This window comes from Aldersonia sp. NBC_00410 (genome assembly GCF_026342035.1).
In the GTDB taxonomy this organism is placed as follows: Bacteria; Actinomycetota; Actinomycetes; order Mycobacteriales; family Mycobacteriaceae; genus Aldersonia.
In genome coordinates this window covers 1-57,671 of the sequence record NZ_JAPENM010000016.1, presented here as the reverse complement: position 1 = coordinate 57,671, position 57,671 = coordinate 1, and the positions used below count along the sequence as shown (strand labels likewise).

The window sequence follows — 57,671 nt, the reverse complement described above, 5'->3', positions numbered from 1 at the left end:
GCGCCGTGACCGATCTCGCGGCGCTTCGGCGAGCCCACGCGGCCGGTCTCACCGGTCGAGTACGGCGGGAAGTTGTAGTGGTGCATGTAGCGCTTGCTGGTCTCGGGACCGAGCGAGTCGATCTGCTGCGCCATCTTCACCATGTCCAGCGTGGTGACACCCATGATCTGGGTTTCACCGCGCTCGAACAGCGCCGAGCCGTGCGCCCGCGGAATGACCGCGACCTCGGCCGAGAGCGACCGGATGTCGGTGATGCCGCGGCCGTCGATACGGAACTTGTCGCGCAGGATGCGCTGGCGGACCAGCTTCTTGGTCAGCGAGCGGAACGCTGCGCCGATCTCCTTCTCGCGACCCTCGAAGTTCGGTGCAACCGCGTCGAGCACCTCACCCTTGATCTCGTCGGTGCGGTCGTCGCGCTCCTGCTTGCCCGCGATGGTGAGCGCCTCGGCGAGCTTGTCGGCGGCGGCCGACTCGACGGCGGCGTACACATCGTCCTGGTAGGCCGGGAACACCGGGTAGTCACCGGTCGGCTTGGCGGCCTTCTCGGCGAGATCGGCCTGCGCCTTGCACAGCCGGGCAATGAACGGCTTGGCCGCCTCGAGGCCCTCGGCGACGATCGCCTCGGTCGGCGCCTGTGCGCCACCGTCGATGAGCTCGATCACGTTATCGGTGGCCTCGGCCTCGACCATCATGATCGCGACGTCTGCACTGTCACCGGCACCGGACACGACGCGGCCGGCGACGACCATGTCGAACACGGCGTTCTCGAGCTGCTCCACCGTCGGGAACGCGACCCACTGGCCGGCCTTCTTCTCTTCGCTGGTGATCAGCGCGACACGCACGCCACCGACCGGACCGGAGAACGGCAGGCCCGCGATCTGGGTGGATGCGGAGGCCGCGTTGATCGCGACGACGTCGTAGAGATCGTTCGGATCGAGGCTCAGGATCGTGACGACAACCTGGATCTCGTTGCGCAGTCCGTCGACGAACGACGGGCGCAGCGGCCGGTCGATCAGCCGGCAGGTGAGGATGGCGTCCGTGGAAGGACGGCCCTCACGGCGGAAGAACGAGCCGGGGATGCGGCCCGCGGCGTACATGCGCTCCTCGACGTCCACCGTGAGCGGGAAGAAGTCGAAATGCTCCTTGGGATGCTTGCCTGCGGTGGTGGCCGAGAGCAGCATGGTCTCGTCGTCGAGGTACGCCACGACCGCGCCGGCGGCCTGCTGGGCGAGTCGGCCCGTCTCGAAGCGGATGGTGCGGGTGCCATAGGTGCCGTTATCGATCACGGCGGCGGATTCGAACACGCCTTCGTCCACCTCTACGGCGGTGCTGGGCGATTCCTGCGTTTGAGTCATTTCTTTCTCTCTACCTCTCGTCTTCGCCGTACCCGCGGGACACGACCCTGCCCTCCTGGCCGGTCGTGCGCACCTTTGCTCGCGTCCTCTCGTCGGACGCGGCGCGTCGCAATTTCTTCGGACGCGGCTGCGCGGAGGCGGTCATCGATCGAAGCCTTCCGGATTCCGCTCGCGGAACCGAAAAGCCACTACCGAAGACCGACGCCACGACAGGCAGGTACATACGGCTGTGGTGTGGATGCTCGGCATCCACGTTAGGTGTTGAGCCGACTCGTGCTGCGCGCTTTGGCGCAAACACGAATAGCCAACGGGACAATTCTAGGCGTTGCCCCGCTGGCTACTTCACGTGTCCGTCCGACACACCCGAAGGTGGACGATTCCGGTGTGCTTCGACTCGGTATTGCTTTTCCTCGATCTCCGCTCGAGTCGCGATCAGCGACGCAGGCCGAGACGCTCGATCAGCGAGCGGTAACGCGCAACGTCGACCCGCTGGATGTACTTCAGCAGGCGACGGCGACGGCCGACGAGCAGCAGCAGGCCGCGACGCGAGTGATGGTCGTGCTTGTGCTGCTTGAGGTGCTCGGTGAGGTCGACGATGCGGCGGGTCAACATTGCGACCTGTGCCTCCGGCGAACCGGTGTCGGTCTCGTGCAGTCCGTACTCGGACAGGATCTGCTTCTTCTGCTCGACAGTCAGTGCCACTACTACTCCTGGTAATCAAGTCCGCGCGTGTGCCCGAGCCGATGCCCGGGCCGATCGGTGCGGCCGCCGCGAACCGCAGCACACACAGCGATCCAGACTACCAGTGCAGGTCGTGGACAAAAAATCGCGTCGCCGCCGGTGCAGTCGGCAGGTCGGCGAAGTCCGAATTCAGGGTCCGGTTGCGCCGAGCACGGCGCGAGCGCGTTCGGCATCCTTGCCCATCTCGACGATGAGGTCGTCCACCGAGTCGAACTTCTCCATCCCGCGAAGATGCTCGACGAAATCCACCGCGACGTGCTGGCCGTAGAGGTCCGCCTCGCCCTCGAGCACATACGCCTCGACAGTGCGGGTGCGCCCGGAGAACGTCGGGTTGGTGCCGATCGAAATCGCCGCCCGGGCAGGCTCGCCTGCGATCACCTCGCCGATCGTCGGTCCCGGCCCGAGCACGGTGAACCACCCCGCGTACACACCGTCGGCGGGGATTGCAGCATGCATCGGCGGCGCGACATTCGCGGTGGGATAACCGAGTTCGCGACCGCGGCCGTCGCCGTGTACGACCACGCCTTCCACCCGGTGCGCGCGGCCGAGCGCTTCCGCGGCGGCACGCACGTCGCCGGCATCGACGCATGACCGGATGTAGGTCGACGAGAACGTGACCGCATGCTCCTCGAGCAACTTGAGGCCCTCCACCTCGAAGCCGAACTTGCGGCCCATTTCCTCCATCGTCTCGATGGTGCCCGTGGCCTTCTTCCCGAACGTGAAGTTGACACCCACCACGACCTCGACCACGTGCAACCGCTCGACGAGCAGATCGTGCACATACCGGCCGGGCGTGAGCTTCATGAAGTCGGGCGTGAACGGCACCACACAGAACACGTCGATGCCGAGCTGCTCGGCGAGTTCGGCGCGACGCGACAGAGTGGTCAGCTGCGCCGGATGACTGCCGGGGCGCACGACCTCCATGGGGTGCGGATCGAACGTCATGAGCACGCTCGGCACATCCCGCGCAGCGGCCGATTCCACCGCCCGCGAAATGAGTTGCATGTGTCCGCGATGCATGCCGTCGAAAACGCCGATGGTCAAAACGCAACGGCCCCAGTCGGCAGGAATTTCATCGAACCCTCGCCACCTCTGCACAGGGGCAGCCTAGGGGAATCGGCGCTGCACCGTCACCTTCGCCTCGGTCGACACGACCGAACACGATCAGTCTCGCGGTGGGCGCCTATGGGTTCGTTCGGGTCCGGATGGGGAACCCGGACAAACAACCTGCCGCGTGCCGCCGTCCGGGAAGGATGCACCCGATGCTCCGCAGACGATCCCGCACCATCGCCGGAGGGGCGACAGTTCTGGCCGTCATCCTCTCGCCGACAGTCGCCACCGCCGCACCCGCACCGATCGACAACTTCGCCGCCGTACCGGGACGAACGTCGATCAGCTTCGCGCACTCGCCAACCGGCCTGCGGGTCGGCACGGCGAACCAGGGCGAGAGTCGACCGGCACTTTCGGTGAGCAAGCTGTATCTCGTAGACCACGCCCTGCGCCACGGCGACGGCTCCGCCGCCGACCGTGCGCTGTCCGAACGGGCGATCCGCTACTCCGACGACGGAGCCGCCGAGCAGCTCGCCGGAAAGTACCCCGGTGCAATCGCCGCCACCGCAGCCGAATACGGGCTGACGGCAACCGGTGGCGGCTACTGGGGCAGCTCGTCGACCAGCACCGCCGACATCGTCACCTTCCTCGAAGCGAAGAAACGGACCGACCCGGCGTCCCCGATGTTCGTCTGGATGGGCGACGCGGCACCCGTGGCAGCCGATGGCACCAGCCAGGATTGGGGTACCTCGACGTTGCCCGGCGCGGTCGGAAGCAAATGGGGCTGGTCGGATTTCGGGCAGTCGAGCGTGGCATCGGCATCGTTCGGTACCGATTTCTCGGTGGCGGCGCAGACCTACGGCGGGCCCGCGGAGCAGACTGCGGACGTGCAAGGCGCGTTCGGACCGGAGCGGGCACCGGTTGCGCCGCCCCCGCCACCGTTGTTGAACGACCCCGGTCTGCGCGCATTGCTCGACTCGCTCGCAACTGCATTGCCGCTCCCCCGCTGAGCTATCGCAATCGCTGTGCAGAACCCGTTCGGCGGGCGCCGCACCGTTACTTGCGTGTCCCCACTATCCACCGTCGCGGTTAAGCTCGTCGTGTGCCCGGCAAACGACAGCGGACAGGACAGGCGACCGACCCGGTCGCCGATTCCGGGACGGACGCCCGCGCACCCCTGACGTCGGTGGCCCAGGACTACCTGAAGGTCATCTGGACCGCATGCGAATGGTCGGCCGAGCCCGTCTCGACGAAGCTGCTCGCCGAACGCATCGGCGTGTCGGCCTCGACCGTCTCCGAGGCCGTCCGCAAGCTCGCCGATCAGGGCCTCGTCGACCACGTGCGCTATGGATCGATCCAGCTCACCCCGGCAGGCAGCGCCGCAGCGGTGGCCATGGTCCGCAAGCACCGACTGCTCGAGACGTTCCTGGTGAACGAGCTCGGGTACGGCTGGGACGAGGTACACGACGAAGCCGAGGTGCTCGAGCACGCCGTATCCGACCTGCTGATGACCCGGATCGACAGCAAGCTCGGCTATCCGGAGCGCGACCCGCACGGCGATCCGATCCCCTCCATCGACGGCGAAATCCCCACCCCGCCCGCCCGCCAGCTCAGCGGCTTCGGCAACGGAGAATCCGGGCGGGTGGCACGCATCTCGGACAGTGATCCGGCCATGCTGCGCTACTTCGACTCGGTCGGAATCGCGCTCGATACCCGCATCACCGTGGTCGAGCGCCGCGACTTCGCCGGCACCGTCGCCATTCGGCTCGGCGACCTCGGTGCCGACCCCGTCGATCTGGGCAACCCTGCCGCACAGGCGATCTGGCTCGTCTCGGACTGAGGCCGACCAATCGTCACAGATTGGACGGACGCACCACCATCACCGACGCGGCTCGTCGGCCGCTCTCCTGCAGCAGGGCGATCGCCCGGCCCGCGGGATCGATCGCGGCGTACACGCCCGCCATGCCGATCGGTTCGAGCCAGCGGCCGTGCCGCAGGTTCTCCGCCTCGGCATCGTCGATCGTGCGGTGCGGGAACGCGATTCGCGCGACCTCGTCGATATCCAGGCTCACCCTCGGGTCGTCGGCGAGTTCGTCGAGGGTGCGGGCATGGTCGAGAGTGAACGGCCCGACCCTGGTGCGGCGCAACGCCGTCAGGTGCCCGCCGACGCCGAGACCGGCACCGAGATCGCGCGCCAGCGCACGCACATAGGTGCCCGACGAGCACTCCACCACCACGTCGAGGTCCACGCATGACTCGACGTCACGGCGGGCGAGGACCTCGAATCGCGATACCGTCACCGGGCGCGCCGCGAGCTCGACCTGCTCCCCCTCGCGATGTCGGGCGTAGGCACGTTTGCCGTCCACCTTGATGGCGCTGACCGTCGCAGGCACCTGCGCGATCTCACCGGTCAACACCGCGATCCCCGCCGCGATCTCGGCGTCGGTGCAGCCGGACGCGTCGGCGCGGGTCAGCTCCTCACCTTCCGCATCATCGGTCGTGGTGGACACGCCGAGCCGGATCGTCGCGGTGTACTCCTTCGTGGTGAGCGCGAGCAGACCGAGCATCTTGGTGGCGCGCTCGACACCGAGGACGAGCACCCCCGTCGCCATCGGATCCAACGTGCCGGCATGCCCGATCTTGCGGGTGCGCATCAGTTTCCGGCAGCGGGCGACCACGTCGTGGCTGGTCATCCCGCCGTCTTTGTCGACGATCAGCAGCCCGGCGCCGGCGAGCGGGCCGCTCATGATGACACCGCCGGGTCGCTCATGATGACACCGTCGGGGCGCTCATCACGACACCACGATCGCTGCCAGGATGTACCCGTCCGCGATCTGCCAGCGTCCGTCGAATGCCGCGAGCGGCGCGCCCGCCACGGTCTTGCCGTCCACGAGCAGGTCGCTGTGGAAGGTGCCGAGCGTGGCGCCCTCCGACGTGCCGGTCGTTTCGAACGTGATGTGCGCGTCCTCGAAGCCGAGCCACCGCTCGGTCAACGGGAACCACGCCTTGTAGGTCGCCTCCTTGGCGCAGAACAGCAACCGATCCAGGTTGAGGCCGGTTTCGTTCGCCGCAAGCCAGTCGCGTTCGGCGGGCAGGCTCACCGCGTCGAGCACACCGTCCGGCAGCGCTTCGTGCGGCTCGGCGTCGATCCCCACCGAGCGGTAGCGCAGGGCGTGCGCGAGGACCGCTGCCTGATAGCCGTCGCAGTGGGTGAGACTGCCGACGATGCCGCGCGGAAACAGCGGCTGCCCCTTCTCCCCCTTGAGAATCGCGGCAGGCGGCTCGCCGAGCTTGCCGAGCGCGATGCGGGCGCAGTGCCGCGCGCCGATGAAATCGCGGCGACGTTTCTCCACCGCACGCGCAATCAACGGTTCCTCCGCGGGATGCGGGACCAGTCCGGTGGGGAATTCGCGCAACTCGGCGGCGGCGACGCCGTCGGGCAGGATCCGTTCGATCATCGTGCTCGGGACCGCATCTTCTCGACTTCGGCCTCCATCTCGGGCGACACCTTGAAATGCCCACCCCACTTGTTCAACGAACCCGGCGGATACTCCGGCACCGGCAGAATCTGGCGCAGCACCTGTTCGGGCAGCCCCCGCCGCTGCCACTCGCGGGGATAGCCGACCGACACTTCCTCGAAGCGCACACCGTCGTAGTAGGTCGTGCGCGGGATGTGTAGGTGGCCGTACACCGAGCAGACGACGTTGTACCGGCGATGCCAGTCGGCGGTCTCGGTAGTGCCGCACCACAGCGCGAACTCCGGGTAGAACAGCACCTCGGTCGGTTGGCGCACCAGCGGCCAGTGGTTGATCAGCACCACCCGGGTGTCCGGCGCCAATGCGTCGAGCCGCTTCCGGGTGAGTTCCACGCGGGCGCGGCACCACGCGTCGCGCGTCACGTAGGGCTCGGAAGCGAGCAGGAACTCGTCGGTGCACACCACGTTGCGCTCCCGCGCGATCGCGAGTCCGTCCGCCTTGTTCGTCGCCCCGGTCGGCAGGAACGAGTAGTCGTAGAGCAGGAACATCGGCACCAGCGTGATCGGGCCGGACTCGTCGTGCTCCCACACCGGGAACGGATCCTCCGGAGTGATCACGTCCAGTTCGCGGCACATGTCGACGAGGTAGTCGTAACGCGGGGCGCCGTGAATCTGCACCGGATCCTTCGCGGTGGTCCACAGCTCGTGGTTGCCCGGCACCCAGATGACCTTGGCGAATCGGCTGCGCATCAGTTCCAGCGCCCAGCGGATATCGTCGGTTTTTTCCGAGACATCGCCGGCGAGAATCAGCCAGTCCTCCGGCGAATCGGCCTCGATCTGTTCGGTGATCGGCCGATTACCGCGGTGACCGACATGAATGTCGCTCACCGCCATCAACTTCGGTGCCATGTCCACAACTGTGCCGTATCCGGCGTCGGCGCCGATCAGGCGGGTTCCACGAACGCCTCCCGCAACGTGTCCAGCGTGGCCCCGTCCAGGCCGAGGCCGCGACGGAAGTAGCCCTCGATGTCGCCGAACCTCGTGTTCATCTCGTCCAGGGCGGTGCGCAGATAGGACTCCTGCACGCCGAGCAGCGGCCGCAGCATGGCCGGATCGCCGCCCGCGACCTCGAACTTCTCGAAGATCGGCGCGAGCGCGGGCAACAACTCCTCGTTGGTGAGCAGATAGTCGCGCAACACGTCCTGCTCGCTCACCCGCAGCAGCAGCAACAGCGCCGCGGCGCCCCACCCGGTGCGGTCCTTGCCGGTGGTGCAATGCAGCAACGCCGGCCGGGATCGGGGGTCGGCGAGGCCGGTGTAGAGCCGACGATAGGCGTGCAGGGCGCTGCCGGAAGAAACGATGTGCCGGTAGCTGTCGGACAACGCCGTTTCCGCGACGCCGTCGGTGAGCAGTGCGACCGCCTTGCCCGGGTCTTCGAGAAACTCGAGCATCTGCGCCGAGGCCGCCCCCACCGTCTCGGCAAGCACATCGGCGACGACGTGGGCCGTGCCCTCGGGCAGCCGATCCGGCTGTGCCACCCGTTCGACCTCGGTGCGCAGGTCGTAGACGGTGCGGATGCCGAGCGCCGCGAACGCGGTGACCCCGTCGTCGTCGAGCCGGTTCAATTCGACGGAGCGGTACAGCATCCCGCGCCGGACGCGGCCACCGTCGGTGGTCGGCCAGCCGCCGACGTCACGCAGGTTGGGCAGGCCGGCGATCTCGAGCGGGGCATCTGAGGGGCGGGTCATGCCGGTGATCCTGCCAGCCGCGGAGTAGCGCGGCGGTCGGTACCATCGGCGAGGCATACTCCGATTCGAGGAGCAGCCATGTCTGTCCGCGGCACCGCTTCGCGCACATGGCCTGCGGTTCGGACCTACGTCCGCCGCGCGCCGTGGACCTTTGCGTGGCTGGCGATCCTGCTGGTCACGACCGTGGTGCAGCATCTGCTCACGCCGGCGGCGCTCGACTCCCTGCTCGGGGACCGGTCCACCAATCTGAACAATCTTGCCGACGAGCCGCTGCAGGTGCTGTTCACCAGCCTGCTGTGGATCGACGGCGCCTACTGGCTGCCCTACCTGCTGTCGTTCTGCGTGTTCCACGCGACGGCCGAACGGTGGCTGGGCGCTTGGCGCTGGGTGCTGGTTGGGTTCACCGCGCACGTGCTGGCGACCTACATCAGCGAAGGCGTGCTGGGCCTGGAGATCCATTGGGGTGAGGCGGACGCGTCGCTTGTCGACGTTCGCGATGTCGGCGTCAGTTACTTCCTCGCCGGCGTCATCGGCGTGCTCACCTATCACGTGGCGCGGCCGTGGCGGTGGGGGTACCTCGGGGCGGTGCTGCTCGTCTACGGAGCGCCGCTGGTGCTCGACCCGGATTTCACGGAGCTCGGACATTTCAGTTCGATTCTCATCGGGCTCGCGTTCTATCCGATGGTGCGCGGGCGAGGGGAACCCCTCGACCCGGTGCGCGTCTACCGGGACCTGCGCGGCGCGCGGCGTCGCGACGGCGTCGGCGAAATCCAACCAATCAGCGCTGCAGATCGGCTCCCACCACCGCCCAGCGGCCCGACGCGGTCCGCCACACCACGGACGCCGCCCGCAGCGCCATGAACAGGGCCAGACCGGTCCAGATTCCGGCCAGACCCCAGTCGAAGACCAGCGAGAGCCAGATCATCGGGAGAAACCCGACGACGGCACTGCCCAACGTCGCGTTGCGCAGGAACGCCGCATCGCCCGCGCCGAGCAGCACGCCGTCGAGCGCGAACGCGACACCGGCGATCGGCATCACACCGACGAAGAACCACCACGCCACCCCGACCTGATCGAGCACCTCGGTATCGGTAGTGAACAGCTGCGGGATGACCGCGTGCCCGGCCGCGAACAGCGCGGCGAGCACGAGCGCGAACACCGTCGACCATGCGGTGATCCGCCAGGCCAGCCGTTGCGCGGCGGCGGCGTGCCCGGCACCGAGCGTCGCACCGATCAATGCCTGCGCCGCGATCGCCAGCGAGTCCAGGGTGAGCGTGACGAAGTTCCACAGCTGCAGCACCACCTGGTGGGCAGCGACGGTGGCCGCCCCGAACCGCGACGCCACCGCCGCGGCGGAGACGAAGCAGGCCTGGAAGGCGAGACTGCGCGCGATCAGGTCTCGACCGAGCACGAGTTGCTTGCGCATCACCGCGGGCTGCGGCCGTAGGCTCTGCCCCTCGCGGAGCAGCGCCGCGATGAACAGCACACCGGAAATACTTTGACCGATCACGTTGGCCCAGGCGGAGCCGACCAGTTCGAGGCGGGGCGCACCCGCCAGGCCGTGCACGAGCACCGGACACAGGACCGCCGAAATCGCGAGCCCGACCACCACGAACCGAAGCGGGCGGATCGTGTTCTGGACTCCCCGCATCCAGCCGTTGCCGGCCATCCCGACCAGGATCAGCGGCGCACCGAAAAGTCCGACGCGCAGCCAGTCGAGCGCTTCGGTGGCGATGTCGTCACCGCCGGCGATAACCGCCGTCACCGGTCCGGCGAGTGCTTGCATCACAATCACGATGACCGTGCCGATACCGATTGCCAGCCAGGTCGCCTGGATCCCTTCCCGAACCGCGCCGTCCCGGTCGCCCGCGCCGTGCATACGTGCCGCACGGGCGGTGGTCCCGTAGGACAGGAAGGTCAGCTGCGTGCTGACCTGAGTGAGGATCAGACCGCCGACCGCGAGCCCGGCCAGCGCAAGCGCGCCGAGGCGGCCGACCACGGCGGTGTCGAACAGCAGATAGAGCGGCTCGGCGACGAGCACTCCGAGTGCGGGCAGGGCAAGGCCGAGGATGCGGCGCGCCCCGGCGTCGCCTGCGGCGTCGTCCGTTTTCGCGACCGATCCGTCCGAGCCGTCCGGTTCGGCGACCGATTGGTCCGCGTCGGCCACGGGTCAGTCCAGCGCGAGACGCAGGTCCGCGACGACGTCCTCCGCGCTGCCGTAGGCGGTGTATCCGGCGGCGAAACGATGGCCGCCGCCGCCGAGGCCGGTGGCGATCGACCCGACGTCGACGCCGTCGCGGGAACGCAGCGAGACCGACCATTGCGGCGAGCCGTCACCGGATTGCTTGAGCACCGCGGCGATCACCGCTTCGGAGGTGGTGCGCACGATGTCGATGACGCTCTCCACCTCCTCCGAGCGCAGCCCGGTGGTGTCCTCGGTGCGGACGACCGCATAGACGAGTCCGGCGCCGCCGTGTGCTTCCGGCACCAGTCGCGCACTGCCGAGCACGCGTGACAACATCGGCAGCCAGCCGAACGGGTGCGTGTCGAGCAGTTCGCGGGTGATCTCGGCACCGTCGATCCCGGTATCGAGCAGCCGGTCGGCGAACCGGTGCGTGCCGGGCTGCACCCAGCGGAACGATCCGGTGTCGGTGACGAGTCCGGCGAACAGACAGTGCGCGATAGCGCGGTCGATCGGGATATCGAGCGCATCGAGCAACCGCGCGACGACCGACGTCGTCGACTCGGCGGCGGGGTCGATGACGTTCAGCGCACCGAAATGCACGTTGGACCGGTGATGATCGATGACCAGTGTGGTCCGTGCGCCGTCGAGCCGGTCCCGCAGCGAGCCCAGGCGGCCCGCACTCGCGCAGTCCACGGTGACGAGCAGATCGACCTCGCGCGCGACCTCGTCCGCGGGCACCACGAACTCGACCCCGGGCAGCGAGCGCATCGACACCGGCACGTCGTCCGGTTCGGCGAACGCGACCTGCACCGCGATTGCACGCCCGCGCAGGGCGAGCGCGAGCGCGAGCCCACTGCCGAGCGAATCCGCATCGGGATTGATATGGCACAGCACGGTTACCGAGGTGGCAGTCCCGAGCGCGGTGACCGCTGCTTCCAGATCCGGCACGGATGCGGCATCCAGGTCCGGCACGGATGCGCCATCCAGGTCCGGCACGGATGCGCCATCCCGATCCGGCACGGATGCGCCATCCCGGTCCGGCACTCGTTCGCCAGTGTCCGAACGATCCGACATGCGCTACCGGGCGTCGCCGGAGTCGGTCCCGGCGTCGGGTTCGGCGTTCTCGTCGGCCGTCCGGTAGGGATCGGGGTCACCGACGGGGACGGCGTTCGCGGCGAGCTTGGCCACCTCGTCGTCGGCGGCGCGGGCACGCGCGAGCAGTTCCTCCATGTGCCGGGCCGTGTCGGGCACCCGGTCGAGCACGAAGGCCAACGTCGGGGTGAACTTGACGCCGGTTCCGGCGCCGACCTTCGAGCGGAGCACGCCCTTGGCCTTCTCCAGGCCTGCAGCCGCGCTGTCGAGATCGGGTTCGGAGTCGATATCGGCGCCCATCACCGTGTAGTACACGGTGGCGTCCCGAAGGTCGCCGGTCACCTTCGCGTCGGTGATGGTGACGAACCGCAGCCGCGGATCCTTCACCTCGTGTTCGATCGCGGTGGCGACAATGGTCGCGATCCGCTTGGCCAGTCGCGCTGCCCGCGCATGGTCAACCATGTCTTGCGCCCCTCTCAGTCTTCCGGACCGAAGATCCGCCGGCGTACCCCGAGCAGTTGCAGCTCGGGTCGGGCGGCAACGTGGCGCTCGCACTTGTCGAGTACCTCGTGCAGATGCCCCACGGCGGAGCTGGCCGCCGCCACACCGACCATGGCCCGGCGATGCCGATCCATCTCGCCCGCCTCGACCGCGCACACACCGAACCGTTGTAGTTCGGCGATGACCGGCCGCACGACGGACCTTTTCTCCTTCAACGAATGAACGTCACCGAGCAGAATGTCGAACTCGAGCGAGCCAAGGAACAACACGACACTCCCTTCCGGCGGCACCGTGCGCGGTTGCCGGCCGACCTTGCGGTCGGGCTGATCGGTCAACCGCGCACGGGCTGTGCTCCTGTGAGGATAGGTCGCTCCGCAGGCTCCGCTCCTGCGAGGATATGTCGCTCCGCAGGCTGCGCTCCTCAGACGCTTCAGTCGCGCGGCTTCTCGCGCAGCTCGTACGCCTCGATGATGTCGCCCTCCTTGATGTCGTTGTAGGTGAGCGTGAGGCCGCATTCGAAGCCTTCGCGCACCTCGGTGACATCGTCCTTCTCGCGACGCAACGTGGAAATCGTCGTCGTCTCGGCAACCACCAGGTTGTCCCGCAGCAACCGCGCCTTCGCGTTGCGGCGCAGGATGCCACCGGTGACCATGCAGCCGGCGATGAGACCGACCTTGGAGGAGCGGAACAGCGCGCGGATCTCGGCGCGGCCCAGCTCGACCTCTTCGTAGACCGGCTTGAGCATGCCCTTGAGGGCCTTCTCGATCTCGTCGATCGCCTGGTAGATCACCGAGTAGTACCGGATGTCGACGCCCTCGCGGTTCGCCAGCTCGGTCGCCTTGCCCTCCGCGCGCACGTTGAACCCGATGATGATCGCGTTCGACGCCGAGGCCAGGTTGACGTTGGTTTCGGTGATGCCACCGACACCGCGGTCGATAACCCGCAGCTGCACTTCGTCGTCGATCTCGATACCGAGCAGCGCCTCTTCCAGGGCCTCCACGGTGCCGGAGTTGTCGCCCTTGAGGATCAGGTTGAGCTCGCTGGTTTCCTTCAGCGCGGCATCCAGATCCTCGAGGCTGATCCGCTTGCGGCTGCGCGCGGCCAGTGCGTTGCGCTTGCGCGCATTGCGGCGGTCGGCGATCTGCCGGGCGATCCGGTCCTCGTCGACGACGAGCAGGTTGTCGCCGGCACCCGGGACCGAGGTGAAACCGACCACCTGGACCGGACGCGACGGCAGGGCCTCGGCGACGTCGTCGCCGTGCTCGTCGACCATGCGACGCACTCGGCCGTACGCGTCACCGGCGACGATCGAGTCACCGACGCGCAGGGTTCCGCGTGCGATGAGCACGGTCGCGACCGGGCCGCGGCCACGGTCGAGGTGTGCCTCGATCGCGACGCCCTGGGCCTCCATGTCGGGGTTGGCCCGCAGGTCGAGCGACGCGTCCGCGGTGAGCAGCACCGCTTCGAGCAGGTGTTCGATGTTCGTGCCCTGCTTGGCGGAGATGTCGACGAACATGGTGTCGCCGCCGTACTCCTCGGCGACGAGTCCGTATTCGGTGAGCTGCCCGCGAATCTTCGCCGGGTCGGCGCCTTCCTTGTCGATCTTGTTCACCGCGACCACGATCGGCACGTCGGCCGCCTGGGCGTGGTTGATCGCTTCCACCGTCTGCGGCATGACGCCGTCGTCGGCCGCGACCACGAGGATCGCGATGTCGGTGGCCTTCGCACCGCGGGCACGCATGGCGGTGAACGCCTCGTGACCGGGGGTGTCGATGAAGGTGACCAGTCGTTCGTTGCCCTCGAAGTCGACCCCGACCTGGTAGGCACCGATGTGCTGGGTGATGCCGCCGGCCTCGCCCTCGCGCACGTTCGCCTTACGGATCGTGTCGAGCAGGCGGGTCTTGCCGTGGTCGACGTGACCCATGACGGTGACCACCGGCGGACGCGACTCGAGGTCTTCCTCGCCGCCCTCGTCCTCGCCGTAGGTGAGGTCGAACGACTGCAGCAGCTCGCGGTCCTCGTCCTCCGGGCTGACGACCTGGACGACGTAGTTCATCTCGCCGCCGAGCAGCTCGAGCGTCTCGTCGTTCACCGACTGCGTTGCGGTGACCATTTCGCCGAGGTTGAACAAGGCCTGCACCAACGCAGCCGGGTTCGCATCGATCTTCTCCGCGAAGTCGGACAGCGACGCACCGCGGGCGAGCCGGATGGTCTCACCGTTGCCGCGCGGCAGCCGCACACCGCCAACGGCGGGCGCCTGCATTGCGTCGTATTCCTGGCGCTTCTGCCGCTTCGACTTGCGGCCCTTGCGGGGCGCGCCACCGGGACGCCCGAAGGCACCCGCAGCACCGCCGCGACCACGGTTACCGCCGCCACCACCGGGACGACCGCGGAAACCACCGGCCGCGGGCGCGCCCGCACCGGGAGCGCCGCCGCCGCCACCACCGCCACCGCGGTAGCCGCCACCGCCGCCGGCACCACCGCCGGGACGGCCCGGGGCTCCACCGGGACGGCCCGGACGACCGGCACCGGGTGCCGGACGGGTCGAACGTGCGGGCATCGCACCCGGGTTCGGGCGCGGGGGCATCGAGCCGGGGCTCGGCCGCGGACCACCCTGACCTGGTGCGGGACGGGGACCGCCCTGACCGGGCCCGGGACGCGATCCGCCCTGCGGGCGCGGGCCGGCCTGGCCGGGACCCGGGCGGGGACCGCCGGGACGCGGTGCACCCGGCGCCGGCCGCGGCGCGGGACGCTCGACCGGGGCCGAGGAGTACGGGTTGTTGCCGACACGCGGCGGCTTCGGACCCGGCTTGGGACCGGCCGGTGCCGCGGGACTCGCGCTGGCCGCGGGGGCCTGCGGACGCGGGCGGGCCGGGACCGGCTTGGGTGCCGAATCCGGAGCGGGTGCCGCGGGCGGCGCGGAAGCCGCGGGCGGGTTCGACGCTGCCGCAGCCGGCTGGGGAGCCGACGGAGCGGCCGGTGCCGGAGCAGCCGGGGTCGGCCGCGGGCCGGGGCGGGGGCCCGACGGACGCGGGCCGGCCGCGGCCGGTTTTGCGGCGCCATCGGCGGACCTGCCGTTTTGCGGCGCCGCAGGCGCCTTCGAGGTAAACGATTCACGCAGACGACGCGCGACGGGTGCTTCCACCGTCGACGACGCCGATTTCACGAACTCGCCCTGCTCCTTGAGCGTCGCGAGTAGTTCCTTACTTGTGACACCGAGTTCTTTCGCCAACTCGTGCACGCGGGCCTTGCCTGCCACTGCTCTCCTCACTATGAGGTCGAGCGTGACGGTCCCGGCTCCCGGGCGCCCGCACGACCTCGGTTTATCTCCGACGGACGTTCATCGTTGGTGCTTCACGTTGCGCTCATGAGTGCTCGTGCCTGTTCTCTAGGTACTGCTCGACAGCTGAGGTATCCAGATATCCGGACACTCGTAATGCTCTGCCGAATGCTCGGCGCCGGTCTGCATTGCTCAGACAGCCGGCGGTGGGGTGCAGCCATGCACCCCGGCCCGGAAGCCTGTGCCGCGGATCCGGCACGACTACGTAGCCGTTCGGCCCGTTCTCTCGTGCAACCACCCGCAGCAGATCGGTGGTCAGCTCACGCTTCCGGCATCCGACACACGTCCGCACCGGAGAACCGGTACCAGCGCGCACGGATATCGAAGGCCCATGCTGAACCCTCGACCACTCTACCGCTGATTCCGCCGAACTCCGCATTCGGTCCTACAGTCGCCCGAGGCCGGGTCCGGCGGGTCGATCGGCCGTTCGTTCATCTTCGGGTGCCGTTGCTGCTGCATCACTGCGGATATCGATCCGCCAGCCGGTGAGACGGGCGGCGAGGCGCGCGTTCTGGCCTTCCTTGCCGATCGCGAGCGAAAGCTGGAAATCCGGCACGACCACACGCGCGGCACGCGCATCCGGATCGACGACTGTGACAGAAACAACTTTCGACGGCGACAGTGCATTCCCGACGAACCTCGCCGGGTCGTCGTCGTAGTCGATGATGTCGATCTTCTCGCCGGCGAGCTCGCTCATCACGTTGCGCACTCGCTGCCCCATCGGGCCGATGCACGCGCCCTTCGCGTTGAGTCCCGCCACATTGGAGCGCACCGCGATCTTCGAGCGGTGCCCGGACTCGCGCGCCACCGCGACAATGTCCACGGAGGCGTCCGCGATCTCGGGTACCTCGAGCGCGAAGAGTTTGCGAACGAGGTTCGGGTGCGTCCGCGACAGCGTGATCTGCGGGCCGCGCTGGCCGCGGGACACGCCGACCACGTAGCACTTGATCCGGTCGCCGTGCTCGTAGGACTCGCCCGGCACCTGCTCTGCGGGCGGGATCAGCCCGTCGGCGCCGTTCGCGTCGCTGCCGATGTGGACGACGACAGTACCGCGCGCGTTGAGGCGGCTGTCGCGCTGAATGACACCGCCGACGATCTCGCCCTCGTGCGTGGCGAACTCACCGAAGGTCTTCTCGTGTTCGGCGTCGCGCAGACGTTGCAGGATGACCTGCCGGGCGGTGGTGGCCGCGATCCGGCCGAATCCCTCTGGTGTGTCGTCCCACTCCGAGATCAGGTTCCCGTCGAGATCGGTTTCGTAGGCCATCACCCGGACGACGCCGGACTTGCGGTCCACGTCGATCCGAGCATTGGGCTGATGGCCCTCGGTATGCCGATACGCGGTGAGCAGGGCCGACTGGATCGTCGCGATCACCGTCTCGATCGAGATCCCCTTCTCGGCCTCGATTGCCCGCAGCGCGCCGATGTCGATGTTCATTCCTCGGTCCCTTCCTGCTCAATCGCTACCGGCGCTGCACCCGGCGCGGGGCGCCCCTGCGCCACGCCACCTGTCAATTCGAGTTCGCGGGCGTTCGGCCGCGAGAATTCGACCTGCACCACGGCGCGGACCACGTCGTCGAGCTGTACTGCCCGGACGGTGGGGCCGGACTTGCCGCGCACCACAATGTCGACCGATCCCGCATCGAGTCGTCCGATGCGGCCTTCGATGGTCTCGGTCGCGGTCGCGACCTCCACCTTGCGTCCCCGCGCCCGACGCCAATGCCGCTCGAGCTCGAGCGGACGATCGGTCCCGGGCGTGGTGACTTCCAGCGTGTAGGGCAGTGTGCCGAATTCGTCGACCTCGTCGAGTTTCGCAGACACCTCGTTGCTCAGGGTGGCGATTTGGTCGAGCGAAACACCGTTCTCACCGTCCACCAGGACCCGCACGGTGCTGAGCTTTCCCGCCCGGCTGATCTGCACGCCCTCCAGATCGAGCCCGCGTTGCTCGATCAGGTCGACGACGAGGTCGGCCACCGTTTCCTCGGACGGGATCGGCATCTGGAGGCTCCTGGTTCAATTGTCGGTCGAACAGTTGTCGGGTGCAGACCGTGTGCACAGCGGTCATCGAGCGCAGTGTGCGCAGCGGGTAATAAGCGTAACCCGCAACCGAGCCGCCGTATCCCAGCCTCACCGGATCCGCCCAGGTCGCGTGGCACCATGTAGCCGTGCTCACAGCCACTCACGCCATCCGGATCTCCCGCCGATCGTCGTTGCGGCTGCTGACCGGTGCTGTTGCGATCGCTGTGGTCGGCGGCGCGACGGCATGCGCCGCCAACGACAGCGGCGACGACGCACCCGAGGTCGATCCGCTCATCGCCGCGGCGGACCGTGCCCGCGCGGACGCCGCGGCCGCGATCGCCGCCATCGCCATCGCGCCCGAGCGCGGCCCGGCCCTGCAGACCGTCGCCGACGAACGCACGGCGCACGCCACCGCCTTGCAGGACGAAATCACCCGGGCAGCCGGGCATTACGAGGACGGCTCGACGCCGAGCACAACGGCTTCGGCGACGTCGACCGGTACGCCCGCGACACCGCCGCCGACGATCGACGAGCTGCGCGCGCGACTGATCCGCTCGCAGCAGGATGCCGCCGACCTGGCGCGCACCCAATCCGATTACCGCGCAGGGCTTCTCGGGTCGATCAGTGCGGCCTGCGCAACCTACGCCGGGATCGTGTTGGCATGAGCGAAGCGAATTCGATGCTCCCGCGTGACGTGAGTTCGATGCTGCCGCGCAAGCAGGATTCGATCGGGCCCGAACAGCAGGCTCTCATCGATGCACTGCGCGCCGAACACGCCGCGATCTTTGCCTATGGTTTGGTCGCGGCCTTCTCGAACCCGCAGCGGGCCGACCTGATTGCCACGAACAGCGCTGCGCACCGCGCGCGCCGGGACGCGACCATCGACGCACTGACCGCGGCGAGTATCGACCCGCCGGTGGCCGACTCCGGCTACACCGTGCCATTTCCGGTGGTCGACCCGATCACCGCCGCACAACTCGCGGCAACCGTGGAAAGCGACACCGCCGTCGCATGGCGCTCGGTGGTCGAGCGCGCCGCCGCCGAACACACCCGCCGCACCGGCGTGGACGCACTCACCGAATGCGCTGTCCGCCTCGCCACCTGGCGCACGATATTGGGAACGGCACCCGTTACGGTGCCGTTCCCGGGTCAACCCTGACCTATCGAAGCGCGCGACGTGTCATTCGCGAATGGCGCGCCCCGTCCGGGCCGGCATGAACACCGAGGCCAGCACGGCGATCCCGACCGAGATCGCGCCGACGATCAGTGCCGGGCGAAGCCCCTCGGCGTAACCGGTGGGGGTGAGTGCGCCGCCCGCCGCAAGGAACACGGCGGTGAGCACCGCGATTCCGATGGCGATGCCCATCTCCCGCATCGTCGCGTTGATCGAGCTCGCCGTCGCATGATCGTCTTCGGCCATGTCGGCGAGCACGGCCGATGCACTCGGGGCGAAGGTCAATCCCATGCCGACGCCGGCCATGACGAACGCCGGAACCACTTCCGAGTAGGCCATCCCCGGCACCACGATCGCCGCCATCCAGGCCAGTGATGCCGCCTGCAGCAACAGGCCGACGGTCAGCAGCGGCCGAACGCCGACGCGCGCCACCAGCACTCCGGCGATCGGGGCGACGACCATCGGTGCCGCGGTCCATGGCAGCGTCCGCACGCCGGCCTGCAGCGGCGTGTAGCCCATGACGATTTGCAGGTATTGCGAGAGCAGGAACACCGCGCCCATCATGCCGATCGAAAAGCCCAGGGCCGCAACATTGGCCACCGAGAAGCTGCGCGACCGGAACAGGCGCAACGGCACCACCGGGAATCGGACCCGGCTCTCCCGCACCACGAACGCGACGAGCAGAACGGCTGCGGCCGCGAGCGTGCCGAGCACAGTGAACGATGTCCAGCCGTCGTCGTTGCCGTGCACGACCGCCCACACCGCGGCAAACACCGATCCGCCGACGAGCAACACTCCGGGCACGTCCAATGGCACTCTGCGACCGAACGATTCATCGAGCGCCCAGAGGACGAGCGGAATCGCGACCAGCGCGACGGGGACGTTGAGCCAGAAGATCGCCTGCCAGGAGATACCGTCGACGACTGCACCACCGATTACCGGACCGAGCGCGACGCCGAGTCCGGACACCCCACCCCAGACACCGATCGCCATGGCCCGCTTGCTCGCGGGCACGGCCGCCGCCAGCAGGGTCAGCGACAGCGGCATGATCGCGGCCGCACCAAGCCCTTGTAACGCGCGTGCGCCGATCAGCACCTCCGGCGTGCGCGACAGTGCCGAGATGATCGACGCGAGGGTGAATATCGTGATCCCGGCGAGAAACACCCGGCGCCGGCCGAGCCGGTCACCGAGCGTCGCGGCAGGCAGCATCAGCGTCGCGAAGCACAGCGTGTACGCGTTCACGAACCACTGCAGATCACCCACGCCGGCGTGCAGGTCGGTGCTGATCACCGGCAAAGCGCTGGTCATGACCAGGTTGTCGAGCGTCGCCATGAACATCGGCAGCGACGCTGCCAGCAACGCGATTCCGAGCGGTACTACCCGAGTGCGGGTTCCGACGGCCGGACTGACCTCGTCCGGGGTCGAAAGGTCGGTTGTGATCGTCATGGCACCTCCCTTGTAAGCATCGAATGATTACTTATTCCGAGGTTAGTAATCGACTGATAACATGTCAACCATGTCGTCCCCCGAATCGAAAACTCCCGAGGAACCCCGGACCCGAATGAACGCGGCCGACCGCCGCGAGCAGATCCTCGGCGCCGCGTCACGTGCCTTCGCGCAGGGGGGATACGCGGGGACGAGTACCGATGCGGTGGCGCGCGAGGCCGGGGTTTCGCAGCCCTATGTGGTTCGTATGTTCGGCACGAAGGCGGGATTGTTCAGCGAGGTGTTCGCGCGGGCGATCAACGCGATCATCGCCACCTTCGAGGCCGAACTCGACAAGATCGACCGCGACCCGGACGCACCGACGGTCCAGGAACAGGAATATTGGGAACGGCTCGGTCGGGCCTACGGCGAACTGGTCAGCGACCGGGACCTGCTGCTGGTGATGATGCACGGCTTCACCGCCGCGTCCACGCCCGAGATCGGCGAACGGGCGCGGGCGGGAATGTCGGCGATCTACCAGACGCTCCGGCAACGCACCGGATGTACGCCGGACCAAGCCCGCAGTTTCGTCGCAGACGGCATGCTGCTCAACACCCTGCTAGCCATGCAGGCACCAGAACACGCGCACGAGGACCCCGCGCTGATGGAGATGTCGTACTGCGCCTTTGGCGACCTGCTGCCCGCGTTCGGCCAAGCGTCAGTCGCTGACTAGCGCGATCGCGAACCCGTCCCAGTTCTTGGCGCCCACGGTCTGCAATGCAGTCGCGTCGAGGCGCGGATGGCTCGCCATCAACTCCAGTGCCGCGCGCGTGCCGCGGATCGCAGGCTCGTCGCTCGCCGCGTCGAGCACCCCGCCGTGGCGTACGACGTTGTCCAGGACGATGAGCGCACCCGGCCGCGCACGGTCGATCGCCGCCGTCACATAGTTGGCGTTGTTCTCCTTGTCCGCGTCGATGAACACCAGGTCGAACGGCCCCTCGACCTGCGGCAGCGAGTCCAGCGCAGCCCCGACTCGGATGTCCACCCGATCGCCAACACCGGCCCGGTCGAGGTTGGTGCGCGCCACCTCGGCGTGTGCAGGCTCGTACTCGAGCGTCACGACCGTGCCGTCCGGCCCGACCGCCCGGGCCAGATTGATCGTGCTGTATCCGCCGAGCGTGCCGATCTCGAGGACTCGTCGCGCGCCGATGGACCGCGCGAGCAGGTACAGGAATTTGCCCTGCGTCGGCGACACATCGATCGCCGGGAGACCCGCCGCGGCATTGTGTTCCAGCGCGTCCGTCAACGCCGCGTCGGCACCGACAAAGGTTTGTTCGAGGTAGCGATCCACATCGGCGTAGTTCGGTGCTTCCATACCGAGATCTTGTACCTGGCCGGATCTCGTCGGACCTTCGGGTCCGACGAATCACCGACGGTCAGGTGCGCACTCGGCCGAGTACGGTCGCGATCGCGTCTGCCGCGGCCACCTCGTCGCTCGCGCCGGTGAACCGGTTGCGCACCTCGACCTTGCCCTCGGCCCAGCCGCGCCCGACCACCACGATCAGTGGCACGCCGATGAGCTCCGCGTCCTTGAACTTCACTCCCGGTGAGGACTTGCGGTCGTCGAGAACGACTTCCAAACCGGCCGCGTCGAGATCGGCGGCCAGTTGCTCGGCCCCCGCACGGGCGCCTTCGTCCTTGTTGGCGATCACCACGTACACGTCGAACGGGGTGATTTCGGCGGGCCATCGTAGGCCTTTGTCGTCGTGCTGCTGCTCGGCGACGACCGCGACCAACCGCGAGACACCGACACCGTAGGACCCCATCGTCAACCGCACCGGCTTGCCGTTCTCACCGAGCACGTCCACCTCGAACGCGTCGGTGTACTTGCGACCGAGCTGGAAGATGTGCCCGATCTCGATGCCGCGCGCGGCGACGAGCGTCCCCTGCCCGTCCGGCGACGGATCGCCGTCGCGCACCTCGGCGGCCTCGATGGTGCCGTCCGGTGTGAAATCGCGACCAGCCACGAGATCGACCACGTGCCTGCCGTTTTCGTCCGCACCGGTGATCCACCGCGTACCGGCCACCACGCGAGGGTCGACGAGAAATCGGACACCGTTGTCCTGCAACGCCTTCGGGCCGATATATCCCTTGACCAGGAACGGGTTGGCGGCGAAGTCGGCTTCGGTGAGCAGCTCGAATTCGGCCGGCTCGAGCGATGCACCGAGCCGCTTTTCGTCCACCTCGCGATCCCCCGGCACGCCGATACCGAGCAACTCGGTCTTTCCATCCGGGTGATGCAGCTTGATCAGAACGTTCTTCAGCGTGTCCGCGGCCGTGACCGAACGGTCGAGCGTCGCGTTGGCCCACTCGACCAGCGTCGCGATGGTCGGTGTGCCCGGGGTGTCGTGCACGACCGCGGCGGGGGCGTCGTCGAACGGAATCGGCGCGGGCGCGGGCGTGACGACCGCCTCGACGTTCGCCGCGTAGCCCGACTCGAGGCAGCGCACGTAGGTGTCCTCACCGACCTCGCTGTCGGCGAGAAATTCCTCGGACGCGCTGCCGCCCATGGCGCCGGACGTGGCCGCGACGATCACGTACTTCAGGCCGAGCCGCGCGAAGATCCGCTGGTACGCGTCGCGGTGCGCGGCATAGGAGGCGGCGAGCCCGTCGTCGTCGAGATCGAACGAGTACGAGTCCTTCATCACGAACTCGCGCCCGCGCAGAATTCCTGCGCGCGGCCGCTCCTCATCGCGGTACTTCGTCTCGATCTGGTACAGCGTGACCGGCAGATCCTTGTAGGAGGAGTACTCCCCCTTCACTGTCAGCGCGAACAGCTCCTCGTGCGTCGGCCCGAGCAGGTAGTCGGCACCCTTGCGGTCCTGGAGCCGGAACAGCGCGTCGCCGTACTCGGTCCACCGGTTGGTTCGCTCGTAGGGCTCGCGCGGCAGCAGTGCGGGCAGCGAGATCTCCTGCGCGCCCATCGCGTCCATCTCCTCACGCACCACTCGCTCCACCTGTCGCAGCACCCGCAGGCCGAGCGGCAGCCAGGTGTAGATGCCCGGCGCGACGCGGCGCACATACCCGGCGCGCACGAGCAACTTGTGGCTCGGCACCTCGGCGTCGGCCGGGTCGTCGCGGAGGGTGCGCAGGAACAGCTGAGACAGGCGGGTGATCACGGGACTGAAGCCTAATGCGTGCCACCTGTCGTTCCCCCGCTCACCCGTCCCGCACCCCCGCATCGACTGAACGGAACCGTTCGGTCGATCTGATCGACTGAACGGTTCCGTTCAGTCGATGAATCGGGGACCCGAGCACTCCATTCACCCGTCGCAACGCTGGTGTGTCGAGACCGATAAAGTCCCCTGGTGCTCGTGCTGCTGCCACCTTCCGAGACCAAGTCCGACGGCGGGCGTGGCGCTCCGCTCGACCTGGGCGAACTGGCCATGCCGAAACTCACCGAGACGCGCGAGATGCTGGTGAATGCACTCGTCGAGCTCGCGGCCGACGAAGAGGCCTCCGCTACCGCACTCGGCTTGGGCGCCGGGCAGTTCCACGAGATCGAACGCAACGCCACGCTCTGGACCGCGCCGACGACGCCGGCGCTGGCCCGCTATACCGGCGTGCTCTACGACGCGCTCGATGCCAAGGCGTTCACCCGGGTGCAGCGCGCGAAGGCCTATGCCCGGCTCGGTATCGGGTCGGCGCTGTTCGGCGCCCTCCGCGCCGGCGACCCGATCCCGGCCTACCGACTTTCGGGCGGCTCGAAGCTGCCCGGGTTCGGCACACTGGCCGCGGTCTGGCGGACGGACCTGCCCGCTGCGCTCGAAGCCGAGGCCGACGGCGGGCTCGTCGTCGATCTGCGGTCGGGGGTGTATCAGCAACTCGGAAAGGTGCCCGAGGCCGTCATCGCGACCGTGCTCACCGAAGCCGAGGACGGCTCGCGCAGCGTGGTCAGCCATTTCAACAAGCACCACAAAGGACTACTCGCCCGCGCGCTCGTGGTGACCCGCGCCGAGCCGCACGATATCGACGGCGTTGCCCGGGTGGCGTCGAAGGCAGGTCTGCGGGTCGAACTCGCCGCGGATCACGAGCTGGTCATTCTGACCTGAGGCAGTACGCCCTCAGCGGTCCTGCGCCGCCTCCTGCGCGGCCTGGGCCTGCGCGACCTCCTGGCTGGTGAACCGGATGAACAGCGCAATGAACCCTGCGGCCAGAACACACACCGCGGCGCCGACGAGCGCGAAGGTGTATCCCTCGCCGAGCGCGGCGAGCTGGGCGGCATCCATGTCCGACACCGCGCCATCGGTGCCACCGAGCGAGAGTGTGCGCGACGTCGCCAGCGCCCCGACGACGGCGAGCGCGAGCGGTCCGCTCAACGTCTGCGCGACCTGGGTGATCGCGGTCAACGGACCGATCTCGGTCTCGGGCACGCCGGCTACCGCGCACAGCGGCAGCGGCACGACCGCGACGCCGACACCGAACCCGATGCCGATGATCGGTATGAAGAGGTTGCCGAAGTACGTGGCCGTGCCGTCCAGAGTCGACCCGTACAGCAGGCCGCACACCATGATCACCGCACCGATCAGCACGAGCCAGCGCGGCGCGATCCGCATGACCAACTTCGAGGCGACCGCGGATCCCACCCCGAGACCGACTGCGAACGGTATGAATGCGAGACCCGCGCGCAGCGGGGTATAGCCGAGGATGTCCTGGACGAACAGCGCAACGTAGACGGTCGTGCAGAACAGCGCCGCGCCGGAGAAGCCGATCGCGCCGAATGTCGCCACCCGATCCCGGTTGCGGAACAGGGAGAACGGCAGCAGCGGGTTGCGGGCGGTTCGTTCGACGACCAGGAAGGCGGCGAGCAGCGCGAAGCCGGCGGACAGGGAAGCGATCACGGCCGTCGACCCCCAGCCCAATTCCGGGCCTTCGCTGACACCGAACACGATTGCGGTACAGCCGAGCGTGGCCAGCGCCGCGCCGGACGCGTCGAGCGTGAGGCGACGGCTCGCAGTCTCCTGCAGTGCTCCGACGGCCAGACCGATGATCACTATGCCGATCGGGACGTTGATCAGGAAGATCCAGCGCCACGACACCTGGGTGAGCGCACCGCCGACGATGAGTCCGGTGATCGACCCGACGCCGGTCATCGCCGCATAGATCGCGATCGCCTGGTTGCGCACCGGGCCGGGCGCAAATGTGGTCGCCACCAGCGCCAACGCGGTGGGCGAGGCGATCGCCGCGCCGGTGCCTTGCACCGCCCGCGCCGCCACCAACGTCGCTTCGTTGACGGCGAGTCCGCACATCAGCGACGCCAGCGTGAACAGGCCGACCCCGATGATGAAGACCCGCTTTCGGCCGAACGCGTCGCCGATCCGACCGCCGAGCAGCATCAGCCCGCCGAACGTCAACGCATACGACACCACCACCCAGTTGCGGCCGGCATCGCTGAGCCCGAGATCGCTTTGCAGCGGCGCAAGCGCAAGGTTGGCTACGGTGCCGTCGAGCACCACCATGAGCTGTAGGCCACCGAGGACGACGATGGCCAGGCCCAACGCACTCTTGGTGACCGGGTACTGATTTGTCACCCTGTCGGTCATGGGCGCCAACCTACCGGGGCTTCGCGGCGAACCCGGCGACCGGTCCGATCACGACGATCGCGGGCGGGCGGATGTGTTCGGACCGGACCCGCGCGGCGACCGTGCTCAGATCGGCGCGCACGATGCGCTCGGTGCGCAGGGTGCCTTCCTGAATCACGGTGGCGGGGGTGTCGGCCGGCCGGCCACCGACCATCAGCGCCGCGGCGAACTGTTCGATCCGTTCCACCGCCATCAACAACACGATGGTGCCGCGCAGCCGGGCGAGCGCGTTCCAGTCCACCAGCGACTCGGGATGGCCGGGTGGCAAATGTCCGCTGACCACGACGAACTCGTGGGTGACCCCGCGATGGGTGACCGGGATGCCCGCACTCGACGGCACCGAGATGGCGCTCGTGATGCCCGGGACGACGGTGACCGGCACTCCGGCGGCGACGCACGCTTCGAGCTCTTCGTAGCCGCGGCCGAAGACGTAGGGATCGCCGCCCTTGAGCCGGACGACGAACTTGCCGGCTTTCGCCCCGTCGACCAGCGCGGCGTTGATCGCGTCCTGTGCCATCGCGCGCCCGTACGGGATCTTGGCCGCGTCGATCACCTCGACGTGCGGCGGCAGCTCGGCGAGAAGTTCGGGGGGCGCGAGCCGGTCTGCGACGACGAGATCGGCGCGCGCGAGAAGGCGACGCCCACGGACCGTGATGAGATCGGGATCGCCCGGTCCGCCGCCGACGAGCGCGACTCCGGGCTCGACCGGCGCGGAGGTGTCGGCGACGACACCGGACTGCAGCGCTTCGACGAGCGCGGTCCGCACTGCGGCCGAGCGTCGGTGTTCGCCACCGGCGAGGACCCCGAGCATCAAACCGTCGAAGCGGGCGGTGGCGGGTGTGACGGCGGTGCCGAGCCGGGCGTGGTCGGCGCGCACACAGAAGATTCGGTTCCGCTCGGCTTCGGCGACGACGGCGGCGTTGGTGTCCGGGTCATCGGTGCACGCGATTGCGTACCAGGCTTGCGCAAGGTCGCCGTCGCGGTAGTCGCGCAGCTCGACCCGTATCTGACCGGCTGTGGCCATACCCTCCACCGCGGGGGTCAACTCGGGGCTGATCACCACGATGTCGGCGCCGGAGCCGATCAGCAGCCCGAGGCGACGCTGCGCGACCGAGCCCCCACCGACCACGACGACGCGACGCCCGGCGAGGTCGAGACCAACCAGGTAGCTCGTCTCGTCTGCCGGTTGCCGATCGTGCGTTTTCACGGACCGGAACCTTACGCGAGTGCCGAGGTCCGGTCCTCTGGCCGATCCGAGTTCGGCGACCGCGACGGTGACTCCGCCGACGATGCGTTTCGGCACGACCAGACGCCCACCCCGCCCGGCGAGTACCGCAGCTGCCTCCGCGACGCTCGGCGTGCCGATCGCCGCGGCCGTGCGAGCGGAGGGCGCCACCCCCGGCACGTCGGCCAGTTCGCCGGCTGGGAAGGACACAATCGGCACATCGAGATCCGCCGCGGCGGCGATCAAGCCGGACTCGTCGCCCCTGCTGTCCACGGTGGCCAGACAGCGCAGCGTGCCCCGGTCGACGGTTGCGCCGAGCGCGGCAGCAACCGCGGCCCGGATCGTGGCGGCGTCGGCGCCCCGCCGCATGCCGACACCGACGACGTAGTCAGCCACCGGTTGCCGCGAACCTTTGCGCCGCGCGCACGAACCGGCCGATCGCGGCCGGATTGCCTGCGGGATGGGTGTGCAGGTAGGAGGCATGCACCGGGCCGTGCACGAATCCCTCGCGGGTGGAGTTACCGCCCCACGCGCGCCATCCCCATGCCTGCGCTTCGGCACCGATGTCGCCGACGAGCCGCGTGCGGTGGAATTCGTGACCGGTCACCCGCTCCCCCGCGCTCCACAGCGGCGAATCGGTCAGCGCGACGGCCTCGCGGTAGCCGAGCGTGAGGGTGCGCCCGAATTCGGCGGCGACGTCGAGCACACCGGCCATGGGGTGACCGTCGAGCGTGCGGGCGAGATAGAGCAGCCCCGCGCATTCCGCGTGCACCGGCATGCCTGCCGCCACGCGCTGCGCCAGCGCCGTGCGCAGGCTGCTGTTGGCGGACAGCGCGCCGGCGTGCTCCTCGGGGAACCCGCCGGGCAGAACCAGCGCCGCGGCATTCTCGGGCAGCGGGTCGCACAGCGGATCGAATACCGCGACGTCGGCGCCGGCCGCGTCGAGCAGTTCCCGATGCTCGGCGTAGCCGAACGTGAACGCCGGGCCACCGGCCAGCGCGACAGACACTCGCGACCCCGTGGGCGGTTCACCCAGTTCCGCCGCGGGATCCCACGCCGGCGCCGCCGCCGTTGACCTGGCCGCGTCCACCACCGCGGCGAGGTCGACACTCTCGGCGACCAGCACCGTCATCGCGTCCACGGCCGCCACTGCGGCACGACCGTGCTCGACCGCGGGAATCAGCCCGAGATGGCGTGAGGGCACGGCGAGTTCGTCGAGCCGGGCGACGACCCCGAGGACCGGCAGACCGACCCGGGCGCACGCGGCGCGCAGCACCTCGGCGTGCCGGTCGCTGCCAACCCGGTTGAGGATGACCCCGCCGATCCGGACGGCCGGGTCGTAGGTGGCGAAACCGTGCAGCAGCGCCGCAAGGCTCTGGCTGTGCCCGCGCGCGTCGACGACCAGGATCACCGGCGCGCCGAGCAGCGCGGCCACCTGCGCCGTCGACCCCTCCGCCGATGGGTCCGTGTCGCTGCCGCCGATCTTGCCGTCGAACAGGCCCATCACGCCTTCGACGACCGCGATGTCACATCCCGCGCTGCCGTGCGCGTAGAGCGCCCGGATCCGGTCGTGGCCGACAAGCACCGTGTCGAGGTTGCGCCCGGGCCGCTCGGCCGCGAGCGCGTGGTAGCCGGGGTCGATGTAGTCCGGACCGACTTTGAACGGCGCGACTCGGTGTCCGGCGGCGCGCAGGGCGCCGATGAGTCCGGTGGCGACGGTCGTCTTGCCGCTTCCCGAGGCGGGTGCGGCGATCACGACGGCGGGGACACTCATCGCGCGACGCTCACCATTCGACGCCCCGCTGGCCTTTGCGTCCGGCATCCATCGGGTGCTTGACCTTGGTCATCTCGGTGACCAGGTCCGCGGCATCGATGAGTGCCTTCGGGGCGTCGCGGCCGGTGATCACGACATGCTGGTTGCCGGGCCGGTCGGTCAGCACGCGCACGACCTCGTCGACGTCCACCCAACCCCACTTCAGCGGGTAGGTGAATTCGTCGAGCACGTAGAAGCGGTGGGTTTGCGCAGCCAGCCGCCGCGCGATCTCTCGCCAGCCCTCCGCGGCCGCGGCGGCGTGGTCATCCTCGCTGCCCTGTTTACGGGTCCACGACCAGCCCTCGCCCATCTTGTGCCACTGCACCGCGGCGCCCTCTCCGGTGCGGTCGTGTACCTCGCCGAGCGCGCGGAACGCAGCCTCCTCGCCGACCTTCCATTTCGCGCTCTTCACGAACTGGAACACCCCGACGTCGAAGCCCTGGTTCCATGCGCGCAATGCCATCCCGAACGCGGCGGTCGATTTGCCCTTACCCGGGCCGGTATGCACGGCGAGGATCGGCAGATTTCGGCGCTGACGCGTCGTAAGCCCGTCTGCCGGAATGGATTCGGGCAGCGGAACACCTTTCGGCATGGGTGCGTGGTCCTTTCGTCGACCGCGGGGAACAGTACTGTCAGGCCGCGCGGCCGGAGCGGCGCCGGTGATCGCCGAGGCGAACGGCCCCGGACACCGCATCGGCGGTGATCTCGTCGAGTCGCAGGCAGATCCCGCCGAGATTCCGCGCAAACTCGGCGGCGAGCCCGAGCCGGACCATGCCGCGTTCGCAGTCCACCACGACCGATGTCGCCCCGGTCCCCGCGAGCAGTGCCGCCGCCGTGCGCGCGCGCCCGATCGGATCGGTGCCACCGGTGGCGCGGCCGTCGGTGAGCAGCACCATCATGGCGCGCCGCTGCGGGTCGCGGACCTGCTCGCGGAGCACGACTTCACGGGCGCGCAGCAGTCCCTGGGCCAACGGTGTCTTGCCACCGGTGCGCAGTCCGCTCAGCCGGCGAACCGCGATGTCGACCGACGAGGTCGGCGGCAGCACCAGCTCGGCCTCGGAACCGCGCAGCGTGATCACCGCGACCTTGTCCCGGCGCTGATACGCGTCGCGTAGCAGTGCGACGACTGCCCCGGTCACCGCGGCGAGCCGGTCCCGCGCGGCCATCGACCCGGAGGCATCGACCACGAAGACGACCAGGTTGGCCTCCCGACCCTCCCGCTCGGCACCGCGAACATCGCCGGGCGCCAGCAGGATCCGTCCGTCGGTGCGACCGCGCGACCGCTGATGCCTGGCCGCGGCGTACAGCGTGCCGATCAGGTGCAGGCCCTTGCCGGGCTGTTCGGTGGCACGCGTGGCGCGGCCGTGCCGTGCCTGCGAGCGGGAGCGCCGTCCCGGCGCGCCCTGCCCCACTCCGGGGATCTCCAGCTTGCGCACCGCGCCGGTCGTGCGTGGCGGTGCGGACGGGCGCCCCGGCGCCACACCGCCGCCGGGCCCGCCGTCACCGGGATCGTCGGGGCCTTCGGGATCACCCGATGCACTTTCGGGTTGCGGGGGCTGCGTGTCGTCGTTGCCGTACGGCGGTTCGGCTTCCGGTTCGGCTTGATCATCGAGATGCTGCTGAGCGTCGCGCATCGCGTCGTCGAGCTGTCCCGGGTCGATGCCGGGCTCGTCGAACGGGTCGCGGCGACGCCGATGCGGCAACGCCAGCTCGGCGGCCACCCGGATGTCGTCCTCGGTGACCGTGTCCGCGCCGCGCCAGGCAGCATGCGCGGTCGCGGTTCGTGCGACGACGAGGTCGGCCCGCATGCCGTCCACGTCGAAGGACGCACACAGGGCGGCGATCCGCCGCAATTCGTCGTCGTCGAGGGTCACCGCGTCCACGGCGGCGCGGGCGGTAAGGATTCGTGCCGCCACCGCGGCGTCCGCATCGGCCCACTGCGCAGCGAACGCGGCCGGATCGTGCTCGAAGTCGAGCCGGCGGCGGACTACCTCCATGCGCACGTCCACATCCCGCGAGGCGGTCACGTCGACCGTGAGCCCGAACCGGTCGAGCAGCTGGGGACGCAACTCGCCTTCCTCGGGGTTCATCGTGCCGACGAGCACGAACCGGGACGGGTGCGAATGCGAGACCCCGTCGCGCTCGATGTGCACGCGGCCCATCGCGGCCGCATCGAGCAGCACGTCGACGAGGTGGTCGTGCAGCAGATTGACCTCGTCGACGTAGAGCACGCCGTGATGGGCTGCGGCGAGAAGTCCGGGCTGGAACGCGGTCTCCCCCTCGCGCAGCACCTTCTCCAGGTTCAACGACCCGATGACGCGGTCCTCGGTCGCGCCGACCGGCAATTCCACGAGCCGGGCGCGGCGCTGTCCACCGGCAATCGGCGGCAGCAGTGCCGCGAGCGCCCGGACGACCGTCGACTTCGCTGTGCCCTTCTCGCCGCGCACGAGCACGCCGCCGATGCCGGGGTGCACGGCGCACAGGACCAGCGCAAGGCGCAACCGGTCTTGCCCGACAACCGCGCTGAACGGGAATCCCACATCGCTGTCGGCAACGGGACGGTCGGCTGAAGTCACACGGCAACTCTAGGTGTACCGCTCGGGCCGGCCGGGGCCAGGCGCGTGCTGGGTCAGTTGCCGCCGCGTTGCATCGGCACGTGTGGAATCCCGTCGAGCGGGAACTCGGGGCCGACGGACTTGAAGCCGTGCTTGGCGTACATGTCCACCAAGTAGGTCTGCGCGTTGATCACGCACGGATCGGACCCGACCTCGGCGAGCGCCGCCTGCAGCAGCCGGGTGGTGTGCCCTTCGCCGCGCACGTCCGTGCGGGCGCACAGCCGGCCGATCCGAAAGGTCTTGCCGTCCTGATGTTCCTCGAGCAGCCGGATCGTCGCGATGACCTCACCATCGGATTCCAGCCAGAAGTGTCGGGTCTCCGGTTCGAGGTCACGTCCGTCCAATTCCGGGTACGGGCACTTCTGCTCGACAACGAACACCTCGACGCGAAGCTTGAGCAATTCGTAGAGCGTGCTCGTGCTCAGGTCGTAGGACCAGGACCGGTGGAGGGTAGCCGCCATGGGGCTTTGACTATCACACCGAAGCGGCGCGTGCGAGCCGGCTCGACTGATCCGCCCCGGGAACATCGTCTTTGCGCAGCTGGAGTGCCCGCGACGTCCAGTCCCAGACCTCGTCGAACAGCTTCGTGTTTTCGGCAAGTTCGACGCCGAGCGACGGCACCATTTCCTTGAGCTTGGGCTCCCAGCCCGGGTACTCGCGACCGAAGCACTTCTGCAGCACGTCGATCATCGCGGGGACCGCGGTGGACGCGCCGGGCGAGGCACCGAGCAGGCCGGCCATGCTGCCGTCCTCCGCGGTGATCACGGCGGTGCCGAATTCGAGTACGCCGCCGACGCCCTTGCGCCGGATAACCTGTACGCGCTGACCGGCCGTGATCAGCTCCCAGTCCTTCGCCGCCGCCTTGGGCACGAACTCCGCGAGGGTGTCCACCCGGTCGGCCTGCGACTGCAGCAGCTCGCCGACCAGGTATTTGGTGAGGCCGAGTTCGGTGACGCCGACGCCGAGCAGCGAGCCGAGGTTGTTCGGCTTCACCGACTTGGGCAGATCGGTCAGCTTGCCTTCCTTGAGGAACTTCGGCGTCCAGCCCGCGTACGGGCCGAACAGCAGGCCCGGGCGTCCGTCGATCACTCGGGTGTCGAGGTGCGGTACCGACATCGGCGGCGCGCCGACGGGGGCTTTGCCGTAGACCTTGGCGTGGTGCGCCTCGATGAGGTCGCGGTTGGTGCTGCGCAGGAACTGGCCGCTGACCGGGAAGCCGCCGAACCCCTTGGCTTCCTTGATGCCCGCCTTCTGCAGCAGTGGCAGCGCCCCGCCGCCTGCGCCGACAAAGACGAACCGGGCGGTCACGGTGCGCGTGCGCAGAGTGCGGTTGTTGCGGACCTTGACCTTCCAGCGCCCATCGGACTGCTTGCTGATGTTGCGCACCTCGTACCCGAAGTGCACGGTGCCGCCGGAAGAGGAGAGGTTGTTGATGAATTGCTTGGTCAACGCGCCGAAGTCGATGTCGGTGCCGTCCTGGCTCCAGTTCAGCGCGACCGGGTCGGCGAAGTCGCGGCCCTTGGCCATCAGCGGCAGCCGACGCCCGAACTCGTCGGGATCGTCGATGAACTCCATACCGGCGAACAGCGGGTTGCCGGCCAGCGCGTCGTAGCGGGCCCGGAGGTAGCGCACGTTGTCCGCGCCGTGCACGAAGCTGACATGCGGGATCGGGTTGATGAAGTCCTTGGGGTCGTGCAGCACGCCGGTCTCGACCGCGTGCGCCCAGAACTGCCGCGACACCTGGAACTGCTCGTTCACCGTGACGGCCTTGGTGATGTCGACGGTGCCGTCCGGGCGTGCGGGGGTGTAGTTCAGTTCGCACAGCGCGGAGTGCCCGGTGCCCGCGTTGTTCCACGGGTCACTGCTCTCCGCGGCGGCGGCGTCGAGCCGTTCGAACAGCGTGATCGACCAATCCGGTTGCAACTGCTGCAACATGGTGCCGAGGGTGGCGCTCATGATGCCGGCGCCGATGAGAACGACGTCGGTTGCGCTGTCCGAATCCACGCTGTTCGAGTTCACTGCTGCATGCGACACGGTGAGTCGACTTCCTTGTCTGTGGGTGCGGGTACGTTTTCTACCTGCAGGCACTTGGGGTTGGTTGGGTCCGAGCCGGTCCGCTCCAACCTGCACGTACCCCGATGAAGTCCGGATTACGCGCGACCGTCGGGCACAGGTTACCCGGCATTCACCCAACTCGATTGTGCGCCTCACCCGGGGTCGAAGCTCCCGATAGATTGGGAATGTGACGCATTACGCGCAATCGGACTCGCCGTGGTCGGACTGGCAACCCGACATTCTCGGCGAGGGATACGAGCAGTCCACGCTTCCTCTCGGCACCGATCCGGAGGGCGAGGGCCAAATCTTCGCGACCCTGGTCAGGCACGTCGCCGCAGGTCTCGAACGTCCTGCCGGCGCGGTCCTCTACCTGCACGGATACACCGACTACTTCTTCCAGCGACACCTCGCGGAGCATTTCGCGAAACTCGGTTACGCCTTCTACGCCATCGACCTACGCAAGTGCGGGCGGTCGCAGCGCGCGGGACAGACCCCGCATTATGTGTCCGACCTCACCCTTTACGACGTGGAATTGAATTCCGCACTCGCGAAGGTACGTTCCGACACCGGCACCGACGTCCTGCTCATGGCACATTCCACCGGTGGATTGATTCTGCCGCTGTGGCTCGATCGGCTGCGCCGCGCCGACTCGCTCGACGGTGTCAGCGGTCTGATCCTCAACAGCCCCTGGTTCGACCTGCAGGGCCCGGCATTCGTCCGCAACATCGGCACCACGATCATTCACACGGTCGGCCGGCTGCGTGGACTGTCGGTGCTCCCCGGCCAGGGCATCGATTCCTACGGCACCAGCCTGCACACGAGCGCCGCGGGCGAATGGGACTACGACCTGGACTGGAAACCGCTTGCCGGCTTCCCGGTCCGCTTCGGCTGGCTGCGCGCGATCCGGATCGGCCACCAGCGACTGCACCGCGGGCTCGACATCGGCGTGCCCGCCCTGATCCTGCGCTCGAAGCTGTCGAAGTTCGTCCGCAACTACGGGTCCGAGGTCGACGTCGCCGACGCCGTGCTCGACGTCAAACAGATCCAGCGCTGGTCGGGCTGCCTCGGTGAGCGGACCGCGATCGTGCCGATCGAGAACGCCCGCCACGACGTGTTCCTGTCCGGCGCGCCTGCGCTGGCGAACGCGTTCGACGAACTCGACCGCTGGCTGGATTGGCTGCACGCCCACCGAGACGCGAACGGTGAAAACCTCGCCGGCTGACCGGCAGTGAGCATCTCACCGGCGGACCGGCGGGTGGGTTACCAGGTGCTCGTGCGCAACACGATCTCGGTCGCCAACTGCTGCCCCGCCGCGGTGATCCCAGCGGGGTCCTCGAACGACACGACGCGGAAGTCGGCATAGACGCGTCGGCCGGACAGTTCGGCGGCCTCGCGGTAGACCTGATCGCCCACGATCACCGTGGTCGGCACCTCCACCGGTGGGCAGTCCGCGGCCCGGACCGTGCCGGTCGCGTCCGGGATCGCCGGATGGCCTCGGTCGGTGACGATCAGGCTGACGAACCGGCCGAAGGTGCGCGCCGCGAGCAGCCAGGCCACTTCGGCACCGTCTCCGTTGCCGACGAGGTTCACCCAGGACAGACCGAGCGAATCGAGCACCTCGAGCACGGCGGCCTCGGATGGTGTTGCGCCGGGCGCACCGATCACCACCGTGCGCAGTCCCGACTCGTGTAGTCGAGCGCACACCTCGTCGTAGATCCCCGGATCATCGGATCCCGGCAGTAGCGCCACGACGTGGGCTGATTGCGGTCCACCGACCGCGACGTCGAACGCCCCGTCGGAGGTCTCCACCTGCTTCGACTCCATGAGAGAAAACGCTACCGGCAGAACGGCGGCGTGGCCCGCCCGGAGAGATGCCGCACGCATGACGAACGTCACCGCGGACACAGCGCACTACCAGCCACCGGCGTATCCACTCTCTCGGGTCGGGCCGGCTAGGCACTCCCGACAGTGCAGGTCGGCAGGCCGCGCGGCGCGCCGTGCTCGATCAGATCGCGCACCGCATCCATGTCGAGGTGCTGCTCGACGAGGTCGGCGAGTAGGTCGAGTTGGCCGTCGCGCACGGCGGCGAACGACGTATCGGGGGCGACCATGAAACCCGCACGCCCACTCTGCTCGGCCGCCGAGACGAGGAACGCGCGCCGGAAATCGTCGCATTCGAGCAGGCCGTGCCAATGCGTTCCGGACACCGGCCCGCGACTGCTCCCCTCGGGACTGCCGTCGTCACAACGCAGCAGCGGGGCATCGCCGCTGCCGACGATCCGGCCGTGATGAATCTCGTAGCCCTGCACCGGAATCGGCCCTGCGGTGCCGGCGACTCGGCTGAGCACTTTGGGTGTGGCGAAGCGGATGTCGAGGTCGAGCAGGCCGAGGCCCGGGACGCTGCCGCGGCCCGACTCCACCTCGTCCTCGATACACCGACCGAGCATCTGATAGCCACCGCACACACCGAAGATTGGTCCGCCGCGCCCGGCCCGATCCACGAGCGCGTCCGCAATCCCGGTGCGCCGCAACCATTCCAAATCGGTCACCGTGGATTTACTGCCAGGCAGCACGACGAGGTCCGCGCCGGCGAGCCGGGAGGGCTCGGTCACCCAGCGCACCGACACGCCCGGTTCACAGGCAAGCGCCTCGACATCGGTCGAGTTGGAAATGCGCGGCAGCCGGATCGCGGCGACGGTGAGCCACTCGCTGCCCCGCGGCGCGGCCGGACGACCGACCGGGGCGTCGGCGACGGTGCCGAGTGAGTCCTCGGCGTCGATCCACAACTGTTCGGCGTAGGGCAACACACCGAGCACCGGGCGATGGGTCAGTTCGCGCAGTTGGCGCAGTCCGGGTTCGAGCAGTCCGACGTCGCCGCGGAACTTGTTGATCACGAACGCCGCGATCAGCGCCTGATCCGCGGGTTCGAGGATCGCGAGCGTGCCGAACAGGTGCGCGAGGACACCGCCGCGATCGATATCGCCGACCACCAGCACCGGCAGATCCGCGGCCCGGGCCAGGCCCATGTTCGCGAGGTCGGTCTCGCGCAGGTTGATCTCCGCCGGTGAGCCCGCACCTTCGCAGATCACCACATCGAAATCGGCACGCAGAGCGGCGAGTTCGTCGGCGACCACGGCGCGCAGGGCGGTGCGATGGCGGAAGTAGTCGGCCGCGCCGACGGTGTCGACGGCCTTGCCGCGGACGACGAGCTGAGAGCGCCGGTCGCTGCCCGGCTTGAGCAAGACCGGGTTGAACCGCACGCTCGGTTCGAGTCCGCAGGCGTGCGCCTGCAACGCCTGGGCACGGCCGATCTCCCCGCCGTCGAGGGTGACCACGGAGTTGTTCGACATGTTCTGCGCCTTGAACGGCGCCACCGCGACGCCGCGGCGGGCGAGCAGCCGGCACAGTCCGGCGACCACCACGCTCTTGCCCGCGTCGGAAGTGCAGCCCGCGACGAGCAGCGCGCCCTTCACGCTCGTGTCACGGCAGCGTGAGGATTTCCGCGCCGCTGTCGGTCACGACCAGAGTGTGTTCGAACTGCGCGGTCCACTTGCGATCCTTGGTTACCACCGTCCAACCGTCGTCCCACATCTCGTAGTCGGGAGTGCCGAGGTTGATCATCGGCTCGATGGTGAAGGTCATCCCCGGCTCGATGACGTCGGTGACCGCCGGCTGGTCGTAGTGCAGGATGACCAGTCCGCTGTGGAAGGTCGGGCCGACACCGTGACCGGTGAAGTCACGCACGACGCCGTAACCGAACCGGTTGGCGTAGGCCTCGATCACGCGGCCGATCACGTTCAATTCGCGCCCCGGCCGGACCGCCTTGATCGCCCGCTTGGTCGCTTCCTCGGTGCGCTCGACGAGCAGCCGCACTTCCTCATCGACGTTGCCGGCGAGGAACGTGGCATTGGTGTCGCCGTGCACGCCATGGATGTAGGCGGTGACATCGATATTCACGATGTCACCGTCTTCGATCACGGTGGAGTCCGGAATGCCATGGCAGATCACCTCGTTCAGCGAGGTGCAGCACGACTTCGGGAAGCCCTTGTAGCCCAGCGTCGAGGGGTACGCGCCGTGATCGCACATGTACTCGTGCGCGATCCGGTCGAGCTGGTCGGTCGTCACGCCGGGCGCAACCGCCTTGCCCGCTTCCTGCAGCGCCTGGGCGGCGATCTTGCCGGCGATGCGCATCGCCTCGATCGTCTCGGGCGTCTGCACCCAGGGCTCGTCGCCTTCCTTGGCCGTCTTCTTCCACACGTACTCCGGCCGCTCGATGGATCGAGGGACGTCGAGGGTGGGCGAAACCTCCCCGGGGCGGAGCGCGGTACGTGTCGGCATGGCTTCGAGGGTAATACCAGGCCCGACGCGCCGAGAACTCGTCCGCACTGTTCTCGTTTGCACTGTTCTCGTTTGCCGTGATCACGAGCAAATGGCCCGTCTGGACGGCGTGTCGGGGGCCATTTGTTCGGTCTCGCGAGCACGTACCTACGACCTGCACGAAACCGGCAACACTGCGGCAACCGCGTGCGTAGCGTGAACCCGAATCCAAGAGCCGCGCCGGGAGCACAGCTATGACCGCACGCCCAGTTCTGATCGCCCTCTGCGCAGTGCTCGCCGCCGGGCTGGTGGCCTGCTCGAACGACGAGTCGTCGAGCGATACCACTACGACGTCGAGTGCATTGCTGGTCCCGGGCCCCGGCCCCGGGGCCAACCCCGCCGCGATTCCCGGGGTACCGACCGACGACGGGCGGGTGAACGCCGCGATCGACCGCGTCGACGGGCTCGCACAGGAGGCGATGGACCGCACCGGCATTCCCGGTATGGCGGTGGCCGTCGTGCACAACGGCGAGGTCGTGTTCTCCCGCGGCTACGGCGTTCGCGACACCGGTAAACCGGACAGGGTCGACACCGACACGGCCTTCCAGCTCGCGTCGGTGTCCAAACCGATCGGCGCCTCCGTCATTGCCAAGGAGATCGGCGACGGCACCGTGACGTGGGATACGCCGCTGGTCGCGCACCTGCCATCGTTCGCGCTCGCCGATCCGTATGTCACCGCCAACGTCACCATCGCCGACATGTACGCACACCGCTCCGGCCTGCCGGACCATGCCGCCGACCAACTCGAGGACATCGGCTACGACCGGCAGCAGGTCCTCGACCGGCTGCGCTACCTGCCACTGGACCCGTTCCGCGCCCAAGGCCAGTACACCAACTTCGGGCTGACCGCGGCCGCGGAGTCGGTCGCCGCGGCCGCCGGAACCGACTGGGCGACGTTGTCGGAGGAGAGCCTCTACCGCCCGCTCGGGATGGCGCACACCAGTTCACGATTCGCCGATTTCGAGGCCGAGCCCAACCACGCCGTCGGTCATGTTCTGGTGGACGGCAAGTACGAAGCCAAGTATGTCCGCGAGCCGGATGCGCAAGCCCCCGCCGGCGGGGTGAGCGCGTCGGTGACCGACGTCGCGACCTGGCTGGCCATGGTGATGCGCGGCGGCACCACCGCCGACGGGACACGCGTGGTGGACGAGGATGCGTTGGCCGCCTCGCTGGCCCCGGCGATGCGGGCGGGCGCCGGACCGACCCAGACCGATGCCCGCGACTCCTTCTTCGGGTACGGCTGGGAGATCGGCGACGATTCGTCGGGTCGTGTTCGGCTCACCCACTCCGGTGCGTTCTATCAGGGCGCGGGTACCACCATCATGGCGATTCCCAACCTGGACCTCGGCATCGTGGTGCTGACCAACGCCAGCGGCAACGGCACCGCGGAGGCGCTGCGCAACGATTTCGCCGACCTCGCGATCTTCGGTGCGGTACAAGCGGATTGGGCCGCCGGGTACGAAAAGCTATTAACGGCCACCGTGTCCGCGCCGGTCGGGGAATTGGTCGGCGAGCAGCCGCCGGCCAATCCCGCACCCGCAGCATCGAATTCCGCATACATGGGTACCTACGCCAACGACTACGTCGGCCCGGCCACCGTGTCCGAGAACGGTGGGCAACTGATCCTCACCATCGGGCCGAAGCACATGCAGTTCCCACTGACACATTGGGACGGCTCGGTATTCACCATGATCCCGAGCGGTGAGAATGCTCCGGACGGGAGCATCGCCAAGGTCACCTTCGAGATGAACGGTGACACGGCGTCGGCGGTCGAGCTCGAGCACTTCGACGAGGACGGGATGGGCACGCTCGGCCGCCAGCCCTAGCGACAGTCAGCCCCGCAACGATCAGCCCTCGCCCTGGCGCAACCGGAACCGCTGCACCTTGCCGCTCGGCGTCTTCGGCAACTCCTCGACGAAGTGCACCTGCCGCGGGTACGCGTGCGCGGCGAACTTCTTCTTCACCAGCGATTGCAGTTCGGCGATCAGCGCGTCGTCACCCGAGACTCCCTCGCGCAAGACGACGAACGCTTCGAGCACCTCGCCGCGCAACTGATCCGGCATACCGACCACCGCGGCTTCGGCCACTGCTTCGTGCATCACCAGCACGCTTTCCACATCGAACGGCCCGATGCGGTAGCCGGCCATGATGATGACGTCGTCGTCGCGTGCGGAGAAGAAGTAGAAACCGTCCTCGCTCACGGACCCGGCGTCACCGGTGAGGTACCAACGGCCGTCGTCGGTGTAGCGGGATGCGGTCTTCTCCGGTGCGTCGACGTAGCCGTGGAACCAGAGCAGCGGGCTCGCCGTCGTGTCTATGGCGACCCGGCCCAACGTGCCCGGCTCGGCAACGTCGTCGCTCTGCTCGGACAGCACCGCGCAGGTCCAGCCCGGCAGCGGCTTGCCCATCGACCCGGGCGGCACCCCTGTGACATTTCCCGTCGCTGCGCTCGCCCCGGGCTGCAGCGCATCGTGCCAGGCGTTGACGATGAACATGCCGTGCTCGGTCTGCCCGTAGTGATCGCGCACCGCGACACCGAGCGTCGCGTCGGACCAGCTCACCACGTCGGGGGTCAACGGTTCGCCGGCCGAGGACGCGCGCCGCAGCCGGATGCCCTCGGGCGGGGCCGTCGAGTCCGCGGACAGGCTGCGGTACACCGTCGGCGCCGCGGCGAAGTTGGTGACGCCGAAGCGCTCGATGAGTTGCCAGGTCAGCGGGGCGGAGAAGCCGGCGTGCAGCAGGATCGTCCGCACCCCGGCCGCGAGCGGCGCGATGATCGCGTAGTAGAGGCCGTACGCCCAGCCCGGATCCGCGGCGTTCCAGAACACGTCGTCGGCGCGGACGTCGAGACCGAACTCCAGGTAGGCGTGGAACGACGCGAGCGCCTTCGCCGGAACCGGCACGCCCTTGGGGGTTCCGGTGGTCCCGCTGGTGAACAGCTGCACGATGGGCGCCTCGGCACCGACTGCGACAGCGCGGGCCCGCTCGTCGGCGGGATCGGCGCCCGCGAGCAGATCGGCGAACTGCAGCTGCGTGGTACCGCCGACGCCCACCGTGATCCAGCCCGGGTTATCCGGAACATCTTCGCCCGCAGCAAGTTTGGAAATCTGGTCGGCGTCGACGACGACAACCTTGGTCGCGCTGGCGGTGAGCCGGAACGCGATCGCCGGTGGCGCGAACGCGGTGAACAGTGGCACGTGCACCGCACCCCGCCGCCAGATGCCGAGCACCGCGATGATGAGTTCTGCGGACTTGCCCATCAATGTGGCGACTCGGTCCCCCGGCTCGACGCCGAGTTCGGCGAGCGCGACCGCGAACCGCTCGGACTGCTCGCGCAGTTGTCCGTAGGTCAGGTCGGTGGCGGACAGGTCCGACTCGACGATCGTGGCGGCGATCGCGTCCTGCGGGTGTCCGTCGCACAGCAGTTCGGCGACACACGCCTGCGGCGTCGCATAGCGATCGAGTAGTTCGCGCACGCGGGTCTGCGGGTCTGTCGGCATCTCTATCACTCCTCGTCGGGTGCCCTGCCGAACTAGGATCCCCGTCACACTCGACCCCGCGCTACCCCCGAACAGGGGTGCGGCTCAATTGCCCAGGAACGCGTTCAGCGCGGGCGCCACGTCCCGGTAATCGCGGATCGTCCGGATCCGCCCGCGCCCCGCCCGCGCGAGGTCGCGGCCCAGTTCGGTGTCGTGTTCCCCCGACACATCGAGTAGGACGTCGAGGCGCGGTAGCCGCGCCGCGAGCAGCCGCGGATCGGGTCCGGCGTTGTGCACGCAGTCCGACAGCAGGAGCACCCGCGACTGGGTCGGCGACACTCCGGCGAGCTGACGCCGCGCGAGGTCGAGCCCGAAACCGACGTTCGTCAGCCCCTGGGCCGGGATGCGCAGCAGCAGGTCGAGCACTGTTGCAGGCTCGACGGTCTCGTCCAACCCGACGAGTACGGCGGCGTCGGACCAGAACGCGACGGTGCCGAGCCGGTCGCGAGCGAGTTCGGCAGCCAGCGCACCCACGGTCGCTGCGGCTGTGCGGACCCGTTCGCCCTTCATCGACCCGGAAACATCGACGACCAGAACGACGGAGCGCCGCCGCTTCAGCCGCTCGCGGACCACGATGTCCTCGTCCTCGGGCAGCGGATTCTCGGCGAGCACCTCGATGGTCCGATCGAGATCGACATCGTCGGAACCACCACGCCAGCGCAGGCTCGCGAGATCCCCGACCCCACGGCGCGGTCGCACGTCGCGGCGCGGCCGCGCTACCGAGAGTCGACGGGCGATGCGTTGGGCGAGCAGCCTGGTCTGCGGGTCCGCAGTGGTCCCACCCTCCTGATCGAGCGGGATTTGTTCGCCCTGCTCGTCGGTCTCCGCGGCGTTCGTGCCCTTCTGCGTGGCATCGGGCGTCCGTGATCGTGACCGGCTGCCACGCAACACCGTGCCGGCACCGCTACCGGACACCGAGAACGCGGTCGGCTCCTCGGTGAGCTGCTTCGGCTTGCGGCGCAGGGGAGCCATGCCGCGGACGCCGCTGCGAGCGCGCCGCTGCACCGGCGAATCCGCGGCGACCGGTCTTCAACCCGGCTCGGCCGCTGCGGGTTCGAGTAGGAAGTGATCCTGCCAGATCTCGTGGAGGACCGATTCCGGTGTCGCGTCGACGGTCTCATCGAGGTGGATGCGGCCCGACAGTGCCACGTGCATCGCATCGAGCACGATCGAGGTGTAGGACTCCGGCAGCCCTCGCGGCGGCGAGACCGAATCTGCTTGCGGCAGTACGACATCGCGGATCGCCGCGAGCTGATTGATCAGCAGCACCAGGTCGATCGCGCCGCGGACACTCGATCCCTGCCAGATGTCCTCGCGTTCCCGGGTGGCGCGGGTGAGCGCCACCGCGTCGGCGATCGCACGGTCGGAATCGATACCGGTGCGGCGGACGACGATGGCTCGCTCGGCCGCATCGTCCTGATACCCGATAGCGATGCGGCAGAGGCGGTCGTACACCGAGGTGGACAGTCGGGTGGTGCCGACGTTGTCGTAGGGATTCATCGACGCGACGACCCGGAACGTCGGGCGCGCGGCGACGATGCCGACGCGGGGCACGGCAATCCGACGCTCGGCCATCGCGGTGAGCAGTGTGTTGACGGTGTCCTCGGGTGTGCGGTTGAACTCCTCGACGTAGAGAAACCCGCCGGAGCGCATCGCCTCGATCAGAGGCCCCGCCACGAAATTGTCCGGTGAGTAGTCCTCACGCAGCACCCGGGCCGGGTTGTGGTGCCCGATCAACCGGCTCGGGGTGAGGTCGGCGTTTCCCTCGACGAACTGCAGCGGGATGCCCCACGCGTCGGTGATGGCATGCAGCAGTGTGGTTTTGGAGGTTCCCGGCGGCCCTTCGAGCAGCACATCCCGGCCGGCCGCGACCGCGGCAAGCAGCATGTCGAGTTCGTGCTCGCGGCCGACCACCGCGGCGGCAACCCGATCCCGCATCTCGCGCACCGTCGTCGAACTCTCGCCACTCGCGCGCACCGCACCGTCGCCCGCCGCAGCGTCCGCGACGGCGGCAAGATTGTCATTACGTGTCACTTGATCACGGCTCCCGCGTCGATGGGCAATTGCACGCCGGTGACGTACCGGGCGGCGTCGCTGACCAGCCAGAGAATGGCGTTGCTGACGTCGTCGGGCTCCACCCACTTGACCGGCAGCACATTGGACGCCTTGAACCCCACAACGACGTCCTCGACGGTGGCGGTGCCGGCCGGCAGATCGGGCCGGAACATGTCGTAGGTGTGCTGGTTGTGGATCATGTCGGTGTTGACGCTCGTCGGGTTCACCGCGTTGACCCGGATGTTGAACGGCGCGAGTTCGAGGGCCAGCGTCTTGAGGAACCCGCCCAGCCCGTGCTTGGCGGCGGCATAGTGCGCGAGGTTGGGCACGGCTTTGAGTCCGGCGGCCGAACTCGTCAGCACGATCGCTCCGCCGTGTTCGTTCTTCTTCAGGTGCCCAATCGTGGCGCGGACCGTCCGGAAGGCGCCGGACAGGTTGACCTCGATCATGTCGTCCCACATCTCGTCGGTCATGTCCGCGACCGTGCCGAAAGTGGCGATGCCGGCGTTGGCGCACACGATGTCGAGGCGGCCCAATCGGGCGACGCCGTCGTCTACGGCCGCCCGCATCCCGGCGGAGTCGCGGACGTCGACCTCGTGCGCCACGATCCGGCGATCGAGGGCCTCGACCTGTCGCACGGTTTCGGCGAGATCGTCGGGGCCCGCGAGCGGGTAGCCCACCGAATCGATCTGCTTGCAGATGTCGGTCGCAATGATGTCGGCACCTTCGGCCGCCAATCTGATTGCGTGACTTCGGCCCTGCCCCCGCGCCGCACCGGTGATGAAGGCGACCTTGCCGTCGAGCTGACCCATCCGTCGGACTCCCTGTCGATCATCGTGTCGCGCCTGGTGTGACACGCGTCTCAAGTTATGTCATCGAGTGCCATAACGAAAGCGCCCGATCGCCGCAGCCGGATCGTCTACCATGTGTCGCACCTCCCCGCGAAAGATGTTCGCCCTGCTCATGAGTACTTCCGGTACAGATTTGCTTCGTCCGCGTGATGGCGACGCGCTGCGCGCGGAACTGCGGAGGTTGGCCGGGGCCGGCGCCGCACCCATCCTCTTCGGCGGCGAGGTGCACGCGAGTGACATGCTGCTGCTCTCCGAGTTCTTCGGCACCCGCACCAGCGGCCTGCGCGGACTTCTCGTCGCACCCGATTCGGGCCTCGGCGGCACTGCGGTCACATCGCGGCGCCCGTTCGCGGTCAGCGACTACGCGGGCGCGCGGTCGATCACCCACCACTACGACGGACCGGTCAACGGCGAAGGGATCCGTGCGGTCCTCGCGGTTCCGGTGGTGGTGGGCGGCGCGCCACGGGCAGTGCTCTATGCCGCCGACCGGGCCGCGGGCCCGATCGGCGATCGGGCGGCCGACCAGATGATGCAGGCCGGCAGGCGCCTGGCCACCGAGATCACGATCCGCGACGAGGTGGACCGTCGGCTCCGGATGCGCACCGCGCACGAGACGCGGGGTGGCGCGCTGCCGGGGACCGAGCAACTCCGCGCGATCCACACCGAGCTGCGTGCGCTCGCCGCCGACCTCCCCGAGACCGAGCGTGCCCGGTTGCAGAAACTCACCGCCCGCCTGGCCGCGGTGGCGTCGGGGGAAACCGCGTCCACCGATTCAGCCGACGCCACCCTGTCCCCGCGCGAAATCGACGTACTGGCCCAGGTCGCGCTCGGCGCCACCAACGCCGAGGCCGCGACGCGGCTCTCGGTGCGCGCGGAAACCGTGAAGAGCTATCTGCGGTCGGCGATGAGCAAACTCGGCGCGCACTCGCGCCACGAAGCGGTGGTACTCGCGCGGCGGGCCGGGCTGCTGCCGTAGTCGGCTACCGACGACCAGTACTTTCAGCTCGCCGCGCCCGAAATATTCACCATCCACGGCACCCCGAACTTGTCGGTGCACTGACCGAACTCGTCGCCCCACATCTGCTTCTCCAGAGGCACCGTCACGGTCCCGCCCTGGGACAGCTTCGCCCAGTAGCCGCGCAGCAGCTCCGCGTCGTCTCCGCTGAGGCTGACCGTGATGTTGTTACCCGGGTCGTAGGGCATCTCTTCCGGAGTGTCCGCACCCATGATCGTGAATCCCGCGTCGGTCTCCAGCTGGGAATGCATGATCAGGTTCGCCAGCGGTCCCTCGCCGCCGCCGAACTCGCCGAACGTATTGACCGCCAGCTCGCCGCCGAACACGCTCTGATAGAACTCCATCGCCTGCCGGGCGGTGTCGCGGAAGCTGATGTAGGGGTTGAGTCGCGATGCCATGCCTGCTCCTTGGGGTTGCCGAGCACCGTCGAGTCCGAGCCTAAGCGCTCCCGGCCCGTGCGACGCCAGTCTCGACCGAGTCGTAATCCGGCCCGCTACCCGCGGCTCGCGCGCCGGTAACCGATCGCTGCAGGCACCGCGAACACCACCATCAGACCGAGCGACCAGAGCGTGACCGCGATCAGCGGTTCGGCCACCGGACCGCCGAGCGAGAGCCCGCGCATCGCGTCGATCGCATACGACATCGGCTGATGCTCGACGATCGGCTGCACCCACTCCGGGTAGGCCTCGAGCGGGACGAACCCGGTGGAAAAGAACATCATCAGCGAGCTGCCGAGCGAGATCGACTCCACCAGAGCTTGTTTCGTCGACCACACCGCGACCGCGGTCACCATGGTGGCGAACGCGAGCCCGAACAGCACCGGCACGCCGAGCAGCGCGAGTGCGGCGAACGGTCCCTGCTCGAACCGGAAGCCGAGCGCGACCCCGACGATCAAGATGACGATCGTGGTGATCACGATGCGCACCGCTTCGGCCGCGATCCGGGATAGCAACCCCGACGCGCGATGCACGGGCAGCACCCAGAACCTGGCGAGCAGTCCGCCGTTGCGCTCACGGCCGAGCGTCACCGCTCCGGCGACCGCCCCCGACATCACACCGACCAGCGCGGTCATCGGCACCGAGCCGTACAGCGCGTCATAACCGGAGAACGAGGTGATCTGCCGCCCGAGCACGGTGTTGAGCATGATCAGCAGCAACGCCGGGAACAGCAGCGACTGCACCATCGTCATCGGGTCGCGCGACCAGCGCACCAGCAGCCGACGGGTCTGGATCGCGGTGTGCGCGGGCAGCGTCCGAACCGACCGCTCGCCGCCGCCGCGGCTCGGCCGGGGAAACGGGTCGGTGAGCGGCGCGGCGGGGGCCTGCACCATTTCCAACGTCGGCATCAGGGCCTCCTGGCTGTCATGTAGACGGCGAGCGGAGCGGACAGCACGATGAGGCCGAGTGCCCAGGCGAGCGGCGGGCCCATGACCGACCACGAGACCGTGCCCGCATTTGCCGTCGAGTCACCGGCGAGCGCCCGTAGCCCATAGGTGAACTGCGAAATCGGTTGATTGCGAACGAATCCCTGCACCCAGGACGGAAACTGATCGGCCGGTGCGAAGCCGACCGAGAGCATGCCGAGGATGAGCTGCGGCAGCATCAACGACTGTGTCGTCGCCTCGGGATTGCGTGACCAGGTGCCGAGCACGTCGCCGAACAGGCACAGCCCGAGCCCGATCGCGAGCGAAAGCGCCACAAATCCGACGGTGTGCAGCGTCGGGCCGTAGAACCGGAATCCGATGAGGTATCCGCACACCAGCGCAGCGGCGAACGAGATGGTGCACCGGAGCATGTTGGCCGACATCCGCGCGGCGAATGGCACGGCGGCCGGCATGGGCAGCGAGCCGAACCGCCGGTTGATCCCCTCGACCGAGTCGGTCGCCGCACGGAACGCGGAACTGATCGCGGCGAACGAGAGCGCCTGCAGCACGATCATCGGCATGAGGAACTGCGCATAGCTACTCAGCCCGTGCCCGAAGACCGTCATCACCAGGTTCAGCGGAATGTAGAAGCCGACGGTGAACACCGCGGGGGCGAGCAACGAGGTGAGGATCTCGCCGTTGCGCAGGGTTGGCGAGAGCAGTCGGCGGGTGAGCACCCACCATTGCGCAACCGCGGCCGGCTTGGGCCGCACCGCGGCGGTCCGCATGCCGGCGTCCAGCACGGCCGCGGTCATGAGGCGACCGCCTGTCGTTGGGGCTCGGCGTCGGCGGCCGGATCGGAGATGTGTCCGGTCAAGGACAGGAATACATCGTCGAGCGACGGTCGGCGCAAAGCGATGTCGACGAGTTCGATACCGGCAAAGTCGAGTCGGCGCAGCGCCTCGGCCAGCGTCTTCGCCCCGTCGGGCGCGGGCACGGCGATCCGGTCCGCTCCCGCGATCGAGGCGCGGTCGAACCCGCGTGACAGCAGCGGCCCGAGCGCCGTCACGACGTCGGGTAGCCGCTTGAGATCCAACGGCACAACCTCGCAATAGCTTCCGCCGGTACGCGCCTTCAGTTCGTCGGCCGTGCCTTCGGCGATCACCTTGCCGTGGTCGATGACGATGATCCGGTCGCTCAACGCGTCGGCCTCCTCGAGGTACTGCGTAGTGAGCAGCGTGGTGATGCCCATCCCCTGCAGGTTCGCGACGAGATCCCACACGCCCTGTCTGCTGCGCGGATCGAGGCCGGTGGTCGGTTCGTCGAGAAACACCACCTCGGGGCGCACGACCAGCCCGCAGGCAATGTCGATGCGTCGGCGCATACCGCCCGAGTAGGTCGACACCCTGCGACCGGCGGCATGCTCGAGGTCGAACTCGGCGATGAGTTCGCCGGCCCGCGCCTTCGCCGCGCGCTTGCGCAACCCCATCAGGCGGCCGAACATCACCAGGTTCTCCTCGCCGGTCAACGCCTCGTCCAGCGCGGCGTACTGGCCGGTGAGCATGATCGACGCCCGCACGCCGGGCGCGTCGGCCACGACGTCGTGCCCGGCCACCGTCGCGTGTCCCGAGTCGGGGCGGACGAGCGTGGACAGGATGTTGACCATGGTCGTCTTGCCCGCCCCGTTGGGGCCGAGGATGCCGAGCACCTCACCGGGTTCGGCGTCGAAAGTGACCCCGCGCAGCGCCGCGGTGGCGCCGAAGGACTTGTGCACATCCTCGACCCGGACGGCGTAGTTGTTGTCGGTCATGTGTGTTTCGCTCCGCTCATGAGGGTGGGAATGTCAGGAGGCACGGGCGACCGGGGCAAATCCCGGAGCCGGCATGTCGAGGTGCTGTTGCACGCGCTGCGCGATGGCGCGCAATGGTTCCGGGCCGGCCATGCCGTCGTGCGTGGCATCGATCGGGTACTTCGACACGGTGCCCGCGATGTACGGTCGCCAACTGTCTGCGCCGCCACCCGGTTCTGCGCTGCCCTGTGTCGCGCTGAAGAAGACCAGGTCGCCGTCGAACCAACCGGGCTCGAAGCCCGCGATCATCCGCAGCGCCGCGTTGTACGAGGAGGTCAGCCGCTCGATGTGTTCGGCCTCGAAGTGCACCGCCCCGCCGAGGCTTTCGGTCACCGCTCGCGCCGCACCGGCCGCGTCGGCGGCGCCGACGGCGTCGATACCGAGCACCGGGCCGAATTCGCGCACGAATTCGACTGGGGTGAGCGGTGTTCCCGGATCGAGCTCGCGCGAGGCCAGGTCGGGGTCCATCATGGCGAGCAGTTCGACCTCCGCGCCGAGCGCGCGCAGTTGCACCGCGATCTCGTGGGCGACGAAACCGCCGAACGACCAGCCGAGCAGCTGGTATGGCCCGTACGGCTCGATGACCCGGATCTGCTCGACGTAGAGCTGCGCGAACTCGACGATCGACGCCGGTGCCCCGGCGCCGGTCAGCTCCGGGGACTGCAGCCCGTAGATCGGCCGACGCGGGTCGATGCTCTGTGCGAGCCCGGCGTATCCCCACGCGAGCCCGGAGGCCGGGTGGACGCAGAACAGCGGTGCCAGCTCGCCTTCGGGGCGGATCGGCAGCACCACACCGAGAATCTCGTCGGCGGAGCGCATCGCGGCGCCGGCGGCGCCGATCCGTTCGGCCAGGCCCGCGACGGTCGATTGTGCGAACAGTGCCATGACGGCCACCTCGACCCCGAGTTCGGCGCGCAGCCGGGAGACCGCCTGGGTCGCGATGAGCGAGTTCCCGCCGAGGGCGAAGAAGTCGTCGTCGAGGCCCACCCTGTCGACACCGAGGATGTCGGCGAACACCGCGGCCACCGCGCGTTCGACAGCTGTTGCGGGCTCCCGAAATTCGGCGGCGGTGAACTCGGGCGCGGGCAGCGCAGTGCGATCCAGCTTGCCGTTCACGTTGAGCGGCAATTCGTCCAGCACGACGAACGCGGTGGGCACCATGTACGAAGGCAGCGCCGCGCCGAGCCGCCGCGACAGGTCGTCGGTATTCACTCCGGCGTCGCGCTCGGCGACGACGTAGGCCACGAGTTGCGCGCCGAGTCGCTCGTCTTCGCGGGTGATCACCGCACCCGCAGCCACGTCGTCCTGGGCCAGCAGCGCGGTCTCCACCTCGCCGAGTTCGATCCGGAAGCCGCGCACCTTGACCTGGAAATCGGTGCGCCCGATGTAGTCCAGGTCGCCGGTAGCGCCCCACGCGACCAGATCGCCGGTGCGGTACATCCGCCCACCGGCGGGGTCGAACGGGTTGGCGACGAAACGGTCGGCGGTGATACCGGGCCGGTCGAAGTACCCGCGTGCCAGCTGGTTGCCGGCCAGATACAGCTCGCCCAGCACGCCGGTGGGGACCGGCTGCAGCCGCGCATCGAGGACGTAGACCTTGCTGTTCCACTCGGGAGTGCCGATCGGCACCGAGGTCTCGTCCGCGTCGGTGGACTCGTAGGCGGTAATCGAGACCGCCGCCTCGGTCGGCCCGTAGGTGTTGTGCAGACGGGCGTCGTTGTGCCGCCGGAACCGCGCCGCGGCCGCGGCCGGCAGTGTCTCGCCGATCACGAGCACGTGCCGCAGCGACGCGCTCAGCGCACCGTCCGCGTCGACCAGCATCGCCTGCAATGTGGCGGGCACGAGATGCAGCTGGGTGACGGCCTCGTCGGCGACGAGAGCGTTGAGGTAGGCGGCATCGCGATCGCCGCCGGAGCGCGCGAGGACCGTCCGCCCACCGCTGACCAGCCCCGACCAGTACTCCCAGACCGAGACGTCGAAGGTCATCGGCGTCTTGGCCAAGACCGTGTCGTCGGCTCCCATCTCGTAGGCGGCCACCTTCCATGCCAGCTGATTGACGATCGCGTCGTGGGTGATCGCGACGCCCTTGGGGCGCCCGGTCGACCCCGACGTGAAGATCACGTAGGCCGTGTTGCCCGGGTTCAACGCCGCCCGGCGGTCCGCATCGGTGAGCGGGGTCGCGGCGTAATCCGCGGTATCGAGGGCGTCGATCTCGACGGTGCGGTGCCCGGCCGGCAGCCGGTCCCGCTCGGTCAGGGTCGTGAGGACGCACACCGGCTGTGCCATTTCGAGCACGTACGCGCTGCGTTCGATCGGATGGTCCAGGTCGATGGGCAGGTACGCCCCGCCCGCCTTGCACACCGCGAGCATCGCGACGACCTGCTCGACGCAGCGGCCGAGACCGAGGGCGACGACCGACTCCGGACCGACGCCGAGGCCGACGAGGTAGCGGGCGAATCGGTTGACGCGAGCGTCGAGTTCGGCGTAGGTCAAGTGCTCGCCGGAGAACGTGAGCGCCGTACCGGCCGGTGTGCGCGCCACCTGCGCATCGACCAGATCCGCAAGCGTGCCGGACGGAACCGCCGCTGCGGTGGCGTTCCAGTCGTTCAGGATGCGGTTGTGTTCGGCCGGGCCGAGGAGGGCGAGATCGCCTACCGGCCGGGCGGGGTCGGCGACGATGCCGTGCAGCACGCGGGCGAATCGTTCACCGATCCCCTGCACGGTGTCGGGGTCGAAAATGTCGGCGGCATAGGTGAAGTGGCCCTCGATGCCGGTGGCCGCGCCAGCGGCGTCACGCCCGTCGACGACGACGAGGTGCAGGTCGAATTGCGAGATTCCGGCGTCGACGTCCACCTGGGACACCCGCAGGCCGGGCAGTTCGAACTCGGTCGGCGAAAGGTTCTCGAAGGAGAAACCGACCTGGAACAGCGGATGCCAGGCGGTGGTCCGGACCGGGTCGAGCACCTCGACGAGCCGTTCGAAGGGGACGTCCGCGTGTGCCAGTGCCCGCAGGTCGCGCTCCCTGGTGTCGGCGAGCAGGTCGGTGAACGCCGCCGAGGGGTCGACCGCGCTGCGGAAGACCATCGTGTTGACGAACATCCCGATCAACTCGTCGAGCATGCGGTCCCCGCGACCGGCCACCGGGCTGCCGATCGCGATGTCGGTGGAGCCGGACAGGCGTGCGAGCAGCACCGCGAACGCGCTGTGCAGGACCATGAACAGCGACGCATCGTGCGCGCGGGCCAGTTCGTCGAGCGCGGCGTGGGTGGCCGGGTCGAGTTCGAACGCCACCCGTCCGCCGCGGTAGGTCTGCAGCGCCGGGCGCGGACGATCCGCGGGCAGCACCAACTGGTCGGGCAGTCCGGCGAGCGCGTCGGCCCAATAGCCGACCTGCTGCGCAGCAAGCGACTCCGAGTCGGCCTCGTCACCGAGCAAATCACGTTGCCACAGCGCGAAATCGGCGTACTGAACGTCGAGCGGCTGCCACTGCGGCGCCTCGCCGCACAGCCGCGCGGTGTAGGCCAGCATCACGTCGCGGGCCAGCGGCGCGAACGACCAACCGTCGCCGGCGATGTGGTGCAGCACCATCACCAGGACATGCTCGTCGGGCGCAAGTTCGAGCAGCGCGCCGCGCAGCGGGACCGCGGTAGTGACGTCGAAAGGCTCGGCCGCGAGTTGCAGTATTCGTTGCGCCACAACACTTTCGGAAACCCGCTCGACCACCAACTGCGGTATCGCCCGGGTGGCAGGCAGGATCACCTGTACCGCACCGTCGGCCGTCTCCGGATAGACGGTGCGCAGCACCTCGTGGCGGTCGATCACGTCGGCGACGGCGGCGTGCAGTGCGGCGATATCCAGTTCGCCGGTCAGCCGGATCGCCATCGGCATGTTGTAGGCCGCAGAGTCGCGGTCGAACCTGTTCAGGAACCACATCCGCTGCTGTGCCGGGGACAGCGGCACGTGCTGCGGCCGGTCGTAGGGCCGCAACAGCGGGCGCACCGGCCCGTCGTCCGCGCCGTCGATTCGGGTGGCGAGTTGCGCCGCGGTCGGCGCGTCGAACAGATCGCGCAGGGCGACGGTGCCGTCGATGGAGGCGTTGATCCGGGCCACGGCCCTGGTGGCGAGCAACGAGTTGCCGCCGAGGTCGAAGAACGACTCGTCGACCCCGACCTGCTCGACGCCGAGCAGTTCGCCGAATACGCGGGTGAGCGTCTGCTCGGCCGGCGTGCGCGGCGCGAGGTAGGTACTGCTCGGACGTGTCCGCAGGTCGGGCATCGGCAGCGCCTTGCGGTCGAGTTTGCCGACCGGGGTCAGCGGAATCTCCGCCAGTGCCACGACGACGGCCGGGACCATGTAGCCGGGCAAAACCGCGGCCACGCGTTCGCGCAACCGTTCGGTGTCGAGCGCGGCACCGGCCATCGGCAGCACGTAGGACACCAGCACGGTCGACCCGGACGGTCCCGGCTGCCCGATCGTGGCGACGTAGTCCACCGCGTCGTCGGCGACGAGCACCGCGTCGATCTCACCGAGCTCGATCCGCAGGCCGCGAATCTTCACCTGGAAATCGCTGCGGCCCAGGTACTCCAGCTCTTCGCCGCCGTTGACGGAGACGATGTCACCGGTGCGATACATCCGCTCGCCCGGCGCACCATGGGGATTGGCGACGAACCGGCCGGCGGTGAGCCCGAATCGATCGAAGTACCCGCGGGCCAGCGCCGGGCCGGTGAGGTACAGCTCGCCGGCGGTGCCGGCCGGAACCGGACGCAGCCAGTCGTCGAGCACCAGCACCGCGGCGCCGCGAATGGGCGACCCGATGGTGATCGGCGCCTCGGATGTCATGGCGGTGCCGCCGGTCGCCCAGACACTGAACTCGGTGGGACCGTACAGGTTGAGCATGGTCCGGCCCGGCGCCCAGCGGGCCACCAGGTCGGTGCCTGCCGCCTCGCCGGCCACCGCGAGCACCCGCAGGCCGTCGACATCGCGGGGCTCCATCGTCGCCAACGCGGAGGGGGTGATGACGGCGTGCGAAATGCCCTGTGCGCGAATCAGTTCCGCGAGACCGTCGCCGCCGTAGACATCGGACGGCGCGACGACCAGCCGGCCACCCGCGCCGTGCGCCATCAGCAGTTCGAACACCGAGGCATCGAAGCTCGGCGAAGCCACCTGCAGCACGGTCGATTCCGGGTCGAGCCCGAGCGACTCGTGCTGCGCCCTGACCAGGTTCGCCAGTCCGCGATGGCTGAGCAGCACCGCCTTCGGCTTACCGGTCGATCCGGAGGTGTAGATGAGGTACGCGGTCTGATCGATGTGCACCGGCACGCCACGGTCCGCGGCCGTGATGGGGGCGTCGGGCACCGTCATGGTCTTGCGGACAGTGGCGAGATCGTCGAGCAGCAGCCAGTCGATCGTGCCGGGCAGGTTGGCACCCTGCGCGGTGGTGGTGACGCCGATTCGCGCACGAGAGTCGGTCACCATGTGCTCGATGCGTTCCGGTGGGTGGTTCGGGTCCAGCGGCAGGAAAGCAGCGCCCGTCTTCGCGATTGCCCAGACCGCGACGACCGACTCCACAGACCGCGGCAGGGCAAGGATCACGAACCGATCCGGTCCGGCGCCATGGCGCAGCAGCACCCGGGCCAGCCGGTTGGACCAGCTGTCGAGCTCGCGGTAGGTGAGCGACACCCCGCCCGAACTCAGCGCGATCGCGTCGGGGTTGCGCGTCGCGGCCGCGCCGAGGATCTCCGGCAGCGTCGTCGCGGACACCGATTCCGCGCCGCTCCGGACGGCAACCACATCGGTGGCGAGTGCGCAGATCCGCGCGGCAGGGTCGGCCGTGAACCGCCGCAGCAACGCAATCAACCGATCGAGGACCTGGGTGGCGGCCGCGTGGTCGAGTTCGCCGGCGAGGTACTTCAGGGTCATCGTCAGCGATTCGGCCGGTTCGCCCGCCGCGTCGCGCACGCGGTTCGGAATCGCCAGCAGGCTCAGTGGATACGGCGTTGCGTCGGTGCCGGCGATATCGGTGACCCGCATCCCTGCGATGTCGAGAACACGAGCGAGGGCATCCCGGTCGATCGGGTACGACTCGAAAACTGTGAGGGTGTCGAAGAGTTCGGGCAGCCCCACCGCGGCGTGTATATCGGTGAGTCCGACGTGCTGGTGGTCGAGCAGTGCGGCCTGTTCGAGCTGCACCCGGCGCAGCAGGTCGGCCACCGACTCGGCCGGGTCGAGTTGCACCCGGACGGGCAGGGTGTTGATGAACAGACCGATCATCTGCTCGACACCGTCGATATCGGCGGGCCGGCCGGACACGGTGCCACCGAACACGACGTCGGCGCGACCGGTCATGGTGTGCAACAGCATCGCCCAGGCCGCCTGCACGGCGGTGTTGACAGTGACCCCGTGCGCACGGCCCAGTTCGTGCAGTGCGGTGGTCGCGTCGACACCCAGGTCGATCGAGACCTCACCGGTCTCGGTGGACGTGATCCCGGCCAACGACGGCACGGCTCGAGTCGGTGCGTCGACGCCGGCCAACGCCCGTGTCCACGCGGCGATCGACGTCGCGTCGTCCTGCCGGTCGAGCCAGCCGAGGTAATCGCGGTAGGCCGGCGGCGGGGTCAGCGCGGCGCCGCCACCCGCGTAGTGCACGAGCAGTTCCTGCACCAGCAGCGGCGTGGACCAGCCGTCCAGCAGGATGTGATGGTTGGTCATCAGCAGCCGGTAGCTGTCGGTACCGGTCCGCAACAGCGTGAACCGCAGCAACGGCGCGCGGGTCAGGTCGAAGCGATTCGCACCGTCCTCGGCGATCGCCGTCTCGACGGCGTGGTCGATATCGATGCTGGCGCGCAGATCCATTTCCTGCCAACCGACCTCGGCCTCGCCGAGCACGATCTGCCGTGGGCCCGCGACCGTCTCGACGAATGCGGCCCGAAGGTTCGCGTGCCGGTCCACCAGTGCCTGCGCCGCGCGGTGCAGGCGGTCGCCATCGACGGACCCGGCGAGCGTCAGTGTCGCCTGCACGGTGTAGCCGTCGGCGGTGTCGGTGTCGTAGAGCGCGTGGAAGAGCAGCCCGAACTGCAGCGGCGACAGCGGCCACACGTCGGTCAGCGCGGGATGCTGCTGCTCCCACCCCTCGATCTCGGTTTGACTCACTGCCACCAGCGGGAAGTCCGACGGGGTGTGACCACCGGCCGCGGGGGCTGCGGCGTGTGCGGCAAGCGCCTCGAGTGCGCGGGTCCACAGGTCGGCGAGCTCGCGAACATCGCTCTCGCTGAGCAGCTTCGACGCGTAGGCCCAGGTGACCGCGAGCTCGGTTCCGGTCGCGGTGTCCTCGCCGATCGCATTGATGTCGAGCACGGCGGGCAACGGCATGGTCGGGTCCGCCGTCGCCGCCGGGCCCGCGATATCGGTCGCGGGCAACCACGGCCCGCGGGCGCCGAGTTCGGTGCGGCCGAGGTAGTTGAAACTGATCTGCGGGCTCGGCGCGGCGGCCAGCTGGGCGGTCGACTCGGCGTCCAGGTAACGCAGCATGCCGAATCCGATGCCGTTGTCCGGGATCTCGCGCAGTTGCTGCTTGACCCGCTTGATCGCCGCACCGGCGTGCGCGCCGCCGGCGAACGCATCGTCGAGGTCGATCCCGGCCAGATCCAGCCGCACGGGATAGATGCTGGTAAACCAGCCGACGGTCCGGTCCAGCTCGGCACCGGGAGCGATGTGTTCTTCCCTGCCGTGCCTTTCGAGCGTGATCAGCGTGCTCGTGCACGCGGTGTCGCGCTGGCGCCGCCACTGCAAGACGGCCATCGCGAGCGCGGTCAGCAGGGCGTCGTTGGCGCCACCATGGAAGCGCTGCGCCACAGTGGTGAGCACCGCGCCCGTCGTCTCGGCCGGCACCCGAATGTCGATGCGCCCCATAGTCTCCGCGAGGTCTTCGGCCACATCGAGAACGCGGTCGCCGAGGGTGGGATCGGGGCCGTCGAGAGTTGCCTGCCACTGCCCGAGTTCGGCGCGTCGGTCGGTCGCCGCGCGGCGCTGTTCGTGCGCCCAGGTGCGCAGCGACGTGCCGGACGAGGCGAGGGCCACGGTCTCGCCCGCGGCGAGCTGGGTCGCGGCGGTCGCCAGGTCCGGCAGGATGATCCGCCAGGACACGCCGTCCACCGCGAGGTGGTGCACGACCAGCCAGAGGTAGCCTTCGGTCGCCGTGTCGATCCAGACCGCCTGCAGCACAATCCCTGCGGTCGGGTCGAGCCGGTCCGCCGCCGCCTGCAGTGCGACGTCGGCAACCACTCGCACGTCGTTATCAGCGTCGGCGCGGACGAGGGTGAGCAACGCCGCGGCATCGACCGAGCCCACCTCGCCGATCTCGATGGCCCAGTCGCCGAACTCTGCACCGCTCGACTGGGTCACGCGCAGCGCGGAACGCAGCACGTCGTGCCGATCGATCACTGCCTGCAGGGCACCGGTCAGCGTCGCGCGGTCGATACCGTGCGGCAACCGGATCAGCATGGCCTGGCCGAACCGGTCGAACGGACCGTCCTGCGCCAGCATCGCCGCCACGATCGGGGTCGGCTCGAACGTGCCGATCCCGCCGCCCGGCAACTCGGCCAGCGTCGCCACGGCGTCGGACCGGGTCGCCACGGTCGCGATTGCGGCAACCGTCTTGCGCTCGAACACGTCCCGCGCCGAGAAGCTCAGCCCGGCCGCCTTGGCCCGGGACACGAGCTGGATCGACATGATGCTGTCGCCGCCGAGCGCGAAGAAGCTCTCCTCGGCACCTACCGCCTCGACGCCGAGCACCTCGGCGAACAGACCGGCGAGCAGACGTTCGGTCTCGGTTGCGGCCGAACGGGACGTGCCTGCCCGCGCACCGAAGTCCGGGGTGGGCAATGCCTTGCGGTCCAGCTTGCCGATGGGAGTGCGCGGCACCTCGTCGAGGACCATGATCGCGGCGGGCAGCATGTACTCGGGCAGAAACTCGGCGACGAACATCTTGACGTCGGCTGGGTCGATGGTTGCGCCCGGCTTGGGCAGCAGGTACGACACCAGCGCGGCGGCACCGACGGGAGTGGTGGCACCGACGGTCACCGCGAACGCGACGTCGTCGTGCCGCTGCAGCCCGGCATCGATCTCGCCGAGTTCGATGCGCAACCCGCGGATCTTCACCTGGAAGTCGCTGC

47 protein-coding genes and 1 pseudogene (1 of these 48 running past the window's edge) are annotated in these 57,671 nt (G+C 68.8%); 10 read left to right on the top strand and 38 right to left on the bottom strand.

The genetic code is table 11. From position 1 onward, the window contains the following. The 3 genes from OG921_RS25685 to OG921_RS25675 all read right to left on the bottom strand — a co-directional run. A protein-coding gene (locus OG921_RS25685) for a polyribonucleotide nucleotidyltransferase (protein WP_266115375.1) crosses the window boundary here: on the bottom strand, positions 1 to 1,355 show its 5' portion. 937 nt of this gene lie to the left of the window's left edge; the window shows 1,355 of its 2,292 coding nt (coding positions 1-1,355); its start codon is at positions 1,353 to 1,355; its stop codon lies beyond the left edge, outside the window. Between the two features lie 432 nt (positions 1,356 to 1,787). After that, the gene (gene rpsO / locus OG921_RS25680) at positions 1,788 to 2,057 is read right to left on the bottom strand and encodes a 30S ribosomal protein S15 (RefSeq protein WP_266115374.1); all 270 of its coding nucleotides are present in this window, start codon (positions 2,055 to 2,057) and stop codon (positions 1,788 to 1,790) included. Positions 2,058 to 2,225: 168 nt separating this feature from the next. After that, positions 2,226 to 3,194 carry a bifunctional riboflavin kinase/FAD synthetase gene (locus tag OG921_RS25675; RefSeq protein ID WP_266115373.1) on the bottom strand — a complete coding sequence of 323 codons (969 nt, stop codon included), beginning with the start codon at positions 3,192 to 3,194 and terminating at the stop codon, positions 2,226 to 2,228. A 164-nt stretch (positions 3,195 to 3,358) separates the two neighbouring features. Here OG921_RS25675 and OG921_RS25670 point away from each other — a divergent pair, with 164 nt between their 5' ends. Next, on the top strand, positions 3,359 to 4,156 hold the full coding sequence (locus tag OG921_RS25670; RefSeq protein WP_266115372.1) for a hypothetical protein: 798 nt from the start codon (positions 3,359 to 3,361) through the stop codon (positions 4,154 to 4,156). 167 nt (positions 4,157 to 4,323) lie between these two features. Beyond that, positions 4,324 to 4,986: a metal-dependent transcriptional regulator gene (locus tag OG921_RS25665; protein WP_266115412.1), complete on the top strand. Its 663-nt coding sequence runs from the start codon at positions 4,324 to 4,326 to the stop codon at positions 4,984 to 4,986. A gap of 13 nt (positions 4,987 to 4,999) precedes the next feature. Here the strand turns inward: OG921_RS25665 and truB are convergent, their stop codons facing one another. Genes truB through OG921_RS25645 form a run of 4 tightly spaced genes read right to left on the bottom strand, consistent with a single transcriptional unit; the run spans position 5,000 to position 8,369 of the window. Beyond that, positions 5,000 to 5,893 carry a tRNA pseudouridine(55) synthase TruB gene (gene truB, locus OG921_RS25660; RefSeq protein WP_266115371.1) on the bottom strand — a complete coding sequence of 298 codons (894 nt, stop codon included), beginning with the start codon at positions 5,891 to 5,893 and terminating at the stop codon, positions 5,000 to 5,002. A 45-nt stretch (positions 5,894 to 5,938) separates the two neighbouring features. Beyond that, a complete protein-coding gene (gene npt, locus OG921_RS25655) occupies positions 5,939 to 6,604 on the bottom strand; it encodes a 4'-phosphopantetheinyl transferase Npt (RefSeq protein WP_266115370.1) in 666 nt (221 codons plus the stop codon). Continuing rightward, a complete protein-coding gene (locus OG921_RS25650) occupies positions 6,601 to 7,530 on the bottom strand; it encodes a metallophosphoesterase (protein WP_266115369.1) in 930 nt (309 codons plus the stop codon). The genes npt and OG921_RS25650 overlap by 4 nt, the downstream gene beginning before the upstream one ends. Before the next feature lie 35 nt (positions 7,531 to 7,565). Continuing rightward, positions 7,566 to 8,369: a tyrosine-protein phosphatase gene (locus tag OG921_RS25645; protein ID WP_266115368.1), complete on the bottom strand. Its 804-nt coding sequence runs from the start codon at positions 8,367 to 8,369 to the stop codon at positions 7,566 to 7,568. Between the two features lie 78 nt (positions 8,370 to 8,447). Here OG921_RS25645 and OG921_RS25640 point away from each other — a divergent pair, with 78 nt between their 5' ends. Continuing rightward, complete coding sequence (locus tag OG921_RS25640; protein WP_266115367.1) at positions 8,448 to 9,230, top strand: rhomboid-like protein; 783 nt, start codon at positions 8,448 to 8,450, stop codon at positions 9,228 to 9,230. Here OG921_RS25640 and OG921_RS25635 read toward each other — a convergent pair. The 8 genes from OG921_RS25635 to rimP form a co-directional block, all read right to left on the bottom strand. After that, positions 9,148 to 10,440: an MATE family efflux transporter gene (locus OG921_RS25635; protein WP_266115411.1), complete on the bottom strand. Its 1,293-nt coding sequence runs from the start codon at positions 10,438 to 10,440 to the stop codon at positions 9,148 to 9,150. The genes OG921_RS25640 and OG921_RS25635 overlap by 83 nt on opposite strands. A 99-nt stretch (positions 10,441 to 10,539) precedes the next feature. Then, entirely contained in the window at positions 10,540 to 11,517 is a 978-nt protein-coding gene (locus OG921_RS25630; RefSeq protein ID WP_266115410.1) for a bifunctional oligoribonuclease/PAP phosphatase NrnA, read from the bottom strand. Between the two features lie 114 nt (positions 11,518 to 11,631). After that, positions 11,632 to 12,108, bottom strand: coding sequence for a 30S ribosome-binding factor RbfA (gene rbfA / locus OG921_RS25625; RefSeq protein WP_266115366.1), 477 nt, complete (start codon positions 12,106 to 12,108; stop codon positions 11,632 to 11,634). A gap of 14 nt (positions 12,109 to 12,122) precedes the next feature. Beyond that, positions 12,123 to 12,413, bottom strand: a complete 291-nt coding sequence (locus OG921_RS25620; protein WP_266115409.1) for a DUF503 domain-containing protein — start codon at positions 12,411 to 12,413, stop codon at positions 12,123 to 12,125. A gap of 164 nt (positions 12,414 to 12,577) precedes the next feature. Continuing rightward, complete coding sequence (infB, locus tag OG921_RS25615) at positions 12,578 to 15,406, bottom strand: translation initiation factor IF-2 (RefSeq protein ID WP_266115365.1); 2,829 nt, start codon at positions 15,404 to 15,406, stop codon at positions 12,578 to 12,580. Positions 15,407 to 15,512: 106 nt separating this feature from the next. Next, positions 15,513 to 15,809, bottom strand: coding sequence for a YlxR family protein (locus OG921_RS25610; protein ID WP_266115408.1), 297 nt, complete (start codon positions 15,807 to 15,809; stop codon positions 15,513 to 15,515). Positions 15,810 to 15,872: 63 nt separating this feature from the next. After that, positions 15,873 to 16,922, bottom strand: a complete 1,050-nt coding sequence (gene nusA / locus OG921_RS25605) for a transcription termination factor NusA (protein WP_266115364.1) — start codon at positions 16,920 to 16,922, stop codon at positions 15,873 to 15,875. Beyond that, the gene (rimP, locus tag OG921_RS25600; protein WP_266115363.1) at positions 16,919 to 17,482 is read right to left on the bottom strand and encodes a ribosome maturation factor RimP; all 564 of its coding nucleotides are present in this window, start codon (positions 17,480 to 17,482) and stop codon (positions 16,919 to 16,921) included. Before rimP ends, nusA begins: the two co-directional genes overlap by 4 nt. A 167-nt stretch (positions 17,483 to 17,649) precedes the next feature. On the opposite strand from rimP, the gene OG921_RS25595 reads away from it, so the two are divergent. Further along, complete coding sequence (locus OG921_RS25595) at positions 17,650 to 18,168, top strand: hypothetical protein (RefSeq protein WP_266115362.1); 519 nt, start codon at positions 17,650 to 17,652, stop codon at positions 18,166 to 18,168. Positions 18,169 to 18,206: 38 nt separating this feature from the next. Next, positions 18,207 to 18,662, top strand: coding sequence for a ferritin-like domain-containing protein (locus OG921_RS25590; RefSeq protein WP_266115407.1), 456 nt, complete (start codon positions 18,207 to 18,209; stop codon positions 18,660 to 18,662). Between the two features lie 21 nt (positions 18,663 to 18,683). On the opposite strand, the gene OG921_RS25585 is transcribed toward OG921_RS25590, so the two are convergent. Beyond that, on the bottom strand, positions 18,684 to 20,123 hold the full coding sequence (locus OG921_RS25585; RefSeq protein WP_266115361.1) for an MFS transporter: 1,440 nt from the start codon (positions 20,121 to 20,123) through the stop codon (positions 18,684 to 18,686). A gap of 70 nt (positions 20,124 to 20,193) precedes the next feature. Here OG921_RS25585 and OG921_RS25580 point away from each other — a divergent pair, with 70 nt between their 5' ends. Beyond that, entirely contained in the window at positions 20,194 to 20,835 is a 642-nt protein-coding gene (locus OG921_RS25580) for a TetR/AcrR family transcriptional regulator (RefSeq protein ID WP_266115360.1), read from the top strand. Here the strand turns inward: OG921_RS25580 and OG921_RS25575 are convergent. Beyond that, positions 20,821 to 21,477 carry an O-methyltransferase gene (locus tag OG921_RS25575; RefSeq protein ID WP_266115359.1) on the bottom strand — a complete coding sequence of 219 codons (657 nt, stop codon included), beginning with the start codon at positions 21,475 to 21,477 and terminating at the stop codon, positions 20,821 to 20,823. The genes OG921_RS25580 and OG921_RS25575 overlap by 15 nt on opposite strands. Positions 21,478 to 21,538: 61 nt before the next feature. Further along, positions 21,539 to 23,281, bottom strand: coding sequence for a proline--tRNA ligase (locus tag OG921_RS25570; protein ID WP_266115358.1), 1,743 nt, complete (start codon positions 23,279 to 23,281; stop codon positions 21,539 to 21,541). Between the two features lie 189 nt (positions 23,282 to 23,470). On the opposite strand from OG921_RS25570, the gene yaaA reads away from it, so the two are divergent. After that, on the top strand, positions 23,471 to 24,214 hold the full coding sequence (gene yaaA, locus OG921_RS25565) for a peroxide stress protein YaaA (protein WP_266115357.1): 744 nt from the start codon (positions 23,471 to 23,473) through the stop codon (positions 24,212 to 24,214). 12 nt (positions 24,215 to 24,226) lie between these two features. Here the strand turns inward: yaaA and OG921_RS25560 are convergent, their stop codons facing one another. The 8 genes and pseudogenes from OG921_RS25560 to mqo all read right to left on the bottom strand — a co-directional run bounded on the left by OG921_RS25560 (position 24,227) and on the right by mqo (position 33,401). Next, positions 24,227 to 25,705: an MFS transporter gene (locus OG921_RS25560; protein WP_266115356.1), complete on the bottom strand. Its 1,479-nt coding sequence runs from the start codon at positions 25,703 to 25,705 to the stop codon at positions 24,227 to 24,229. A gap of 10 nt (positions 25,706 to 25,715) precedes the next feature. Continuing rightward, positions 25,716 to 26,951, bottom strand: a complete 1,236-nt coding sequence (cobA, locus tag OG921_RS25555) for a uroporphyrinogen-III C-methyltransferase (protein ID WP_266115406.1) — start codon at positions 26,949 to 26,951, stop codon at positions 25,716 to 25,718. Between the two features lie 66 nt (positions 26,952 to 27,017). Continuing rightward, positions 27,018 to 27,452 (bottom strand): annotated as a pseudogene (locus tag OG921_RS25550) (cobalamin biosynthesis protein); the annotation flags it as partial. Beyond that, a complete protein-coding gene (locus tag OG921_RS25545) occupies positions 27,358 to 28,743 on the bottom strand; it encodes a cobyrinate a,c-diamide synthase (protein ID WP_266115355.1) in 1,386 nt (461 codons plus the stop codon). The pseudogene OG921_RS25550 and the gene OG921_RS25545, both read right to left, overlap by 95 nt. A gap of 10 nt (positions 28,744 to 28,753) precedes the next feature. After that, complete coding sequence (gene cobO, locus OG921_RS25540) at positions 28,754 to 29,374, bottom strand: cob(I)yrinic acid a,c-diamide adenosyltransferase (protein WP_266115354.1); 621 nt, start codon at positions 29,372 to 29,374, stop codon at positions 28,754 to 28,756. Positions 29,375 to 29,414: 40 nt separating this feature from the next. After that, the gene (locus tag OG921_RS25535) at positions 29,415 to 31,358 is read right to left on the bottom strand and encodes a magnesium chelatase subunit D family protein (RefSeq protein ID WP_266115353.1); all 1,944 of its coding nucleotides are present in this window, start codon (positions 31,356 to 31,358) and stop codon (positions 29,415 to 29,417) included. Positions 31,359 to 31,411: 53 nt separating this feature from the next. Continuing rightward, positions 31,412 to 31,858, bottom strand: coding sequence for a GNAT family N-acetyltransferase (locus OG921_RS25530; protein WP_266115352.1), 447 nt, complete (start codon positions 31,856 to 31,858; stop codon positions 31,412 to 31,414). A gap of 13 nt (positions 31,859 to 31,871) precedes the next feature. Next, the gene (gene mqo / locus OG921_RS25525) at positions 31,872 to 33,401 is read right to left on the bottom strand and encodes a malate dehydrogenase (quinone) (protein ID WP_266115405.1); all 1,530 of its coding nucleotides are present in this window, start codon (positions 33,399 to 33,401) and stop codon (positions 31,872 to 31,874) included. A gap of 238 nt (positions 33,402 to 33,639) precedes the next feature. On the opposite strand from mqo, the gene OG921_RS25520 reads away from it, so the two are divergent. After that, entirely contained in the window at positions 33,640 to 34,674 is a 1,035-nt protein-coding gene (locus tag OG921_RS25520; RefSeq protein ID WP_266115351.1) for an alpha/beta hydrolase, read from the top strand. 38 nt (positions 34,675 to 34,712) lie between these two features. Here OG921_RS25520 and OG921_RS25515 read toward each other — a convergent pair whose 3' ends face one another. From OG921_RS25515 to map, 3 genes are all read right to left on the bottom strand, one after another. After that, entirely contained in the window at positions 34,713 to 35,276 is a 564-nt protein-coding gene (locus OG921_RS25515; protein WP_266115350.1) for an alpha/beta fold hydrolase, read from the bottom strand. A 128-nt stretch (positions 35,277 to 35,404) separates the two neighbouring features. Further along, positions 35,405 to 36,925 (bottom strand): cobyric acid synthase, encoded by a 1,521-nt coding sequence (locus OG921_RS25510; RefSeq protein WP_266115349.1) that lies wholly within the window; start codon positions 36,923 to 36,925, stop codon positions 35,405 to 35,407. A 7-nt stretch (positions 36,926 to 36,932) separates the two neighbouring features. After that, a complete protein-coding gene (map, locus tag OG921_RS25505; RefSeq protein ID WP_266115348.1) occupies positions 36,933 to 37,790 on the bottom strand; it encodes a type I methionyl aminopeptidase in 858 nt (285 codons plus the stop codon). A 233-nt stretch (positions 37,791 to 38,023) separates the two neighbouring features. Between map and OG921_RS25500 the strand changes: the two genes are divergently transcribed. Then, positions 38,024 to 39,655, top strand: a complete 1,632-nt coding sequence (locus OG921_RS25500; protein ID WP_266115347.1) for a serine hydrolase — start codon at positions 38,024 to 38,026, stop codon at positions 39,653 to 39,655. Between the two features lie 21 nt (positions 39,656 to 39,676). Here the strand turns inward: OG921_RS25500 and OG921_RS25495 are convergent, their stop codons facing one another. The 4 genes from OG921_RS25495 to OG921_RS25480 form a co-directional block, all read right to left on the bottom strand. After that, entirely contained in the window at positions 39,677 to 41,329 is a 1,653-nt protein-coding gene (locus OG921_RS25495; RefSeq protein ID WP_266115346.1) for an AMP-binding protein, read from the bottom strand. An 84-nt stretch (positions 41,330 to 41,413) separates the two neighbouring features. After that, a complete protein-coding gene (locus tag OG921_RS25490; protein ID WP_266115404.1) occupies positions 41,414 to 42,340 on the bottom strand; it encodes a VWA domain-containing protein in 927 nt (308 codons plus the stop codon). A gap of 57 nt (positions 42,341 to 42,397) precedes the next feature. Beyond that, the gene (locus OG921_RS25485; protein WP_266115403.1) at positions 42,398 to 43,306 is read right to left on the bottom strand and encodes a MoxR family ATPase; all 909 of its coding nucleotides are present in this window, start codon (positions 43,304 to 43,306) and stop codon (positions 42,398 to 42,400) included. Positions 43,307 to 43,398: 92 nt separating this feature from the next. Continuing rightward, positions 43,399 to 44,235 (bottom strand): mycofactocin-coupled SDR family oxidoreductase, encoded by an 837-nt coding sequence (locus OG921_RS25480; RefSeq protein WP_266115345.1) that lies wholly within the window; start codon positions 44,233 to 44,235, stop codon positions 43,399 to 43,401. A gap of 151 nt (positions 44,236 to 44,386) precedes the next feature. Between OG921_RS25480 and OG921_RS25475 the strand changes: the two genes are divergently transcribed. Further along, the gene (locus tag OG921_RS25475; RefSeq protein ID WP_266115344.1) at positions 44,387 to 45,250 is read left to right on the top strand and encodes a LuxR C-terminal-related transcriptional regulator; all 864 of its coding nucleotides are present in this window, start codon (positions 44,387 to 44,389) and stop codon (positions 45,248 to 45,250) included. A gap of 23 nt (positions 45,251 to 45,273) precedes the next feature. Here the strand turns inward: OG921_RS25475 and OG921_RS25470 are convergent, their stop codons facing one another. The 5 genes from OG921_RS25470 to OG921_RS25450 all read right to left on the bottom strand — a co-directional run bounded on the left by OG921_RS25470 (position 45,274) and on the right by OG921_RS25450 (position 57,657). Continuing rightward, positions 45,274 to 45,687: a VOC family protein gene (locus tag OG921_RS25470; protein ID WP_266115343.1), complete on the bottom strand. Its 414-nt coding sequence runs from the start codon at positions 45,685 to 45,687 to the stop codon at positions 45,274 to 45,276. A gap of 95 nt (positions 45,688 to 45,782) precedes the next feature. Further along, positions 45,783 to 46,634, bottom strand: a complete 852-nt coding sequence (locus tag OG921_RS25465) for an ABC transporter permease (protein ID WP_266115342.1) — start codon at positions 46,632 to 46,634, stop codon at positions 45,783 to 45,785. After that, entirely contained in the window at positions 46,634 to 47,467 is an 834-nt protein-coding gene (locus OG921_RS25460) for an ABC transporter permease (RefSeq protein ID WP_266115341.1), read from the bottom strand. Before OG921_RS25460 ends, OG921_RS25465 begins: the two co-directional genes overlap by 1 nt. Then, entirely contained in the window at positions 47,464 to 48,462 is a 999-nt protein-coding gene (locus tag OG921_RS25455; RefSeq protein ID WP_266115340.1) for an ATP-binding cassette domain-containing protein, read from the bottom strand. The genes OG921_RS25460 and OG921_RS25455 overlap by 4 nt, the downstream gene beginning before the upstream one ends. Positions 48,463 to 48,495: 33 nt before the next feature. Continuing rightward, the gene (locus tag OG921_RS25450; protein WP_266115339.1) at positions 48,496 to 57,657 is read right to left on the bottom strand and encodes an amino acid adenylation domain-containing protein; all 9,162 of its coding nucleotides are present in this window, start codon (positions 57,655 to 57,657) and stop codon (positions 48,496 to 48,498) included. Positions 57,658 to 57,671 lie beyond the last annotated feature (14 nt).

Excerpts from the sequence above, each read along its gene's own strand:
- OG921_RS25670 (WP_266115372.1), top strand. The coding sequence starts at position 3,359 with ATGCTCCGCAGACGATCCCGCACCATCGCCGGAGGGGCGACAGTTCTG.
- truB (WP_266115371.1), bottom strand. The coding sequence starts at position 5,893 with ATGAGCGGCCCGCTCGCCGGCGCCGGGCTGCTGATCGTCGACAAAGAC.
- npt (WP_266115370.1), bottom strand. The coding sequence starts at position 6,604 with ATGATCGAACGGATCCTGCCCGACGGCGTCGCCGCCGCCGAGTTGCGC.
- OG921_RS25650 (WP_266115369.1), bottom strand. The coding sequence starts at position 7,530 with ATGGCACCGAAGTTGATGGCGGTGAGCGACATTCATGTCGGTCACCGC.
- OG921_RS25645 (WP_266115368.1), bottom strand. The coding sequence starts at position 8,369 with ATGACCCGCCCCTCAGATGCCCCGCTCGAGATCGCCGGCCTGCCCAAC.
- OG921_RS25640 (WP_266115367.1), top strand. The coding sequence starts at position 8,448 with ATGTCTGTCCGCGGCACCGCTTCGCGCACATGGCCTGCGGTTCGGACC.
- rbfA (WP_266115366.1), bottom strand. The coding sequence starts at position 12,108 with ATGGTTGACCATGCGCGGGCAGCGCGACTGGCCAAGCGGATCGCGACC.
- nusA (WP_266115364.1), bottom strand. The coding sequence starts at position 16,922 with ATGAACATCGACATCGGCGCGCTGCGGGCAATCGAGGCCGAGAAGGGG.
- rimP (WP_266115363.1), bottom strand. The coding sequence starts at position 17,482 with ATGCCGATCCCGTCCGAGGAAACGGTGGCCGACCTCGTCGTCGACCTG.
- OG921_RS25590 (WP_266115407.1), top strand. The coding sequence starts at position 18,207 with ATGCTGCCGCGCAAGCAGGATTCGATCGGGCCCGAACAGCAGGCTCTC.
- OG921_RS25585 (WP_266115361.1), bottom strand. The coding sequence starts at position 20,123 with ATGACGATCACAACCGACCTTTCGACCCCGGACGAGGTCAGTCCGGCC.
- OG921_RS25580 (WP_266115360.1), top strand. The coding sequence starts at position 20,194 with ATGTCGTCCCCCGAATCGAAAACTCCCGAGGAACCCCGGACCCGAATG.
- OG921_RS25575 (WP_266115359.1), bottom strand. The coding sequence starts at position 21,477 with ATGGAAGCACCGAACTACGCCGATGTGGATCGCTACCTCGAACAAACC.
- OG921_RS25560 (WP_266115356.1), bottom strand. The coding sequence starts at position 25,705 with ATGACCGACAGGGTGACAAATCAGTACCCGGTCACCAAGAGTGCGTTG.
- OG921_RS25545 (WP_266115355.1), bottom strand. The coding sequence starts at position 28,743 with ATGAGTGTCCCCGCCGTCGTGATCGCCGCACCCGCCTCGGGAAGCGGC.
- cobO (WP_266115354.1), bottom strand. The coding sequence starts at position 29,374 with ATGCCGAAAGGTGTTCCGCTGCCCGAATCCATTCCGGCAGACGGGCTT.
- OG921_RS25530 (WP_266115352.1), bottom strand. The coding sequence starts at position 31,858 with ATGGCGGCTACCCTCCACCGGTCCTGGTCCTACGACCTGAGCACGAGC.
- OG921_RS25515 (WP_266115350.1), bottom strand. The coding sequence starts at position 35,276 with ATGGAGTCGAAGCAGGTGGAGACCTCCGACGGGGCGTTCGACGTCGCG.
- map (WP_266115348.1), bottom strand. The coding sequence starts at position 37,790 with ATGCCGACACGTACCGCGCTCCGCCCCGGGGAGGTTTCGCCCACCCTC.
- OG921_RS25500 (WP_266115347.1), top strand. The coding sequence starts at position 38,024 with ATGACCGCACGCCCAGTTCTGATCGCCCTCTGCGCAGTGCTCGCCGCC.
- OG921_RS25495 (WP_266115346.1), bottom strand. The coding sequence starts at position 41,329 with ATGCCGACAGACCCGCAGACCCGCGTGCGCGAACTACTCGATCGCTAT.
- OG921_RS25490 (WP_266115404.1), bottom strand. The coding sequence starts at position 42,340 with ATGGCTCCCCTGCGCCGCAAGCCGAAGCAGCTCACCGAGGAGCCGACC.
- OG921_RS25485 (WP_266115403.1), bottom strand. The coding sequence starts at position 43,306 with ATGCGGGATCGGGTTGCCGCCGCGGTGGTCGGCCGCGAGCACGAACTC.
- OG921_RS25480 (WP_266115345.1), bottom strand. The coding sequence starts at position 44,235 with ATGGGTCAGCTCGACGGCAAGGTCGCCTTCATCACCGGTGCGGCGCGG.
- OG921_RS25475 (WP_266115344.1), top strand. The coding sequence starts at position 44,387 with ATGAGTACTTCCGGTACAGATTTGCTTCGTCCGCGTGATGGCGACGCG.
- OG921_RS25470 (WP_266115343.1), bottom strand. The coding sequence starts at position 45,687 with ATGGCATCGCGACTCAACCCCTACATCAGCTTCCGCGACACCGCCCGG.
- OG921_RS25465 (WP_266115342.1), bottom strand. The coding sequence starts at position 46,634 with ATGCCGACGTTGGAAATGGTGCAGGCCCCCGCCGCGCCGCTCACCGAC.
- OG921_RS25460 (WP_266115341.1), bottom strand. The coding sequence starts at position 47,467 with ATGACCGCGGCCGTGCTGGACGCCGGCATGCGGACCGCCGCGGTGCGG.
- OG921_RS25455 (WP_266115340.1), bottom strand. The coding sequence starts at position 48,462 with ATGACCGACAACAACTACGCCGTCCGGGTCGAGGATGTGCACAAGTCC.